Origin of the sequence: Acinetobacter sp. ANC 5378, assembly GCF_013004315.1 — a bacterium.
Classification (GTDB): domain Bacteria; phylum Pseudomonadota; class Gammaproteobacteria; order Pseudomonadales; family Moraxellaceae; genus Acinetobacter.
Genome location: NZ_JABERK010000050.1, coordinates 1 through 57,241 on the forward strand (window position 1 = coordinate 1; position 57,241 = coordinate 57,241).

The 57,241-nt window shown below is 40.1% G+C and carries 62 protein-coding genes (1 of these 62 cut by a window edge); 27 read left to right on the top strand and 35 right to left on the bottom strand.

Translation table 11 applies throughout. The features are described 5' to 3' along the window. Positions 1-441 precede the first annotated feature (441 nt). From HLH16_RS10845 to ftsY, 4 genes are all read right to left on the bottom strand, one after another. Entirely contained in the window at positions 442-1,092 is a 651-nt protein-coding gene (locus HLH16_RS10845; protein ID WP_171529342.1) for a DUF2057 family protein, read from the bottom strand. Positions 1,093-1,303: 211 nt separating this feature from the next. After that, a complete protein-coding gene (locus tag HLH16_RS10850) occupies positions 1,304-1,897 on the bottom strand; it encodes a nitroreductase family protein (protein ID WP_171529343.1) in 594 nt (197 codons plus the stop codon). Between the two features lie 195 nt (positions 1,898-2,092). Next, the gene (locus tag HLH16_RS10855) at positions 2,093-2,779 is read right to left on the bottom strand and encodes a nitroreductase family protein (RefSeq protein ID WP_171529344.1); all 687 of its coding nucleotides are present in this window, start codon (positions 2,777-2,779) and stop codon (positions 2,093-2,095) included. A 175-nt stretch (positions 2,780-2,954) separates the two neighbouring features. Beyond that, the gene (gene ftsY / locus HLH16_RS10860; RefSeq protein ID WP_171529345.1) at positions 2,955-4,058 is read right to left on the bottom strand and encodes a signal recognition particle-docking protein FtsY; all 1,104 of its coding nucleotides are present in this window, start codon (positions 4,056-4,058) and stop codon (positions 2,955-2,957) included. Between the two features lie 232 nt (positions 4,059-4,290). On the opposite strand from ftsY, the gene HLH16_RS10865 reads away from it, so the two are divergent. Next, positions 4,291-5,622 carry a M16 family metallopeptidase gene (locus HLH16_RS10865; RefSeq protein WP_250850271.1) on the top strand — a complete coding sequence of 444 codons (1,332 nt, stop codon included), beginning with the start codon at positions 4,291-4,293 and terminating at the stop codon, positions 5,620-5,622. A gap of 11 nt (positions 5,623-5,633) precedes the next feature. Further along, positions 5,634-7,217, top strand: a complete 1,584-nt coding sequence (locus tag HLH16_RS10870; protein WP_171529347.1) for an insulinase family protein — start codon at positions 5,634-5,636, stop codon at positions 7,215-7,217. Here HLH16_RS10870 and HLH16_RS10875 read toward each other — a convergent pair. Together HLH16_RS10875 and HLH16_RS10880 are read right to left on the bottom strand one after the other, a co-directional pair. Next, positions 7,144-7,464 carry a hypothetical protein gene (locus HLH16_RS10875; protein WP_131290987.1) on the bottom strand — a complete coding sequence of 107 codons (321 nt, stop codon included), beginning with the start codon at positions 7,462-7,464 and terminating at the stop codon, positions 7,144-7,146. The two genes, HLH16_RS10870 and HLH16_RS10875, sit on opposite strands and share 74 nt — an antisense overlap. Positions 7,465-7,570: 106 nt before the next feature. Beyond that, positions 7,571-7,930 carry a hypothetical protein gene (locus HLH16_RS10880; RefSeq protein WP_131290989.1) on the bottom strand — a complete coding sequence of 120 codons (360 nt, stop codon included), beginning with the start codon at positions 7,928-7,930 and terminating at the stop codon, positions 7,571-7,573. Between the two features lie 224 nt (positions 7,931-8,154). On the opposite strand from HLH16_RS10880, the gene HLH16_RS10885 reads away from it, so the two are divergent. From HLH16_RS10885 to HLH16_RS10895, 3 genes are all read left to right on the top strand, one after another. Further along, positions 8,155-8,388 (top strand): SEL1-like repeat protein, encoded by a 234-nt coding sequence (locus tag HLH16_RS10885; RefSeq protein WP_067724773.1) that lies wholly within the window; start codon positions 8,155-8,157, stop codon positions 8,386-8,388. 138 nt (positions 8,389-8,526) lie between these two features. After that, positions 8,527-8,901, top strand: coding sequence for a DUF2750 domain-containing protein (locus tag HLH16_RS10890; protein WP_131290991.1), 375 nt, complete (start codon positions 8,527-8,529; stop codon positions 8,899-8,901). Positions 8,902-9,033: 132 nt separating this feature from the next. Next, complete coding sequence (locus HLH16_RS10895; RefSeq protein ID WP_171529348.1) at positions 9,034-9,465, top strand: CBS domain-containing protein; 432 nt, start codon at positions 9,034-9,036, stop codon at positions 9,463-9,465. Between the two features lie 94 nt (positions 9,466-9,559). On the opposite strand, the gene trpB is transcribed toward HLH16_RS10895, so the two are convergent. The 9 genes from trpB to HLH16_RS10940 form a co-directional block, all read right to left on the bottom strand. Further along, on the bottom strand, positions 9,560-10,768 hold the full coding sequence (gene trpB, locus HLH16_RS10900; protein WP_171529349.1) for a tryptophan synthase subunit beta: 1,209 nt from the start codon (positions 10,766-10,768) through the stop codon (positions 9,560-9,562). A 46-nt stretch (positions 10,769-10,814) separates the two neighbouring features. Continuing rightward, complete coding sequence (locus tag HLH16_RS10905; RefSeq protein ID WP_171529350.1) at positions 10,815-12,002, bottom strand: vWA domain-containing protein; 1,188 nt, start codon at positions 12,000-12,002, stop codon at positions 10,815-10,817. Positions 12,003-12,014: 12 nt separating this feature from the next. Next, positions 12,015-12,866, bottom strand: coding sequence for an AAA family ATPase (locus tag HLH16_RS10910; protein WP_086193380.1), 852 nt, complete (start codon positions 12,864-12,866; stop codon positions 12,015-12,017). 21 nt (positions 12,867-12,887) lie between these two features. Then, positions 12,888-13,271, bottom strand: a complete 384-nt coding sequence (locus HLH16_RS10915) for a hypothetical protein (protein WP_171529351.1) — start codon at positions 13,269-13,271, stop codon at positions 12,888-12,890. Between the two features lie 21 nt (positions 13,272-13,292). Continuing rightward, on the bottom strand, positions 13,293-13,601 hold the full coding sequence (locus HLH16_RS10920; protein ID WP_171529388.1) for a YcgL domain-containing protein: 309 nt from the start codon (positions 13,599-13,601) through the stop codon (positions 13,293-13,295). A 128-nt stretch (positions 13,602-13,729) separates the two neighbouring features. After that, positions 13,730-14,872: a ribonuclease D gene (locus HLH16_RS10925; RefSeq protein ID WP_171529352.1), complete on the bottom strand. Its 1,143-nt coding sequence runs from the start codon at positions 14,870-14,872 to the stop codon at positions 13,730-13,732. A gap of 232 nt (positions 14,873-15,104) precedes the next feature. Next, complete coding sequence (gene recR / locus HLH16_RS10930; RefSeq protein WP_131291003.1) at positions 15,105-15,701, bottom strand: recombination mediator RecR; 597 nt, start codon at positions 15,699-15,701, stop codon at positions 15,105-15,107. Positions 15,702-15,713: 12 nt separating this feature from the next. Beyond that, positions 15,714-16,043, bottom strand: a complete 330-nt coding sequence (locus tag HLH16_RS10935; protein ID WP_131291005.1) for a YbaB/EbfC family nucleoid-associated protein — start codon at positions 16,041-16,043, stop codon at positions 15,714-15,716. A gap of 43 nt (positions 16,044-16,086) precedes the next feature. Further along, a complete protein-coding gene (locus HLH16_RS10940) occupies positions 16,087-17,274 on the bottom strand; it encodes an O-succinylhomoserine sulfhydrylase (RefSeq protein ID WP_171529353.1) in 1,188 nt (395 codons plus the stop codon). Positions 17,275-17,412: 138 nt separating this feature from the next. Between HLH16_RS10940 and HLH16_RS10945 the strand changes: the two genes are divergently transcribed. The 10 genes from HLH16_RS10945 (at position 17,413) to HLH16_RS10990 (ending at position 25,403) form a co-directional block, all read left to right on the top strand. After that, positions 17,413-18,504: an alpha/beta fold hydrolase gene (locus HLH16_RS10945; RefSeq protein WP_171529389.1), complete on the top strand. Its 1,092-nt coding sequence runs from the start codon at positions 17,413-17,415 to the stop codon at positions 18,502-18,504. Between the two features lie 10 nt (positions 18,505-18,514). Then, on the top strand, positions 18,515-19,387 hold the full coding sequence (locus HLH16_RS10950) for an NAD(P)-dependent oxidoreductase (protein WP_171529354.1): 873 nt from the start codon (positions 18,515-18,517) through the stop codon (positions 19,385-19,387). Positions 19,388-19,468: 81 nt separating this feature from the next. Then, a complete protein-coding gene (locus HLH16_RS10955; RefSeq protein WP_067724748.1) occupies positions 19,469-19,738 on the top strand; it encodes a YARHG domain-containing protein in 270 nt (89 codons plus the stop codon). A gap of 32 nt (positions 19,739-19,770) precedes the next feature. Next, entirely contained in the window at positions 19,771-20,184 is a 414-nt protein-coding gene (locus tag HLH16_RS10960; protein WP_171529355.1) for an HIT family protein, read from the top strand. Between the two features lie 254 nt (positions 20,185-20,438). Then, the gene (locus HLH16_RS10965) at positions 20,439-21,548 is read left to right on the top strand and encodes a porin (RefSeq protein ID WP_171529356.1); all 1,110 of its coding nucleotides are present in this window, start codon (positions 20,439-20,441) and stop codon (positions 21,546-21,548) included. Between the two features lie 510 nt (positions 21,549-22,058). Further along, positions 22,059-22,250: a cytochrome oxidase putative small subunit CydP gene (gene cydP, locus HLH16_RS10970; protein ID WP_171529357.1), complete on the top strand. Its 192-nt coding sequence runs from the start codon at positions 22,059-22,061 to the stop codon at positions 22,248-22,250. Then, complete coding sequence (locus tag HLH16_RS10975) at positions 22,250-23,836, top strand: cytochrome ubiquinol oxidase subunit I (protein WP_171529358.1); 1,587 nt, start codon at positions 22,250-22,252, stop codon at positions 23,834-23,836. The genes cydP and HLH16_RS10975 overlap by 1 nt, the downstream gene beginning before the upstream one ends. Then, positions 23,833-24,978, top strand: coding sequence for a cytochrome d ubiquinol oxidase subunit II (gene cydB / locus HLH16_RS10980; RefSeq protein ID WP_171529359.1), 1,146 nt, complete (start codon positions 23,833-23,835; stop codon positions 24,976-24,978). The genes HLH16_RS10975 and cydB overlap by 4 nt, the downstream gene beginning before the upstream one ends. A gap of 23 nt (positions 24,979-25,001) precedes the next feature. Next, the gene (gene cydX / locus HLH16_RS10985; protein ID WP_002120988.1) at positions 25,002-25,103 is read left to right on the top strand and encodes a cytochrome bd-I oxidase subunit CydX; all 102 of its coding nucleotides are present in this window, start codon (positions 25,002-25,004) and stop codon (positions 25,101-25,103) included. Between the two features lie 3 nt (positions 25,104-25,106). Beyond that, complete coding sequence (locus tag HLH16_RS10990) at positions 25,107-25,403, top strand: cyd operon YbgE family protein (RefSeq protein ID WP_131291022.1); 297 nt, start codon at positions 25,107-25,109, stop codon at positions 25,401-25,403. Between the two features lie 95 nt (positions 25,404-25,498). On the opposite strand, the gene rodA is transcribed toward HLH16_RS10990, so the two are convergent. The 6 genes from rodA to pyrG all read right to left on the bottom strand — a co-directional run bounded on the left by rodA (position 25,499) and on the right by pyrG (position 31,681). Further along, the gene (rodA, locus tag HLH16_RS10995) at positions 25,499-26,635 is read right to left on the bottom strand and encodes a rod shape-determining protein RodA (RefSeq protein WP_171529360.1); all 1,137 of its coding nucleotides are present in this window, start codon (positions 26,633-26,635) and stop codon (positions 25,499-25,501) included. 83 nt (positions 26,636-26,718) lie between these two features. Beyond that, entirely contained in the window at positions 26,719-27,411 is a 693-nt protein-coding gene (gene ispD, locus HLH16_RS11000; RefSeq protein ID WP_250850272.1) for a 2-C-methyl-D-erythritol 4-phosphate cytidylyltransferase, read from the bottom strand. Beyond that, positions 27,401-27,796: a septum formation initiator family protein gene (locus HLH16_RS11005; RefSeq protein WP_214646690.1), complete on the bottom strand. Its 396-nt coding sequence runs from the start codon at positions 27,794-27,796 to the stop codon at positions 27,401-27,403. Before HLH16_RS11005 ends, ispD begins: the two co-directional genes overlap by 11 nt. 16 nt (positions 27,797-27,812) lie before the next feature. After that, positions 27,813-29,102 (bottom strand): phosphopyruvate hydratase, encoded by a 1,290-nt coding sequence (gene eno / locus HLH16_RS11010; RefSeq protein WP_131291030.1) that lies wholly within the window; start codon positions 29,100-29,102, stop codon positions 27,813-27,815. Between the two features lie 45 nt (positions 29,103-29,147). Next, positions 29,148-30,005 (bottom strand): 3-deoxy-8-phosphooctulonate synthase, encoded by an 858-nt coding sequence (gene kdsA, locus HLH16_RS11015; protein ID WP_171529362.1) that lies wholly within the window; start codon positions 30,003-30,005, stop codon positions 29,148-29,150. A gap of 35 nt (positions 30,006-30,040) precedes the next feature. Next, positions 30,041-31,681, bottom strand: a complete 1,641-nt coding sequence (gene pyrG, locus HLH16_RS11020; protein ID WP_131291034.1) for a CTP synthase — start codon at positions 31,679-31,681, stop codon at positions 30,041-30,043. A gap of 226 nt (positions 31,682-31,907) precedes the next feature. Between pyrG and HLH16_RS11025 the strand changes: the two genes are divergently transcribed. The 3 genes from HLH16_RS11025 (at position 31,908) to HLH16_RS11035 (ending at position 33,732) form a co-directional block, all read left to right on the top strand. Next, positions 31,908-32,333: an internalin gene (locus HLH16_RS11025; RefSeq protein ID WP_171529363.1), complete on the top strand. Its 426-nt coding sequence runs from the start codon at positions 31,908-31,910 to the stop codon at positions 32,331-32,333. Positions 32,334-32,593: 260 nt separating this feature from the next. Beyond that, positions 32,594-33,070, top strand: coding sequence for a CinA family protein (locus HLH16_RS11030; protein WP_171529364.1), 477 nt, complete (start codon positions 32,594-32,596; stop codon positions 33,068-33,070). A 2-nt stretch (positions 33,071-33,072) separates the two neighbouring features. After that, positions 33,073-33,732, top strand: coding sequence for an aminotransferase (locus tag HLH16_RS11035; protein ID WP_171529365.1), 660 nt, complete (start codon positions 33,073-33,075; stop codon positions 33,730-33,732). Positions 33,733-33,745: 13 nt separating this feature from the next. Here HLH16_RS11035 and prpC read toward each other — a convergent pair whose 3' ends face one another. Beyond that, positions 33,746-34,882, bottom strand: coding sequence for a bifunctional 2-methylcitrate synthase/citrate synthase (prpC, locus tag HLH16_RS11040; RefSeq protein WP_171529366.1), 1,137 nt, complete (start codon positions 34,880-34,882; stop codon positions 33,746-33,748). 24 nt (positions 34,883-34,906) lie between these two features. Then, positions 34,907-35,782 carry a methylisocitrate lyase gene (gene prpB, locus HLH16_RS11045; RefSeq protein ID WP_067724715.1) on the bottom strand — a complete coding sequence of 292 codons (876 nt, stop codon included), beginning with the start codon at positions 35,780-35,782 and terminating at the stop codon, positions 34,907-34,909. Positions 35,783-36,030: 248 nt separating this feature from the next. On the opposite strand from prpB, the gene HLH16_RS11050 reads away from it, so the two are divergent. The 3 genes from HLH16_RS11050 to HLH16_RS11060 all read left to right on the top strand — a co-directional run bounded on the left by HLH16_RS11050 (position 36,031) and on the right by HLH16_RS11060 (position 38,282). Then, positions 36,031-36,681, top strand: coding sequence for a TetR/AcrR family transcriptional regulator (locus HLH16_RS11050; protein ID WP_171529367.1), 651 nt, complete (start codon positions 36,031-36,033; stop codon positions 36,679-36,681). A 110-nt stretch (positions 36,682-36,791) separates the two neighbouring features. Next, the gene (gene argF, locus HLH16_RS11055; protein WP_086193398.1) at positions 36,792-37,712 is read left to right on the top strand and encodes an ornithine carbamoyltransferase; all 921 of its coding nucleotides are present in this window, start codon (positions 36,792-36,794) and stop codon (positions 37,710-37,712) included. Between the two features lie 99 nt (positions 37,713-37,811). Then, a complete protein-coding gene (locus HLH16_RS11060; RefSeq protein WP_171529368.1) occupies positions 37,812-38,282 on the top strand; it encodes a hypothetical protein in 471 nt (156 codons plus the stop codon). A 25-nt stretch (positions 38,283-38,307) separates the two neighbouring features. Here the strand turns inward: HLH16_RS11060 and HLH16_RS11065 are convergent, their stop codons facing one another. The 8 genes from HLH16_RS11065 to rpiA all read right to left on the bottom strand — a co-directional run bounded on the left by HLH16_RS11065 (position 38,308) and on the right by rpiA (position 45,778). Beyond that, on the bottom strand, positions 38,308-38,661 hold the full coding sequence (locus tag HLH16_RS11065) for a YnfA family protein (protein WP_171529369.1): 354 nt from the start codon (positions 38,659-38,661) through the stop codon (positions 38,308-38,310). A 114-nt stretch (positions 38,662-38,775) separates the two neighbouring features. Next, positions 38,776-41,052: an ATP-dependent Clp protease ATP-binding subunit ClpA gene (clpA, locus tag HLH16_RS11070; protein WP_171529370.1), complete on the bottom strand. Its 2,277-nt coding sequence runs from the start codon at positions 41,050-41,052 to the stop codon at positions 38,776-38,778. Between the two features lie 9 nt (positions 41,053-41,061). Then, the gene (clpS, locus tag HLH16_RS11075; protein WP_171529371.1) at positions 41,062-41,475 is read right to left on the bottom strand and encodes an ATP-dependent Clp protease adapter ClpS; all 414 of its coding nucleotides are present in this window, start codon (positions 41,473-41,475) and stop codon (positions 41,062-41,064) included. A gap of 18 nt (positions 41,476-41,493) precedes the next feature. After that, positions 41,494-42,249 carry a DUF6776 family protein gene (locus tag HLH16_RS11080; RefSeq protein ID WP_171529372.1) on the bottom strand — a complete coding sequence of 252 codons (756 nt, stop codon included), beginning with the start codon at positions 42,247-42,249 and terminating at the stop codon, positions 41,494-41,496. Positions 42,250-42,327: 78 nt separating this feature from the next. Next, complete coding sequence (argC, locus tag HLH16_RS11085; RefSeq protein WP_171529373.1) at positions 42,328-43,383, bottom strand: N-acetyl-gamma-glutamyl-phosphate reductase; 1,056 nt, start codon at positions 43,381-43,383, stop codon at positions 42,328-42,330. A gap of 170 nt (positions 43,384-43,553) precedes the next feature. After that, positions 43,554-44,222, bottom strand: coding sequence for a hypothetical protein (locus tag HLH16_RS11090; protein ID WP_171529374.1), 669 nt, complete (start codon positions 44,220-44,222; stop codon positions 43,554-43,556). 53 nt (positions 44,223-44,275) lie between these two features. Further along, complete coding sequence (locus HLH16_RS11095; protein ID WP_171529375.1) at positions 44,276-44,950, bottom strand: M48 family metallopeptidase; 675 nt, start codon at positions 44,948-44,950, stop codon at positions 44,276-44,278. Between the two features lie 156 nt (positions 44,951-45,106). Beyond that, positions 45,107-45,778 (bottom strand): ribose-5-phosphate isomerase RpiA, encoded by a 672-nt coding sequence (rpiA, locus tag HLH16_RS11100; RefSeq protein ID WP_131290967.1) that lies wholly within the window; start codon positions 45,776-45,778, stop codon positions 45,107-45,109. 108 nt (positions 45,779-45,886) lie between these two features. On the opposite strand from rpiA, the gene ilvA reads away from it, so the two are divergent. After that, the gene (gene ilvA, locus HLH16_RS11105; RefSeq protein WP_171529376.1) at positions 45,887-47,425 is read left to right on the top strand and encodes a threonine ammonia-lyase, biosynthetic; all 1,539 of its coding nucleotides are present in this window, start codon (positions 45,887-45,889) and stop codon (positions 47,423-47,425) included. A gap of 44 nt (positions 47,426-47,469) precedes the next feature. Here ilvA and HLH16_RS11110 read toward each other — a convergent pair whose 3' ends face one another. Further along, the gene (locus HLH16_RS11110; RefSeq protein ID WP_171529377.1) at positions 47,470-48,015 is read right to left on the bottom strand and encodes a hypothetical protein; all 546 of its coding nucleotides are present in this window, start codon (positions 48,013-48,015) and stop codon (positions 47,470-47,472) included. A gap of 325 nt (positions 48,016-48,340) precedes the next feature. On the opposite strand from HLH16_RS11110, the gene HLH16_RS11115 reads away from it, so the two are divergent. Further along, positions 48,341-48,991, top strand: coding sequence for a potassium channel family protein (locus HLH16_RS11115; protein ID WP_171529378.1), 651 nt, complete (start codon positions 48,341-48,343; stop codon positions 48,989-48,991). Positions 48,992-48,994: 3 nt separating this feature from the next. After that, positions 48,995-50,335 (top strand): TrkH family potassium uptake protein, encoded by a 1,341-nt coding sequence (locus tag HLH16_RS11120; RefSeq protein ID WP_171529379.1) that lies wholly within the window; start codon positions 48,995-48,997, stop codon positions 50,333-50,335. A gap of 68 nt (positions 50,336-50,403) precedes the next feature. Here HLH16_RS11120 and HLH16_RS11125 read toward each other — a convergent pair whose 3' ends face one another. The 3 genes from HLH16_RS11125 to HLH16_RS11135 all read right to left on the bottom strand — a co-directional run bounded on the left by HLH16_RS11125 (position 50,404) and on the right by HLH16_RS11135 (position 55,448). Continuing rightward, positions 50,404-51,558, bottom strand: coding sequence for a phospholipase A (locus tag HLH16_RS11125; protein ID WP_171529380.1), 1,155 nt, complete (start codon positions 51,556-51,558; stop codon positions 50,404-50,406). A gap of 24 nt (positions 51,559-51,582) precedes the next feature. After that, positions 51,583-54,522, bottom strand: a complete 2,940-nt coding sequence (locus HLH16_RS11130; RefSeq protein WP_214646691.1) for an insulinase family protein — start codon at positions 54,520-54,522, stop codon at positions 51,583-51,585. A gap of 476 nt (positions 54,523-54,998) precedes the next feature. After that, positions 54,999-55,448, bottom strand: coding sequence for a GNAT family N-acetyltransferase (locus tag HLH16_RS11135; protein ID WP_171529382.1), 450 nt, complete (start codon positions 55,446-55,448; stop codon positions 54,999-55,001). A 137-nt stretch (positions 55,449-55,585) separates the two neighbouring features. Here HLH16_RS11135 and HLH16_RS11140 point away from each other — a divergent pair, with 137 nt between their 5' ends. The 3 genes in view from HLH16_RS11140 to HLH16_RS11150 are tightly spaced (at most 28 nt apart) and all read left to right on the top strand, a layout consistent with a single transcriptional unit that may run on beyond the window. Further along, entirely contained in the window at positions 55,586-56,590 is a 1,005-nt protein-coding gene (locus HLH16_RS11140; RefSeq protein WP_171529383.1) for an adenosine kinase, read from the top strand. A 14-nt stretch (positions 56,591-56,604) separates the two neighbouring features. Next, entirely contained in the window at positions 56,605-56,916 is a 312-nt protein-coding gene (locus HLH16_RS11145) for a Rieske (2Fe-2S) protein (protein ID WP_171458811.1), read from the top strand. Positions 56,917-56,944: 28 nt separating this feature from the next. Continuing rightward, positions 56,945-57,241: the 5' portion of an OB-fold-containig protein gene (locus HLH16_RS11150; RefSeq protein ID WP_171529384.1), read on the top strand. It continues 321 nt past the right edge of the window; 297 of the gene's 618 nt are visible here — the first part of the coding sequence; it begins with the start codon at positions 56,945-56,947; its stop codon lies off the right edge, out of view.

The window sequence follows — 57,241 nt, forward strand, 5'->3', positions numbered from 1 at the left end:
ACAAATATTTCTCAAATAAACTTCGAGTAATTTTTACCATCAATCAATGAAAATAATTTCGATCGATCAACCAGTAAAAATCCACACAAGTTGTTCTTCATAATCTCTTAATGATCTTCTTGCTCTTCGTCAGAGACAAGTCACTCAACGCTATAAACTTAACAACTCAGCGCTTCGCGCTTCGTTCGTTTCCGTCTATCTCGTCGGGATGCAGCGTATTCTATACAGTTTCTAAATGCGCGCAACCCCTATTTATCAAAATAACCTTAAAATAGAACTGACTGTTTATTTTTTAATCCAAAATGCTGTTTTTCTCACTTTTTAAGTCTGTTTCTACTATTTCTTATCTATAAAAAACCAATTTCCATGTCACAACTACACATACAATAAAAAGAAAACCCCGCCTAAGCGGGTTTTTCTTTAAATGAGTTACTTTATGAATTAGTTCGCTTGTTCAGCCAACCAGCTCATAAATTTTTGACGTTCTGCTTTATTCGACTTTTGCCAAAGCTGAATCAGTTGCTGATCTGCGGAATGAATAGAATTAACAGTTGCGCCAGAATTTAAGCTGGTTGTCTGTGCATAAATAGCAGCAGGTTGATTAACAGGTGCCGATTTTTTTTGGGTTAAGTCTGTGGCTTTTGCAAAGATACCTTGCCCTAACCAAGGTTTTTGTTCTGTGTTTGCACCGGTTTGTTGAACCAGTAGTTGTTTATTTTTATCAACCAAAGCAACGATAGGTTGTTCAGCATATTTTTTTGCAGCCTCAAAACTTGCTGGTGCATTTACTAAATCTAATCGGTAATTTTCACCATCTTTTAGAAATGGCGTTTTTAAGGTCACCACACCAGACTTCACAATGTCGTGTTCACCATTCAGGTGTTCAAAATATTGGGTGTAACGCACACTAATACTACTTTCACCTGCATCGACTTTATATTGATTATTCGCTGAGCGGAATAATCCTGTATTAACTTCCTGATCATTTACCGCAACAATTTTGATTTCTTCAGGTGCTGTAATCGTGACCGCCGAAAATGCCGCACCACTGATCATTAATGCAGCTGCTGCAAAAGTTAATCTTAAAGCCATTCTGCTTTCTCTTCTTTCATTGTTAAAATTCAGTTGCACTATGCAATGTATAAATGACGATTTTATGACAAAGCCATTTTCAATACACCAGCATCTTCAAGACTTTGTTGAGATAAGCTTTTCAACTTCATAGATATAAACTTTTAAGATTTTTTGAGCTATAAAAAAGAGCGTTCAATAACGCTCTTTTTGCCTTTAAGTAAAGAAATGCTTAGTTAAATGTCTTAAAACGTAGTTTATCATCCATAAAGGTTTTTTCTCCGGCAGGTGCTTCAATTGCACCGAACACCAACTGAGCACGTAATTTCCAGTTTTTAGGAATGTCAAAAGTTTTGGTAACTTCCTCATCAATTACAGGATGATAGTGCTGCAATGAAGCCCCTATATGGTGTTCCGCCAATGCTGTCCATACGGCAAACTGTGCAATACCACTTGAATGCTCTGACCATGCCGGGAAATGATCTGCATATAATGAAAACTGCTCTTGCAACGATTTGACCACATCTTGATCTTCAAAAAATAAAATGGTGCCATAACCTGCTGCAAAACTGTTAATTTTTGCATCGGTCTTTTCAAAGGCATCTTGTGGCACCATTTTACGTAGTGTTTCACGTACGATATTCCAGAATTTGGTATGTGATTCACCATATAGAGTAACAATACGTGAGGTTTGTGAATTAAAAGCAGATGGGCTGTTACGAACCGCTTCTTTGATGATTTCTTCGATTTTTTCTTGTGCCAGTGGAACATTTTTACTAATTGAGTAAATGGTACGGCGTTGTTTCATTTGATCTAGAAATGACATGGGATAACCCCTTTTTTTGTTAAACATTATTAGAATGAACTTATCTTATGTTAATTCCATGATGAGTACATGACTAAAAAAGTGACATTGTGTTTTATTTATAAAACAATTTGATGAAGTACTTTTTTGAGTTTTATGCCTATTTAAAACAGAAAAAGCACCTACGACAGGTGCTTTATTTGTTCATAGCATCGATTAGACCAATATTCTAAATCGATCGCCATCTTGTGGATCATGTTTAAGCTCAGCATCTTGTTCAATTGAACCAAAAACCAGCTGCGCTCGAAGCAACCACGATGCGTCTATATTAAAATAGTCAGCAACTACTGCATCTATACTCGGGTTATAGTGTTGCAGGCAAGCGCCGATCCCCGAATCAGCTAAAGCCGTCCATACTGCATATTGTGCCATGCCTGAAGTCTGTTCTGACCAAACCGGAAAATCCCCCGCATTGAAAGGGATTTTCTTTTGTAATCGCTGAATGGTTTGCTGATCCTCATAAAAAAGAACCGTACCAAAACCTGCGGCACATTGGTCTATCTTCATCTCTGTGCCTGCAAAAACATGCACCGCAACCAATTTTCGTTGTACTTCTTTGACAATGTCCCAAAATTTTTCATGAGACTCACCAAATAGCACCACAATTCGTGAACTTTGAGAATTTAAGGCCGATGGACAACTTCGTACAGCTTCCTGAATCAATTCTGCCAAATAGGCTTGACTATAATGAACCTTCTTCCCAAGCACATAGATGCTGCGACGTTTTTTCAAATGATCAACAAAAGTTAATTCGTGTATTTCTTCTGCAGCTCTTTTTTTAAGCTTAAAATCTTTAGTAATATCTGACTTCAGGACATGACCAATTTTTTCTAACAATGCCACAGCAGTACTCCCCCAATAATACGAATGCCCAAGCTTTTAATGTCTGTTGATTCTAGTCGTTTCCAGAGGACTTCTTTGAATAAGTTATTTTTAGATGTTGTTTTTTAAATCAAACAATTAGCTTAAAAACAACAAACTCCGCACTTGGCGGAGTTTGTGTGAAACATCAGGCATTTTACTTTTCTGTTTCAAATAATGCTGCAACAAACGATTTTGCCGAAAACGGACGTAAATCGTCGATTTTTTCACCCACACCAATAAAACGAATCGGTACATGGGTACGACTGGCAATGTTAAACAGCACACCACCCTTTGCCGTACCATCAAGCTTGGTAATGGTAAGTCCGGTTAGGCCAACCGCCTCATCAAACATTTCGACTTGATTAATCGCATTTTGACCTGTACCGGCATCCACCACCAACATGATTTCATGCGGTGCAGTTGCGTCAATTTTTTGCATCACGCGTTTAACTTTGGTGAGCTCTTGCATCAAGTGACTTTTATTATGTAAACGTCCCGCAGTATCGGCAATAAGAACATCAACACCTTTGGCACGCGCACTTTCAAAGGCATCAAAAATCACCGAGGCAGAATCTGCACCATGACCTTGTGCAACCACTGCAATATTATTACGTTCACCCCAAATTTGAAGCTGTTCTGTTGCTGCAGCACGGAAGGTATCGCCTGCTGCCAGCATCACTTTCTTGCCTTCACCTTGTAAGCGTTTTGCCAGTTTGCCAATGGTTGTGGTTTTGCCCACACCATTGACACCCACCACCAAAATAACAAATGGCGCTTTATTTGGGTCAATATGCAAAGGCTTGACACGTGGAGCCAAAATCGCCACCAGCTCTTCCTGCAAAGCTTTATACAATGAATGTGAATAGATCAAATCGCCACGTGTGGTACGTTCAGTTAAATTGGCAATAATGGTTTTAGTCGCATCTACACCGATATCTGCAACCAGTAATTGCTCTTCAACTTCCTCCAATAATTCATCATCGATTTCTTTACCACCGATCAGAATATTCACCATGCCATCAGCAAGGTTTTTACGGGTTTTGGTTAAGCCCACTTTCATGCGGCTAAAAAAGCCACCTTTAGATGCATCATCTTGCTCAGTTTCTGTGGCTACAGGCGCAGAAACACTTGCTTGTTCTTGTTTTGGAGCTTCAACAATAGGTACATTTACCGCAGGTAAATTCGGTAAAGTGACATCGTCATCCCCGATATCAGCATCAATCAAAAATTTATTTTGCCCATTAGATTGCTGTTGCATGCCGAATCCTTGAAAAGCATTGCGTTGAAAAACAAGGATTCTAGCATAGATTTCCGTTGCAATCCCCAGTAGACGTACAACACACCAAAAACGAACAACTCCACCTTGCTTTCAAACAGGAATTTCTTAAAAATAATCATAAATACAATTAATCACTTTGGTAAATATTGTGCTCAAAATTTACGTCTCACTTTTTCCAAAGCGGTCTTTTTTTAAGAAACACATTTTACTCATGGGCTTTGCCTTACTCTCAATGCAAAGCGGATGGGTTTATGCCGAGACACGGAGTGAGTTAGCACGCAGCACCTTTGAAACTACGCTTAAAAATGGCTTAAAAGTGATTATTCGCGAAGACCATCGCTCCCCCATGGTCATGACGCAAATCTGGTATGGCGTGGGAAGTAGTGATGAATCTGGAAATTTGCTGGGCATTTCCCATGTACTTGAACATATGATGTTTAAAGGCACAAATAAAGTTCCCAATGATGAATTTACCCGTTTAAGTCGTATTTATGGGGGGAGTATCAATGCTTCAACCTTTACCAATTACACCAATTATTACCAGCTCTATCCTAAAACTTATTTCCCCATGGCTTTAGAGCTTGAATCGGATCGCATGAGTAATTTACTGTTGCGGCAGCAAGATTTCGATCCAGAAATTAAAGTGGTGATGGAAGAACGGCGCTTGCGCACTGATGACAATCCGAGATCGCTTGCATTTGAACGATTTAAATGGATTGCTTATCCCACCAGTCACTATCGACAACCCGTCATTGGGCACATGAAAAATCTTCAAAACATTCAGCTTGAAGATGTAAAAAAATGGTATCGCGACTGGTATACCCCGAATAATGCCATATTGATTATTGTCGGCGATGTTGATTCTGAAAATGCCTTGCTGCAAGTACAAAAATATTTTGGTGACATTCCCGCCAGAAAAACACCGCCCAGAAATGACGTATTGGAGTTTGACCGCATTGGTTACCGTCACATGGAACTCAACCTGCCTGTGCAAGTACCCAATTTATATATGGCATGGAATGTACCTTCACTGGTCACGGCTAAAAACCCCAAAGATGCTTATGCACTGACGATTATTAAAAGTTTGTTGGATAGTGGTATTTCTTCACGACTGCAAGACCGACTCGTCCGTGACCAGAAAATTTTGACTGCAATCAGTGTTTCTTATGATCCCTATAGTCGTGGAGACAGCTTATTGAGCATTTCCACATTACCTACGGATGGCGTGAGTTTACTAGATGCTGAAAAAGCCATTCAAAGTGAAATTGATTTATTAAAAACCGAACTGATTAAACCCGAAGAGGTTGAACGCGTGACGGCTAAATTCGTTTCCAATTTAGTCTATAGCCAAGATGATGTTGCCGGACAAGCCAAAATGATCGGCAACTTAGAAATCAACGGCTTAAGTTTTCGCTTGATGGATGAACTGCCAAAGCATTTTGAAACGGTCACTCCCCAAGATATTCAACGCGTGGCAAATATTTATTTTAGCCGTGACAATCTCAGCACTTTATATCTTTCTCCCGAAAATAAAGCACAATAACGGAATTTTACATGTTGAAGCTACGCCCTATTATTTTACTCAGTTCTATTGTTGCGGCTCAATCTACAATTGCGGATGTGGACTTAAATAGTATTAGCGATGACAATCCGACCCATTTAATCTCGATTCCCCTTTTACAAAGTTTAAAAATCAATAATAAACAATTTCAATTGCGCACCCCTTATGTTCATGAGCTGAAAAACCGCTATAAAGTCCGCACCCTGTTTGTAGAATCACCAGATCTTCCCATGATCGATATTCAACTGACCTTTAATGCAGGTGCAGCACGGGATGAAGAGATCGCTCCAGGTTTGTATGGTATTGCCAATATGGCGGCAAAGCTGATTGATGAAGGCACAGAAAAATATACCGCAAACGAAATTGCCAGTGCTTTTGAACGCGTGGGTGCCAAATTTAATGCGCAAGCTTATCGGGACATGTTCGTTGTAAAATTAAGGGTGCTATCTGACCCTAAAAAACTTGAACCAGCTTTAGGCATGATGATGGAAGTTTTAAATCATTCGACGTTTAAAAAATCGAGTATTGATTTGGTCTTAAGCAATACTCAGGTGGGTCAGAAGCAAATCCAGGAAAGCCCAAGCCGGATGATGAATGTTCAGTTTTATCGTGTTTTGTATGGAAAGCACCCCTATGCAGAACCGATTACCGGAACACAACGCAGCATTAGTAAAATAACCCCAGTACAGCTGAAACAATTTAGTGATCAATTTCTGGTGGCACAAAATCTGAATATCGCCATTACTGGTCAACTTAATGCAAAACAAGCACTACAACTTTCTGAACGCATTGCTGGCAATTTAAAACAGGGTGAAAAAGCCAAACCACTGGCGCAACCACTCGACAAATCGGCTTTTGATATTCTCCACCTGACCTTTAATTCTAGCCAAGCGCATGTGATAATGGGACATTTAGGCACTACGCGATTTGATCCAGATCGTTTAGCTTTAGAAGTTGCCAACCAAATGTTTGGTGGTAGTGGCTTTAACTCTGTCTTGATGAAAGAGCTGCGGGTGAAACGAGGTTATACCTATGGGGCTTATAGTTCTTTTTCATTTAGCCAAGTTCCCGGCACTTTTAGTTTTAGTTACTCAACCCGACAAGACCAGCTACTCGACAGTATTCAAGTTGCTCATCAGGCTCTAGTCAATTTTGTACAGCAACCGATTGATCAAAAACAGCTGGAAGAAACCAAAGTCGGTATGTTACGGGCTTTTCCAAATAATTATAGTAGCAATGCCAATATTAATGCACAGTTAGGTTCAATGGGATTTTACAACCAAGCGGCTGATTATTTGAATCAATACCCACAATTATTAGAGAAAATGACTGCGCAAGATGTACAAAATGCAATCCGGAAACATCTGCATCCTGAACGCTTAACCCTGATTGTGGTCAATGACAAATTAGATAAACAGGCTTTGCAAGCAACCCTCAAGCAAAATCTGCTTCCACATGAACCTACGCTTCCTTCGCCTTCAATAGAACAAATGCCTAAAACGATTATTGCTCCGCCTGCAAAGGAGGTAATTGATGTGCCCGGGTCATTTCCAACTGATGCGCCTGCATCAATTTAAAGTATTGACCGTAAGGAACCTGATGCTGCTGCATCAGGTGCAAGGCCATTTCTTGAGTATCCGGATAATTGGCTTGGGATGAAAGTTTCACAATATTTTCAAATTGTGTAACTGAAATTGGTCGATGCAGGGCAATAAAAGCAAGGATTAATATAATGGCGATAATCGTAACAATGAGCACGTTATAAACATTTTCAAGTTTTATTTCAGATTTTAATTGAACAATTTTTTCTATAGCAATATGCATAACCTACCTCGAACTCAAGGTAGTGTATGGCGCGGTAAAAATAAGTACAAGCAGATTTGCTCAATTTCAAAGCACTTGTGGCAGAAATTGAGCAATCATCAATTGCTTATCCTATGACGTTTCTGATCACTGCAAAGTAAAGTACCAACGCAATAATCCCTAAAACCAGCGCAATGGCAAAAACCCCGACCCCTCTTTCCGAATCAACTGGATGTAGTTCATCATCATCCGCGACACGCTTTAACTCGCCATTATAAACATCATAAAACTCTTCACGTTGTTGTGGATCCAGCTGACGGGTAAAATCATAAACTCTTTTGCGCTGAGCCAGACAAAAATTACCCAGATGAATTTCCTGATGAAAAATTGCTTCGTCTAAATTTTTGCGATGTTGATGAGCAAGCTCAATAATTTGAGCTTCTGTTGGAGGCAAATCAAAATTCAAACCATCTAATGTTTTTGTCATGTTATTCTCCTTATACTTAACAGTTTCCGTACATCCATATTAATAAAAAATCATTTTGTGCATTGTTTAATCATGTAAACTTGAATTAACAAGAATTACCCACATATATTGTTTGACAATTTAGGTTTAATGTAATATTAATTTAATAATACCAAGTTAAATTAGTATCAAGACGAGCTTAAAAGTCTTACACTAGCAATCATAATTACAATAAGGAGTTTAATATGATTCAACAACTCTCTCATCAAGACTTAGAACATGCATATGCAGATGCAGTAAACACCATTCAATCTCAAATGAATTTTGCAGATGCGGTTCAAAAATTGGAAGAAGTCGCTCGTGCTGGGCATGGTAAAGCAGCATTATTTTTAGCAGAACTTTATTATCAAGGTTTTCGTGTAGAACGAGACTCGCTAAAAGCACAATACTGGCAGAATTTAGCCACAATGCAAGCTTAACAAAACGTCACTAAGGTGGCGTTTTTTAATGCCTATTGTTTTTAAATACATATTTTCTTACATTGTTTCTCAAAGCTTACACTGAACTTTCATCTGAATTTCCTACAATAGCTCCCGAAGTCACTAGATGCTTTTGGTATGAATCAAATTAAATCTTTACACCTTATTCCTAAAGACTTGTTCTTTAAAATCACCCTTTTAAAGTCAATGATGTACTGCGGTGTACTCTGGGGTTTATATCATCAACAAGGCTGGGCAATGATGTCGGACCAGGAGGACTTCATTTTTCCCTTTTGGCTCAACAGTATTCAAGCACACAACTATGCCAAGCTACATTGGCCAGATTATACTCCCCGTAAAATTACCCCTAAGGATTTTCAAGAATCCTTACTGCCGACATTAACGCGTTTAAAAGTTACGCCTGCTTTATGTAATTCTTCAAGTCGAAAATTTAAATTGACCACTCAACAAATGCGTCACTTCTTTTTCTCTGAATCTTTGCAACCTGCTTAGGCAGTTATGCAAACGGTTCAAGCGAAATACAGAGAAATGTAAAATTAAGTTTCTGAATTGAAAAGTGTTTGCATTTTTCTGATTTCGCGCTAAGTTTAATATCAAAGAATAAACACCAAAGGACGATAATAAATGACCAATGTAGCACAAGTTATTCAGGACAAAATTGAACAAACTATTTTTACCATTAGTCCAGAAGCAACTGTACTTGAAGCAATTTCACTTATGGCAGATAAAGGCATTGGCGCACTGGTAGTGACTGAGCAAGAGAAAGTAGTCGGTATTCTGTCTGAACGTGATTACATGCGTAAAGTCACGCTGATGGAACGTAGGTCTGAAGAAACTACGGTCAGTGAAATTATGACTGCAAAAGTATTAACAGTTACCAAATCAACCAGTGTTGAAGATTGCTTAGGTCTCATGACAGATCGCCATTTACGTCATCTTCCTGTGGTTGAAAATGATAAACTTATTGGCTTGATTTCAATTGGTGACTTGGTCAAAGCCGTCATGGAAGATCAGCGCAAATTGATTGATCAACTCCAACAATATATTGCCAGTTAACCTTTTAAACCCAATAAAAAAACCTCTCGTTTCGAGAGGTTTTTTTATGTTCCGGCTAGAACTTAACAGTTAGCTTTAAAAATGGACGTATTTTCTAGTTCAAACCCAATTTTTCCGCAACATAATCAGAATCTTTATCACCACGACCGGATAAGTTCACCACAATTTTCACATCTTTGGCCATTTTTGGTGCTTCACGTATCGCCCATGCTACGGCATGTGAGCTTTCTAGTGCAGGAACAATACCTTCTACACGCGACAATGTCATAAAGGCATCTAGGCATTCCTGATCGGTCGCGGTTGAGTATTCCACACGCCCCAAATCTTTCAAGAAACTGTGCTGTGGACCTACACCCGGATAATCCAGACCAGAAGCAATTGAATGGACCGGCAATGGTTCGCCTTGTTCATCTTCAAGCACGTAACACGCCATACCATGCAATTGACTTGGTTTACCCAAGGTCAAGGTTGCGGAGTGCATAGTGGTATCCAGACCATGTCCTGCAGGCTCAACCCCAACAAGCTTTACATCTGGTTCATTTAAAAATGCGGTGAAAGCCCCCATCGCATTTGAACCACCGCCCACACAAGCCACAATATAATCTGGATTCGAACCGAAACAATCATGGGTTTGAACTTTAATTTCATCACCAATAATAGCCTGAAAATCACGCACCATTTTCGGGAATGGATGTGGACCGACCACCGAACCAATCGCATAAATAAAATTTTTCGGATCTTTGAGATATTCTTCAAACGCACTGTCTACCGCATCTTTTAAGGTTGCAGTGCCACGCGTGACAGAAATAAGGGTGGCGCCCAAAATTTTCATTTTCACGACATTCGGATGTTCTTTTTCAATATCCACTTGTCCCATGTGAATTTCACATGGAATACCGACCAAAGCACATGCTGTAGCCAAAGCCACCCCATGCTGTCCTGCACCCGTTTCTGCAATGACTTTCTTCTTACCCATATATTTGGCAAGCAAAGCTTCGCCTAAACAGTGGTTAATTTTATGTGCACCGGTGTGGTTTAAATCTTCACGTTTCAGGTAGATTTGCGCTCCACCCAATTGATCAGACAAACGTTTGGCATGAAACAGTGGGCTTGGACGACCGACATAATTGGCAAACAAATCTGCCAATTCATTTTGAAATTCTGCAGTATGACGAATTTTCTCATACGCCACATTGATCTCATCCATCGCTTCTTTTAAATGAGGTGGGATAAATTGACCGCCGTATTGTCCAAAGAAACCTTCTTCATTGGGTAATGGGATACCATTAATTTGATGAGTCATTTTACTATTCCTTCATTTAAAACGAACGCGTTGAGTTTTATTATGCCTAGCGAGCTAAATATTTTGTCATATCTTCCACACCTTTCAAGGTCATTGGATACATATGATCTTCAAAAATCTGCTTAATTTGACCAATGGTATGCGTGTAATGCCAATAACGGTCTTCTTCAGGATTCAGCCATGCGGTTTTTTCAAAATGCTGACGTAAACGCTGCAACCAGACATTGCCCGCTTCATCATTCATATATTCCACCGAACCGCCTACAGAACTCAGCTCATAAGGTGCCATACTGGCATCCCCAACGACAATTACACGATAGTCGCGCCCATAGGTATTGAATAAATCCCAGGTGTTCATACGCGTGTTAGAACGACGAATATTGTCCTTCCATACATAATCGTACAGACAATTATGGAAATAAAAATACTCTAAAGTCTTAAATTCTGTTTTGGCAGCACTGAATAGTTTTTCACATTGGGCAATGTGTGAATCCATTGACCCACCGACATCAAATAACATCAGCACTTTAATACGGTTACGTCGTTCTGGCACCAGTTGTACATCTAGAATGCCCTGCTTTGCCGTTTCACGAATCGTACCATTAATGTCCAGTTCTTCAGCAGCACCTTGACGGGCAAATTTACGCAAACGGCGTAATGCCATTTGCATTTGGCGTGTTCCTAAAATCTGTTCGTCATCGAGGTTTTGATATTTACGCTGTTCCCAGACTTTGACGGCAGAACGTTTACGTCCCGGCCCGCCAATGCGCACACCTTCAGGATGATCACCATAAGCACCGAATGGCGAGGTGCCACCGGTACCGATCATCTTGTTACCGCCCTGATGCTTCTTGTGCTGTTCACGCAGACGCTCTTCCAGCATCTTCATCAGTTCTTCAAGTGAACCGGCTTTTTTGAGTTCTTCGCGCTGCTCTGGTGTGAGATGCTTTTCGATCAGCTCAAGATCAAACCAGTCTTTCGGCAATTTATGCACTTGATTGAGCAAATCATCCAGATCAAAAGTTGAGATGCCATCAAAGTAATCTTTCATGGCACGGTCAAACTTATCAAAGAAACGCTCATCTTTGACCATGACGGTTTTTGCAAGTTGGTAGAACTCATCCTGATCGGCAAAAACCAGACCTGAAGCAACTGCTTCATTCAGGTCAATCAGTTCACGTGTTGAAACCGGTACGCCGTATTTTCTTAAGGTATAAAACAATCGCACAAACATGGCGATGTCTCCTTAACGACGCGACATAAAGGCTAAACGTTCAAGCAACTGCACATCTTGCTCGTTTTTAATCAGCGCACCATACAGTGGTGGAATGGCTTTCGATTTGTCATGGTTACGCAAGATATCTTCAGGCATATCATCTGCCATCAATAAGCTTAACCAGTCAATCAATTCAGAGGTTGATGGTGGTTTCTTTAAACCTGGGATCTGGCGAAGCTTGAAGAAAACCTGCAAGGCTTCATTCACCAAAGCTGATGAAACCTGCGGAAAATGCACATCGATAATCTCGCGCATGGTCGCTTCATCAGGGAATTCAATATAATGGAAGAAACAACGGCGCAAGAATGCATCCGGTAATTCTTTTTCATTGTTTGAAGTGATAATCACGATCGGACGATGCGTCGCAGTGATGGTTTCCCCGGTTTCATAAACAAAGAACGACATTTTATCCAGTTCATGCAATAAGTCGTTTGGAAACTCAATGTCTGCCTTGTCAATTTCATCAATCAACAATACACAGCGTTGTTCACGGGTGAATGCTTCCCACAATTTCCCAGGTTTAATGTAGTTCTTAATGTCATAAACACGATCATCGCCCAATTGGCTATCACGCAACCGTGATACGGCATCGTATTCATATAAACCTTGCTGTGCTTTAGTGGTTGACTTGATATGCCAGGTAATCAGTTCAAGCCCCAAACTTTCAGCGACTTGTTCTGCAAGTAAAGTTTTACCTGTACCCGGCTCACCTTTAACCAAAAGTGGTTTTTGCAATGCACGTGCAGCTTTAACAGCAAGTTTTAAACTATCAGTCGCAATGTACTGATCTGTACCAGAAAATTGTTGAGTATCCACAGACATGATTTAACCTTATTGTTTTACTTAAAGCGGTGAACTATTTTTGTTGACTACAAATTTTGCTTTGTTGGCTGTGTATCTTGTCCATAAATAGCCAACCACTAAACCCAGCCCGATCACAAATAAAATGAGAGAGGCATTTGACCAGACCAAAGCAGTTTCTTTGGTTAAAATGCCAAATAACAAGCCAAAAATTGCTGGGGCGATGGACGCATTATTTCCTTCAGACACCGTAGGCGTCAGTAAAATCGCAAATCCAATGATCCACGTGATTCCGCCCAAAGGTTTAGGCAAGCGTTTTGCAATCGCATACCATGCCCAAAGAATAATAATGCTGCCTAATATATAAACCGTGACAGCGATGCTGTCTTCAGGAATTGAATCTAGTAGTGAAAGAAAACTATTCATCGTGCAACTCCTGAATCGACTTTAGGCACCGCGCAACCCTTCTGGGGCAGCTTGATTAGGATTGATTAAACCTTCTGGTGGCACTTGAATAAAGAAGCCTTTAGTCTGAATGGAGTCAATCACATGCAACACATTTACCCGTGCCAATTTACGGCTTTCAGATAGCTCTAAATCCATGACAAAAGTCGCACGACCAAATGCAACACGCATCGGTTCTGGCAAAATTTCAAGTGGACTCGCTGCTTCAGCTTCGTTTTCAGTTGGCTCAGGACGGGCAATGTAAAGATACATTTCATCTTTTTTGCTGGATTTGAAAATTGAACAATGCATAGTTGAAACAGTACTCATAAAACTTAGCTCAAGCATACAGCAAAAAAAAGACGGATACATTAGTGATTATTAACGCATCAGTCTTGATTTTGTATAAACGATAATTCTTTAATCAATCTGTTTAAAAATTATTCCATCACCTTCATTTGGGTGGACAGATATTGTTCGTCAGCATGCAAAACATCAATCAGCGGCTTGGTTAACAGCTCATAGCGCCAACCTAAAAGATAAGCCGGTAAATCCTGTTCGTCATTATGAAATACCACATGCTGATACAGTGCATTCAGCCATTTTTTACGCATCAGCACTTCTTTCGGCACTGTAGTTTCTTCTACTACAGCCTGAATGACTTTATCGACTTTTTCACCAATATCTTTAGATGAATGACGAATTGGACGTGCCATACGCAATGGCCATTCCGCCTGCTCAGGCAAGAATTTCAACAAATCTAAAATAGTCTTCCCATGATCGCGCACGATATTTTGACGAATATCTTTAATGCTGGATAACTGGAAAGGATTACGGGGATTTTTTTCAACCAAATCAATCATGGTTGAACTTTTCAGAATAAAGCTGCGTGGATAATTCAGCGCTTTAACCATCTGTTCACGCCACACAGCCAGTTGTTGTAACTGCATCAGTTGACGGCGTGAATGACGATAATTACCAATATCATGGTAGAGCAAATCTAATGGAGTTTCTTGACCAATTTCATGGGTCAAATGACGACAATCTTCGAGTGCAAAATCGAGCAAATATTTTTCAGTTAATTCATGCTGAATTTTATTGGATAAATTCATCAAATAAAGCACATCATTCGCAGCATAACTTAGCTGTTCGGGGCTAAGCGGACGTGCCAACCAGTCAGATCGCGTTTGACCTTTATCAATATCGACATCCAGCATGTGCTTTAATGCATTTTGATAGCTCATCTGTAGCCCATGGCCTAAAAAGGACATGCCAACCTGAGTATCAAAAACGTTGCTTAGGCTTTTTTGCTGTGCATAGTGATAGATTAAATCGATATCTTCACTACAGGCATGAAAGACATTCTGATGTGCTTGAAATAATTTTTGCCAAAATGCAGACAAATCCAAACTTGTCCCATCGAGCAAAAAGACTTGACCTGCGACATTGATCTGAAATACACCCAATTTAGGCCACAGGGTATCCACTTTGATGAATTCTGTGTCTAATCCATAAATGGATGTCTGACCCATCAAATGCAAAATATTATCTAAGTCTTTTTGTTGCTGAATGAACTGAAACATATTACCGAGTCTAAAATCAGATTCTCTTGAAAAGCATATTAACCGATATATAACATTTAGATATAACAAATTTTACATCTAGTACGCATATTCACTCTATTTTTAGTAGTTAAATCAAAAAATAGTGAGTTTTTATATATTTTTTGTATAAGTTTAAACTTAATTTAGACAGATAAAATTCAAATTTAAACTCATCAAATCATCAAAAGTGATGAAATAAGTACCCTGGCACTTATTTCATACGCATGCGGTTATGAACTGCCTGACTTAAAGTATGACTATCCACATATTCAAGCTCTCCCCCTTGAGGAACACCTTGAGCAATACGGGTCATTTTCAAAGGTAAATGCTTGGTGGCTTCTACCAGATAATGTGCAGTTGCCTGACCTTCCACAGTGGCATTGGTTGCCAGTATCACTTCAGAAACGCCACCTTGGCTTAAGCGCTGAATCAAATATGGAATACCGATTTCTTCAGGACCAATCCCATCCAGTGGGGATAAATGCCCACCCAGTACATGGTATTTGCCACGAAAACTGCCACTTTGTTCAATCGCCATCACATCTGCAGGTGATTCCACCACACAGAGCAGCTGATCATCGCGTTCATGGGACAGGCAAATATCACACACTTCATTTTCAGTCAGTGAATGACAAACGCTACATTCATGAATATAAGTGGTTGCTTCATTTAAGGCATGCGCCAAACCGACTGCACCTTCCCTATTTTTCATGATCAGGTGTAATGCCATGCGCTGAGCCGATTTCGGCCCAACACTTGGCAAAATACGTAAAGCTTGTACCAGTTGATCAAATCGATCACTAAACACTCAACGTATTCCTTAGAATAAACCAGCAAGGCCTGGTGGCAAGCCCATACCAGAGTTAGCCGCTTTCATTCGTTCTTCAGAAACCGCTTCAGCCTGACGCGCAGCATCGTTCATGGCAGCAGCGATCAAGTCTTCAATCATATCGGCATCTTCTTGAAGAAGTTCAGGATTGATTTCGATACGTTTTACCACGTTACGGCAAGTCATGGTCACTTTTACCAGACCACCGCCAGCTTCAGCATGAACTTCAGTTTGCGCCAGTTCTTCTTTGGCTTTTTTCATGTTGTTTTCAACATCTTTCTGCATGCGCTGGGCTTGCTGCATCAACATATTAATGTTCATAAAATTCTCCGAACAACCAATTTCTAAATCAATATCTATAAAATTAGATTAAATCTAAACCACGACTAATGTCGCGAATAATATCATCAATATCTTCTAAACCAACAGAAACGCGAATTAAACCTTCACGAATACCGGCAGCTTCTTTCGCTTCCGCTGAGAGTTTACCGTGAGTTGTGGTGGCTGGGTGAGTAATTGTCGATTTCGCATCACCTAAATTACCAGTGATAGAAATAAATTGGGTATTGTCGATGACTTTCCAAGCCCCTTCACGACCACCTTTCACTTCAAACGAAACAATACCGCCAAAACCGGTTTGTTGTTTCGCTGCAAGCTCATGACCGACATGTGAAGGCAAACCAGCGTAATAGACTTTTTCAACTTTTGGATGAGTATTCAGGAATTCAGCCAGTTTCTGTGCACTTGCTGAATGTTCACGCATACGTAAACGCAAAGTTTCCAGACCTTTCAAGAATACCCAGGCATTAAATGGGCTCATTGATGGTCCGGTGGTACGTACATAACCAAACACTTCTTCAAGCAGTTTGTGATTACCCACCACAGCACCACCAAGTGCACGACCTTGACCATCTAAGTATTTAGTCGCGGAATAAACCACCAAGTCTGCGCCAAATTTAATCGGTTGTTGCAATACCGGGGTACAGAAGCTGTTATCAATCGCAAGTAATGCACCATGGGCATGTGCAAGATCAGCCAAAGCTTGAACATCAGCAACTTCAGCAAGCGGATTGGATGGAGATTCTACAAACAAGAGTTTGGTTTCAGGCTTGATAGCATTTTTCCATGCTTGCAAATCTGTCAAATCGACAAAATCAACAGTTACGCCAAATTTAGCCACGTATTTTTCAAACAAAGATACAGTCGAACCAAACACAGCGCGTGAACAGATGACATGATCGCCCATTTTCAAATAGGACATTGCAACAGCCATAATTGCTGCCATACCAGAACTGGTCGCCACAGCACGTTCAGCACCTTCCAGAGCAGCTAAACGCTTTTCGAACATCGCTACAGTCGGATTGGTGAAACGTGAATAAATATTTCCCGGTTCTTGCCCCGAAAATTTAGCGGCTGCTTCTGCTGCATTTTCATAAACAAATGAAGATGTCAGGAAAATTGGCTCGCCATGCTCACCTTCAAAACTACGTGTATGACCTGTACGAATGGCTAAAGTATCTAATTGGTATTCAATGTCGTCTTGTTGGCTCATCTTTCCTACCCAGTCCTTGGACTGCCGTTGCTAATAATTGCCAACATTTTGAGCGCCTATGGCATTTAAGGTCAAGGTATAATGCACAAATATCGCCTACACTTCGATCAATCCACCCATATGTTAGTACCCGCAGCAATGATTCAAGTTAAAAATAAAATTGCCAAGCACAAAAACAAACTTAAAAACCTGTCGACCAGTTTGTTTAATTCAAAATCGCTGGTTTTATCGCAAACTACGCCCTATGAAATCATTGCAGAGTACAAACAAACCTGTGTGCGTTATTACGCCTCACCAGATAAACAATATAAAGAACCTCTCGTATTCGTTGCTCCTCTAGCCATCAACATGGCCATTTATGACTTGTACCCTTACCGTTCGTTGGTGAAGCATTTTCAGAATAGTGGTTTTGATGTCTATTTAGTCGAATGGGGGCAATACAACTATAAAGATCGCTTCCTTAATTTCATGTCATTCATTGATGATGCCATTCCCCATTGCATTGCCCAAATTCGTCAACATTCAAACAGCGATGAAATTTCACTGCATGGCTGGAGTATGGCCGGTGTATTTGTCATGCTGTATTGCGCACTGCATAAACCGAACCACGTTAAGAATTTAATTGTATTGGGCAGTCCGGTAGACAGCCATGCCTCAGGTCGTACCGGTAAACTTTTTCAAAAAGTCAATCAACTGATTGCCAAAAATAAAGCTCTGCAAAACAAAATTTATTCTGAAACTTTACCAAAATCCCTGATCCATACTCCGGGAGTATTAAATTCATTCGGGTTTAAAATTATAGACCCTATAGGATGGATTCAAAGTCAGAAACAGCTCCTACTTAATCTGGATAACACGCAAGCCTTATACGAACATGCCACAATGGGACACTTCCTCAACCGTATGATTGATTATCCTGGCGGTATCAATCAGGACATGATTTTTAATGTCTGGCTACAAAATCCGCTCAAAAATGGCGTTATCCAATTACAAGATAAGAATATCGAATTAAAAAATATTGAGTGCTCTGTATTGGTGGGTGCGGGCCGTAGCGATCAGATCGTATCTGTAGAAGCAGTTAAGCCTTTAATTGAATTGACAAATAGTCAAGATGTCACGTTTACTCTCATCCCGGGTGGTCATTTAGGGCTGATGTCGAGCCAATCCAGTGCCAATGAGTTCTGGCCATTTATGACCACCTGGTTAAAACACAGATCAAGCAAAATATAAAGGAAACATCATGATTCAGTCAGTTGCATTCATCGGCTTAGGGGCTATGGGTTACCGCATGGCAGCCCATTTGCCTCAACATTTCGACACGGTCTATGTCTGGAACCGCAATTTCGAAAAAGCCAAACAGCATGCAACTGAATTTGGCACGCAAGCAGTCGAACTTGAACAGGCGGTTCAAGCAGACATCATTTTTTCTTGCTTACCAACCAGTAAAGAAGTCGAAGACCTCATTACCAGTGTCAAAATTAAATCTGGTGCGGTATGGGTCGATTGCACCAGTGGTGTTCCTGAATCGGCAAAAAATCTGGCAACGCAACTCAAATCACAAAATGTAGATTTCCTTGATGCTCCTGTCAGTGGGCAAACCATTGGCGCTGAAAATGCCACCTTGACGGTAATGATTGGCGGAGAAGCTACAGCTTTTGAACAGGCCCTGCCCGCAATTCAAGCCTTCGGCAAACTGATCAAACATGTCGGTGGCCCGGGTTCAGGATTTGCAGTGAAAGCAGTAAACAATATGTTGTTGGCTGTAAATCTGTGTTCAGTGGCAGAAGGTTTTACTGCACTTAAAGCACATGGCGTAAACTTAAATGAAGCATTAGATTGTATTAATGCCTCCAGTGGCAAAAGCGGTGTAACGGAAACGGTTTTACCGCAGCGCATTTTAAATCGTAGTTTTCCACTGACCTTTGCCCTCCCATTATTAGCCAAAGATACCGGGATTGCTTTAGACTTGGTTCGTGAAGCTAAACTTTCTGCGCCAGTCATTGCCCTTACTCAAAGTTTAATTCAGGCTTCCAGTGATTTAGCAGAAAAAGACAGTGACTTTTCTAGCGCTGTAAAAATGTACGAATCATGGAGTAAAATTACACTTGAGTAATAACTCGCCATTGAATAATGATAACGAAACCTAATATTGTGATTATGTGTTATACACAATGTTCTTACAGAGGAAACTCTCATGACTAAGTTAAGTGTTGCAATTTTTGCTAGTGTTGCAACTTTTATTGGGGCAAGTGCTTTTGCAGCAACGCCAGAGCAAGAATGTCAAAAATTGAAAAATGACCATGATGTCATTTACGCATCTAAAGGTTTTTGCTTTAAAGATCCTGATGCTAAGGCGAAGTTTGGCAATGATAATTGCTATACAACTAAACCAAAATTTTCAGAAAAAGAGCAACAACGACTTGACGCCATCAAAGATCGTCAGAAAGAATTGAACTGTAAATAATTACAGTACACAATCACTTTCAAGGATTAGCCATGCTTTACGATGATCAAAATATTTTTGCACGAATTATCCGCAACGAAATTCCTGCAATTAAAGTGTATGAAGACGATCAAGTTCTCGCTTTTATGGACATCATGCCGCAAGCTGAAGGTCACACGCTGGTCATCCCTAAAACACCGGCTATAACATTGCTTGATCTACCTCCTGATGCTGCTGCTTATACCATTCAAATTGTGCAAAAAATTGCCCAAGCGATGGAAATAGCACTTGAAGTAAAAGGCATTGTACTGATGCAACTTTCAGGTGCATCCGCAGGTCAAACTGTGCCGCATGTACATTTTCACCTCATTCCAAGTTCGGTTCATGAATTAGGCAAACATGCTTTACACATGGGTGATCAAGAAAAAATTCAAATGTTGGCGGAAAGAATTAAAGCCGCACTTTAATTTAAAATGAATTCAAAAAATGGAGCTTCGGCTCCATTTTTTTATAAATACAGAATAAGAAAAGAAAGAATTAGCCTTCATATTTAATCCATACACGTCACAAAACTGTCATTTATTGTTCACTTCGTTGTCACAAACATTACAGATACTGCATAGCAAGTTGGTTAGCTTTTGTAACTTTTTGTACCTAAGCAAACTAAAAAAGTGTCAAGCAAGGCTAACGCCATTTAGAACAATGTTTTGGAGAAATCTCAATGAAAAAATTGCTTCTCGCTGCTGCAATTACAACTTTAAGCTTAAGCGCAGCACAAGCAGCGCCAACTTTGTACGGCAAATTAAATGTTACTTTAGATCAAATCGATAACAATGGTTTTAAAGACGAAAGCGTATCAAAAGTAAACTCAAATGCTTCTCGTATTGGTGTAAAAGGTGAAGAAAAACTAACTGACAAATTATCAGCAGTTTATTTAGCTGAATGGGCAATCTCTACTGATGGTTCTGGCTCTGACACTGATTTAAGTGCCCGTAACCGTTTTATTGGTATTAAATCTGATGGAATTGCGACATTAAAATTCGGTAAATACGATTCTTATTTCAAAACAGCTGCAGGTAATAACCAAGATATCTTCAACGATCACACTGAACTAGACATGACTTCTATTTTAGCAGGTGAAGATCGTTTAAATAACGTGATTGGTTTTGAAACTGATAAAAAATTATTAGGTGGTTTAGCATTCAACATCATGTTCCAACAAGGTGAAGAATCCTCTACTACTAACAATGCAACAAATGGTCTAGAAGACAGCCGTGATAGTTTTGGTGATGGAATTTCAACGTCGCTTACCTATGACAATAAAGATCTTGGTTTGGCGGCTGCAGTTGCCGGTAACTTCGGTGTTGCATCTAAATACAGTGCTTACAGCTTAAAAGATATTTATACTGATGCTATTCGTGTAACAGGTTCTGTAGATTTAACTAAAATGGGAGTTAATGGCTTAGTGTTTGGCGCATTATGGCAAACAGCTCAACCTACAGATGATACAGTATCAACATCAGCTGCAAGTGGCACTCCTCCTGTTACTACAATCACCTCTTATAAAGGTTTACAAGAAGATGCTTATGGTGTAACCGCTGCTTATACCATCCCATCTACGCCAGTGAAATTAAAAGCAGAATATATTTCTACAAACACTGAATCTGATGGTCGTGCAGATCGTAAGCAAGATCTTTATGGTATAGGTGCAGACTATCAAATCAACAAACAAGCACGTTTCTATGGCGTAGTTGGTCAACAGAAACGTGACTGGTTGGTTAAAGATGATAAAAAAACTGTGATCGGTCTAGGTATGGAATATAACTTCTAAGCCAAAAGCCATAGCACACTAAAGAATATTTCATTTAAATGTACTGATTTTTTAACCGCATGCTTAACTCAAAAAAGACTACCTACGGGCGGTCTTTTTTATTTCTCAAAAATAAAGTATTTAAAACGATATCTGCATTATTTTCTTTTTTAAATTATTAAACCCTAATTAAAAAACAGATTAATCTTACTTAATAAATATTATTTCAAATACCAATTTTCAATAATATGCAACAATTTTGGTCGGATTTTACATAATACATAACTGTTTTAGTCAACTTTAAAAATAATACATGATCATTTTAGTTGGGATTTAAAAAATCTTAATACAGAGTATTTAACTCAACTTTAAACCCATAAAAATTAGTTTATTTTTTAACACCACCCAACAATAAGCTATTGTTTTTATTAATTTAAATAATATATTTTCACTTTAACTGTTTAATCTATTTATTTTTAGTTACTTTTTGTTTAATAATATCCATTATGTTTTAAAAATAGGCTTATTTGCATGAGCTTAATACCAAAAGATTTTAACCAACGATTAGTTCGCGAGATAACAATCATATTAATAATTAAGATTGTTCTCTTGTTGACGATTAAACATATCTGGTTTGACACCCCTACTATTCCCAAAAATTTTGACAATCAAGTTGCCGAGCACATTGCCGGCAGTCCTTCCCCAATCAAGGAGACACGTTGATGATTTCTGAAAGCGTGGTCGATCTTTCGCGGTTCCAATTTGCAATGACCGCGATGTATCACTTTATTTTTGTACCTCTTACTCTTGGTCTCGCTTTTATTCTTGCCATTATGGAAACCACCTATGTGATTTCCGGTAAAGAAATTTACAAGGACATGACCAAATTCTGGGGAAAACTCTTCGGTATTAACTTCGCTTTAGGGGTGACCACTGGTTTAACCATGGAATTCCAGTTTGGTACAAACTGGGCATATTATTCGCACTATGTGGGCGACATTTTTGGCGCTCCACTGGCGATTGAAGGCCTAATGGCATTCTTCCTGGAATCGACTTTTATTGGTCTATTTTTCTTCGGGTGGGATCGACTTTCTAAAGTTCAGCATTTAGGCGTAACCTGGCTGGTTGCTCTCGGTTCCAATATGTCAGCACTCTGGATTCTGGTTGCCAATGGCTGGATGCAAAACCCGGTCGGTTCAGCATTCAACTATGAAACCATGCGTATGGAACTGGTCGACTTCGGTGCGTTAATTTTCAACCCTGTAGCTCAGGTGAAATTTGTCCATACAGTTTCTGCGGGTTATGTGACTGGTGCAATCTTTGTATTGGCGATTTCAAGTTTCTACTTATTGAAAAAACGCGATGTTCCTTTTGCACGTCGTTCTTTCGCCATCGCTGCCATTTTCGGTTTAGCCTCTACACTTTCCGTGATCCTGTTAGGTGACGAATCGGGTTATGAGTTAGGTGATGTTCAAAAAACCAAACTTGCTGCGATTGAAGCGGAATGGGAGACTCACCCTGCTCCTGCGCCATTCACATTGTTTGGTATTCCTAATCAACAAGAACAACGCACTGACTACGCCATCAAGATTCCATATGTAATGGGTATTATTGCGACACGTTCTTTAGATAAAGAAGTAACAGGTCTTAAAGACCTCATGGTTCAACATGAAGTCCGTATCCGTAACGGTATGCTTGCTTATGATCAATTGGAAAAACTCCGCGCAGGTGATAAATCTCCTGAACTGAAAGCGGCATTTGAACAAAATCAAAAAGACTTAGGCTATGGCTTGCTTCTGAAAAAGTATTCTCCAAATGTCGTGGATGCATCTGAAGAACATATTAAATCTGCAGTGAAAGATACCATTCCAAACGTAACAGCACTGTTCTTCTCGTTCCGTGCCATGGTTGCTTCAGGGTTCCTGATGTTACTTCTGTTCATCATTGCGACTTATGCCGTGGCAAAACGCAATGCAGAAAACAAACCTTGGTTACTTAAATTTGCCTTATTTTCTCTACCACTACCATGGATTGCAGCACAAACCGGTTGGTACGTAGCAGAAGGTGGCCGTCAGCCGTGGACGATTGGTGAAGTACTTCCTACACACTTGTCTACCTCTACATTAAGTACTGGCGACATCTGGGGGTCAATCATTGCACTGGCTGCATTCTATACCGTGCTGCTTATTATCGAGATGTACCTGATGATCAAGTTCACTCGCCTAGGGCCAAGTTCTTTACATACTGGTAAATACCATTTTGAAAAACTTGAAGCACAAAACAAAGTTCATGGGGAGGCTCAATCATGATCGAATATGAACTTCTCAAAATTATCTGGTGGGTATTGGTTGGCATATTGCTGATTGGTTTCGCCCTGACCGATGGTTTCGATATGGGCTCGATGGCTATTATGCCATTCGTAGGTAAAAATGATGACGAACGTCGTGCGGCAATCAATACGATTGCCCCACACTGGGACGGTAACCAAGTCTGGTTTATCACTGCCGGTGGTGCACTGTTTGCTGCCTGGCCAATGGTTTATGCAACCGCCTTCTCAGGCATGTACTGGGCCCTACTTCTGGTCTTGTTCGCCTTGTTCTTGCGACCTGTCGGTTTCGATTACCGCTCCAAGTTAGAAAACACCAAATGGCGTAATTCTTGGGACTGGGGTTTATCAATTGGTGGTGCAGTTCCTGCACTGGTCTTTGGTGTCGCATTCGGCAACATGTTCCTGGGTGTACCTTTCACTTTAGATGAAACTGTACGTTCAACCTATACAGGTAGCTTCTTTGCCCTACTTAACCCATTTGCGATCGTCTGCGGTCTGGTTAGCCTATCAATGCTATGTGCACATGGTGGTGCATGGCTGATGCTTCGTACTGATGGTGATTTACGTGCACGTTCTGCCAAAGCAACTCAAATCATGGGCATGCTGTTCTTAGTCTGCTTCTTGGGTGCAGGTGCATGGTTATACTTCGGTGGTATTGAAGGTTATACCTTGGTACAACCATTTGATACCAATGCGGCCGCCAACCCATTAGCCAAAGAAGTGCTTACCAATGGCAACCACGGCTGGATGAACAACTACACTACCTATCCAATTACAATGATTGCGCCTATCATGGGTATTCTTGGTGGCATCATCGTGGTACTTGCGGCAGGTAAAAACAAAGCAGGTTTCAGCTTCCTCGGTTCAAGTCTTGCTGTCATCGGTTCAATCTTGACTGCTGGTTTTGCATTGTTCCCATTCTTAATGCCATCAAGTCTTAATCCAGCGATTAGCTTAACGATGTGGGATGCGGTTTCGAGTAAAACCACCCTCACTGTCATGACTGTAGCTGCTTGTATTTTTGTACCACTAATCTTGTGCTACACCACTTGGTGTTACTACAAAATGTGGGGTGTGATCACCAATAAACACGTTCAGGATAATTCACACAGCCTTTACTAGGCTTGTGTGCAAGGAGAATAGATATGTGGTATTTCGCTTGGATTCTTGGAATTTTAATGGCGTGTTTTGCAGGGGTACTCAGCGCCCTTTACATCGAACATCATCAAGATCTGGATGAGGAATAAAAAATGACTGAAGCTGCAATAACAACAGAGACCAAGAAGCCGAACAAGTTTGCAATGGCCATTTCATTTTTGTTGGCATTGCCGCTTGCAGCCGTTTTATTGATTCATCCAGCGATGATGCTAGATGCAAATGGTGAATATAGTCACCGTACCATGATGTATATCATGATCGGTATTTCAGGTGGCTTTATTCACGGTGTAGGTTTTATTCCAAAGTTTTGGTTATGGAAATGGTTATTCAGTCCATTTCTGGCATGGCCACTGATGCTTTGGGGTTACTACACCTGGCTCTTCACCTAAACAAAAAAGCCCTCGATTGAGGGCTTTTTTGACACTGTCATTTATTAAAAAATAACGATCAAGACTGTAGGTAGATTTATAATATTTTCAACTCATCAACGATGAGTATGAATTGACATCACAATACCCATACTTGCCAGTAATGAAATAACCGCTGAACCACCATAACTCATCAACGGCAATGGATCTCCAGTGACGGGTAAAATACCGCTGGCCATGCCCGAGTTTAAAAATACAAAGAAGAAGAACGTCAATCCAATGGTGCCGGCAAATAAACGACCAAAATTGTGGAAGCTATTCAACCCAATCATTAAGCAACGAATAATAATGGCCGCAAAAAGACTGAATAATAAAAATACCCCAATAAAACCATATTCTTCAGCATAGGCCGACATAATAAAGTCAGTATGATGTTCAGGTAAGTAACCCAAATGCGACTGCGTCCCGGTCAAATACCCTTTACCGGTTAAGCCGCCAGAACCAATGGCAATTTTGGACTGGATAATATTCCAGCCTGCACCCAATGCATCCGACTCTGGATCAAACAAAGTTAAAACCCGTTTCTTTTGGTAAGTTTGTAACAAGAACATCCAAATAAGCGGTGCTGCCACTGCCAGTGCCGTCAATGCACCCAAAATTAGGCGCCATGACATCCCACAAAGAAATAAAGCAAAAATACCGGGAATAATGAGTCCAATATTCAGGTCAGGTTGCAAAGCCACCAACACAAAAGGAAACATCATTAACATGAGTCCAATGGCAATCTGCATAAATGTGGGTGGAAAAGCACGACGGGAAAAAAACCAGGCCATCATTAACGGCATGGCAAATTTCATAATCTCACTGGGCTGCATACTTCCGATGCCCGGAATAGTCAGCCAACGCTTGGCACCCAAACGGGTATCACCAATGAGCAGCACCAATACCAACAGCACAATGCCCAGTATATAAAAATAAGGGCTCGCTGCCTGATAGACTTTTGGCGGAATCTGAGCACATAAAAACATGATTATAAAGCCCACGCCAAAACTTGTGGCTTGGCGGATGACCATGCTGCTATCTTGCATGGTTGCACTATAGACCACCATCAATCCCAGCACTGAATTCAATAAAAGAAAACAAAGTAACCATGGATCTAAATGTAATCTAGTCCATCTTGATGAATCATGTTTAATGCTTCTACCATCACGTAAAGAGTGACGTAAAAAACGATACTGAGGTGATGGTATCATTTGAAATATTTGAGTGTTTAAATGCGATGCCAAAGTATAAATTTAAAGCTCTAGAGATAATACATCTGAAGCCATTTTTTATTTTATTTTTGTACTGTTAAAATCAATTTTGCAAGTTCCAGATCATCAGAATAAGTGATTTTGATATTGTCTGAACGACCCTGCACCACTTTCACGATTTCCCCCACATACTCCAAAGCACTGGCTTCATCAGTAATCGTGATGCCATCCTGCAACGCTTTTTCAATAGCATGCTTCAATATGCCTAACTTTGAAATTTGCGGGGTCTGTGCTTGCCATAAATAATCACGGCTCACGGTTTTATTAATAGTATTGGCTTGTTCAACCCGTTTTAAAGTATCACGTACCGGAATTGCCAAAATCGCACTACAGTTTTCTTGTATTGCAGTATTCACTAAACGATTCAAACAATCTTGGGTGACACAAGGACGTGCAGCATCATGCACAAAAACCAAATCATCAGGTGAAGCAATTTGACTTAAATAAGTCAGAGCATTCAGAACAGAATTCACCCGTTCTGCCCCACCGACACAAAAATAAGCTTTATCGGGCTGAGCAAAATTCAATGTTTTTGCAACCGAATCATCTTCACTGATCGCCAATACATAACCTGAAAGTGGCAAATCATTCAAACGACTGATCGTATGTTCTAATACCGTTTGACCTTGAATCATCTGATACTGTTTAAGTTCAGTTTTAGAAAAACGACTCCCAGAACCTGCAGCAGGAATAACCGCCCAAATTTTATGGCGCATTTGCGGGTGGTGCTCCCGTACCGTCTTCATTTGTTCTTAAATCAACTTTGGCATTGGGGTCGATATAAATGGGTTTATAGTTTGTACCAATCATGCTCATTTGCACAAAAGTTTCATGCGGCTTGACCAAACCGAGATCTAAACGTGCATGTTCTTCAATGGCTTCAATACCATTTTTCAAGTCATAGACTTCAGCAGCTAAAACACGGTTACGTTCTTTTAATTCCGCATTTATTTCTGTTTGTTGTTGAATTTTTTCGGCTAATTTTTGATGGTCATGATAACCACCTTCGCCAAACCAGAATAAATACTGAAACCCTGCGATCAAAATGATCGCAAGGCCCAATAATACTTTACTCGCAGTGGAGTTAAATATACTTAACATAAATCGCATTAGTCGCTTAGTTCAAACCTTTGAATTCAGCTTTACCGCGATATGCAGCATGAGTCAATTCTTCAATACGAAGCAATTGGTTATATTTAGCAACACGGTCAGAACGACACAATGAACCTGTCTTGATTTGACCCGCTGCTGTACCGACTGCAAGATCCGCGATTGTAGAATCTTCAGTTTCACCTGAACGGTGTGAAATCACAGTAGAGTAACCATTTGCTTTAGCAAGATAGATTGCATCTAAAGTTTCAGTCAAGGTACCGATTTGGTTATATTTGATTAAGATCGAGTTACCGACTTTCTCATTAATACCACGTTGTAAAATCTTAGGATTCGTTACGAATAAATCATCACCAACCAACTGGATTTTGTCGCCCAGGATTGAAGTCAGGTAAGACCAACCTTCCCAGTCAGACTCGTCCAAACCATCTTCAATCGAGATAATTGGGTATTGTTTTACCAAACCAGCTAAATAGTCAGAGAATTCGTTGCTTGTGAATGCCTTGTTGCCTTCGCCCGCAAGAATGTATTGACCATTTTTGTAGAATTCTGAAGATGCACAGTCAAGCGCAAGCATGATGTCAGAACCTGCTTTGTAACCCGTTTGACCAATTGCTTCAAGAATAACCGTAATTGCTTCTTCGTTCGAACGTAAGTTCGGTGCGAAACCACCTTCATCACCAACTGCAGTGTTTAAACCTTTTTTGTTTAATACTGATTTAAGTGAATGGAAGATTTCAGCACCCGCACGTAGCGCTTCAGAGAATGAAGTGAAGCCTACTGGCTCAATCATAAATTCTTGAATATCAACGTTGTTGTCTGCATGTGAACCACCATTGATGATGTTCATCATTGGTACAGGCATAGTCAAAATCGTTTGACCACGAAGATCTGCGATGTATTGGAAAAGAGGAATTTTCTTTTCTTCAGCAGCAGCACGCGCAGCAGCCAAAGACACCGCCAATGTTGCGTTTGCACCTAATTTTTCTTTGTTTTCAGTACCGTCTAAAGCGATCATCGTGTTATCGATGTCTTTTTGTTCGAATACTGATTTACCAACTAGAGCATCACGAATTAACGTATTTACGTTATTAACAGCAGTGCGAACACCTTTACCTAAGTAACGTGATTTATCACCGTCACGAAGTTCTAAAGCTTCACGAGAACCAGTTGAAGCACCAGATGGTGCACATGCACGGCCAACTACGCCAGATTCTAAGATTACGTCTGCTTCGATGGTTGGGTTACCACGAGAGTCCAAAATTTCACGTGCACGGATGTCAACGATTTGACTCATGAACAATTCCTCAGTTGATTGAATAACTAGATGCTATTAAAAGCATCAATGAGTATCTAACTTTTTGAATCCTTTAACCAAAGTATCCAATTCTTTTAATTGCGCCAAGAACGGCTCAAGCTGTGACATACGCAGTGCGCATGGACCATCACACTTGGCTTTTTCTGGATCAGGATGTGCTTCCAGGAATAAACCAGCCAAACCAGTTGCCATACCTGCGCGCGCAAGCGTGGTGATTTGCGCACGGCGTCCACCTGCTGAATCCGCACGACCACCTGGGGTTTGAAGCGCATGCGTGACATCAAAAAACACAGGAACATCCATTTCTTTCATGATGTCGAAGCCCAACATGTCTACAACCAGATTGTTGTAACCAAATGCCGAACCACGCTCACAAATAATCAGTTTGTCATTTCCCGCTTCCAGACATTTATGCAAAATATGGCGCATTTCATGTGGAGCAAGGAATTGTGCTTTTTTGATGTTGATGATGGCATCAGTTTTTGCCATGGCTTCAACAAGGTCAGTCTGGCGGCTCAGGAAAGCTGGAAGTTGGATAATGTCCACAACTTCAGCAACAGGAGCAGCTTGGTAAGGTTCATGTACGTCAGTAATGATCGGTACATTGAAATGTTTTTTAATGTCCGCTAACCACTCAAGACCTTTTTCCAGACCTGGGCCACGGAAAGAGTGCAAACTAGAGCGATTAGCTTTATCAAAACTTGCCTTAAATACATAGGGGATATCCAAACGTGTGCAGATATCAACATAAGTTTCAGCAATTTCAAAAGCTAAGTCTTTAGATTCAAGTACATTCATTCCGCCGAATAATACAAATGGCAAGTGGTTTGCCATTTGTATATCGCCTAAACGTACAATTTCTTGTGGTTTTAATTGCGACATTATTTAAACTTTCCTAGTTTATTCCTAGAGCAACATTATTTAGTTTTTTGATACTGTTTTTTAGCAGCGTCAATAAAGCTAGCAAATAATGGATGTCCATCACGTGGAGAACTTGTAAATTCCGGGTGGAATTGTACAGCAATAAACCAAGGATGTTGAGGAATTTCAACAGTTTCTACTAAATGTTGGACTGGTGAATAACCTGAAATTTTCATGCCCTTTTCTTCAAGCACAGGAATATAACGGTTGTTCATCTCGTAACGGTGACGATGACGCTCGATGATTTCTTCAGAACCATAAACTTCTGCAGTTTTAGTTCCTGCAACCAGTTCAGATTTTTGCGCACCTAAACGCATAGTGCCACCCAGATCAGAATCAGCAGAACGTTGCTGAACTTCACCGCGCTCATCTAACCATTCAGTAATTAAACCAATCAATGGAGATTTGGTTGAACGGTTAAATTCAGTCGAGGTCGCATCTGCAATACCGGCAACATTACGTGCGTATTCAATCACAGCCAACTGCATACCCAAGCAAATACCGAGGAACGGCACACCATTTTCACGTGCGAATTTAATCGCCTGCATTTTGCCTTCAGTACCGCGCTCACCGAAACCGCCTGGTACAAGAATCGCATCAGCATCTTGTAATACAGTTGCAATATCCTGGCTTTCAAGTTCTTCAGCATTTACGTAGTCGATTTGAACTTTAACGCGGTTTTTAATACCGGCATGTAAAAGTGCTTCGTTCACAGATTTGTAAGCATCTGGAAGTTCAACGTATTTACCAACCATCGCTACACGTACCGTGTATTCAGGATTCAGTAATGCTTCTACAACATTATCCCAATCTGTTAAATCAGCTTCAGGAAGATCATTATAACCAAAACGTTCACAGATTAAATCATCAACATTTTGTTCGTAGAATGTACGTGGAATCTGGTAGATCGAACGTGCATCTTTACATACCACAACGGCACGTGCTTCAACGTTGGTAAATAATGCAATCTTACGCGTAGTATCGGCATCTACATCGTACTCTGTACGGCAGATCAAAATGTCTGGCTGAATACCAATCGACAAAAGCTCTTTTACAGAGTGTTGTGTTGGCTTGGTTTTAAGTTCAGCTGCAGATTTGATATATGGCAATAATGTTAAATGCATCAGCATGGTACGTTTATGACCAAGCTCAACCATTAACTGACGAACAGACTCCATGAATGGGAGAGATTCAATGTCACCTACTGTGCCGCCAATTTCAACAATCGCAACGTCATAGCCTTCACCTGCGCGAAGAACACGTTCTTTAATATTATCCGTAATGTGTGGAATAACCTGAACAGTACCACCGAGGTAATCACCACGACGTTCTTTATTAAGTACGTCTTGATAAACACGACCTGAAGTAAAGTTATTCAGTTTGGTCATTTTCGCACGACGCAAGAAACGTTCGTAATAACCCAAATCTAGGTCAGTTTCAGCACCATCCTCTGTGACAAAAACTTCACCATGTTGGAAAGGACTCATTGTCCCTGGATCGACATTAATGTATGGATCCATTTTGACCATGGTTACTTTTAAACCACGGGCTTCTAAAAGTGCAGCAACTGAAGCAGCTGAAATACCTTTACCTAGTGATGAAACTACACCACCAGTCACGAAAATAAAATGGGTCATTGGGTTTCTCGTACAATCGAGCCTAAATCGGCCTGCAATGTTGCGCAATTTTACTTTACTCTGTACCTATAAAGCAAAGTCATTCCGCATCAATTCAAAGAACAATAAACAATTGGTTATTCTATCAGCATTTCCGATAAAAAATTAGAGGGACTTTATAGGATTTTCATCTTGGTATTTGCTGTTATAATACTTGCATCCTATTAATGCTTTGTTTTGTGCAATTATGAATAAAAAATTTTTGATTTGTGGCGCTATTGCAGCAGGTTTATTATTAACAGCGTGTGTAAAAAAGGAAGCACCGAAGGAAGATGAACAAGAAAAAGTTGAGACCACTCAACAAATTGAACAAGTCAATGAACCTGTTCAGTTACAACCATTAGATTCAGCTGAAAACACACAAACTGAAATTCCTGCACAGGTTGAAGTAGAACGTCAGGAAACTGCGAATACAACCACAGTCATTCGTCGTGAAGTAATTCAACCAGCGACCACTGAAGCGCCTAAAGCAGTGGCAGCAAAGGCTGAAGCGCCAAAAGCCGAAGAAAAACCGACTCAAGCAACGCCATCAAAATCAAATTCTGCAACTCAGTCTGAAGATGATGCTGTTGCTGCTGCAATTGCTGCGGCAACGCCTGCGCTTGAAAACTAAGTTGAATTTTAGTTTAAATGCAAAAACCCAGTGATTTTACTGGGTTTTTTATTGAATAATTCATTCATATTTGATCACTATGGTTGACAATTTAATTTTAATCCAAAAAAAATAATACTGCTAAAAATAGAAACCACGCTATTCTTTCAAATGAAAAAATGAATTAAAAAATTTAAAATTTAATACCTCCTACTCTACTGCAACACAAGAGCCGAGTGAGATTTGAGTTAAAATACAGATAATTTTTAGGATTTTTAATAATGTTAAAAAAATGTTGTGACCTCCTTGAACAACATCAATTAAAGATTGCTTTTATTGAAAGCGCCAGCTCTGGTTACCTTTCCAGTCAATTTTCTATTTGCAAGAACAGTGGTGCAGAAATTTTGCTGGGTGGACTGGTCAGTTATGATCCTTCCATCAAGATTGATATCCTGAATATTGATGCCGAGCTTATAGAAAAATACACGGCCGAATCTGCCGAAGTCACAGAAACCATGGCGATCCATGGGAAAAAACTATTTACTCACGCAGATATTGTTGTGGCTTGTACCGGCTTACTCAAACCTGGTGGTAGTGCAACAAAAACAAAACCCGAAGGCACTTTTTTTACCTCAATTTTATATTTAAATAAAACGCACAACTTTCATTATTTTATTGATGGAACGCCTTTACAGAGGCTTTCTGTCTTAACCCAGCATATTGCAGCAGAAATCATCAAACTCATTGATGGAGTTTAGTTATGTTAATATTCAAAACTTTTATATTCGGTTTAATCCTGCTCCCCTGCACCAGTTTTGCAACTGTGGGAGGACCTCACAATGTAGAATTCCTGGGTTATGATGCCAAAGACCAAAAAGTCTATCTACTCAAACACTATGAAGATGGTCGTGGTCGTCTGCCACAACTCTACTATTATCAATTTAAAAACAACAAACAGCCTGAAAAACTCATCCAGGTTAATTCGCTTTATATCAATCCAAAAACCAAGAAGATTGATTATGATCAAGACAGCACACAATTTAATAAAGACATTTTAAAAATTAAAAAAAGATTAACCGCTTTAATTGCTGTAAATAAAGCAACTGCCAAAGTCCAAATCGTGAAAAAAACGCGTGTACAAAAATCTGCAAGCTCCGGATTTGATGGTTTAATCACGGAATATCAGTATCGTTATAAAGTGGTTACACCGCAATTAAGTAGTCTGCAACATACAGCTAAAGCCTATAAACCCCACTTAAATATTTCACAAGCCTTCAAAATTCCGCAACACAACAAAATGGTTGTAGCGGTTAAATACTTAGGTATTCCTTTTGAAACAGGCTATAGCATTGAAGATCCTGTTTTACTCACACAAAAAAATAAAAAGCTAAAAAATAAAGCCTCCGAAGAGGCTTTATGACAATTTGAGAAATTTATGCTGCAGTACGCTCTGCAATCGGCACCACTTTACGTAATTCTGGACCGGTATAATCCGCACTTGGGCGAATAATACGATTGTCCGCACGCTGTTCCATCACATGCGCTGCCCAACCGGTTACACGGCTCATCACAAAAATTGGTGTGAACAATTTGGTTGGAATGCCCATAAAGTGGTACGCAGATGCATGGAAGAAGTCAGCATTACAGAATAATTTCTTCTCACGCCACATCACTTCTTCACAGCGTACAGATACAGGATAGAGTACTGTATCACCGACGTCTTTCGCTAAACGCTCAGACCAGATTTTAATGATGCCATTACGCGGGTCATTGTCTTTGTAGATTGCATGACCAAAACCCATGATCTTTTCTTTACGCTCAAGCTTGCCCAGCATTTCACGCTCAGCTTCTTCTGGAGACGTCCAGTTTTCAACCATTTCCATCGCTGCTTCATTGGCACCACCGTGTAATGGACCACGAAGTGAACCAATTGCACCGGTGATACACGAATGCATATCAGACAAGGTTGAAGCGCATACACGCGCAGTGAATGTAGATGCGTTAAATTCATGCTCTGCGTAAAGAATCAACGATACATTCATCACCTGTTCATGCAATTCATTTGGTTTTTCACCATGAAGTAAATGTAGGAATTGTGCACCAATAGAATTATCATCGGTATTTTCTTCAATACGTACGCCATCGTGGCTAAAACGATACCAGTAGCAGATGATTGCAGGTAAAGTCGCCAAAATGCGATCTGCAACATCTTGCTGTATATCGAAAGATTGTTCTGTTTCCAGATTACCGAGCATGGAAACACCAGTACGCATCACATCCATTGGATGCGAATCCGCAGGAATACGTTCCAGAACTTCTTTCAATGCCTGCGGCAAATGGCGAAGTGATTTCAATTTGGCTTTATAAGCAGCAAGCTGTTCTTTGGTTGGCAATTCACCAAAGAAAATCAGGTAAGCCACTTCTTCAAACTGACAGTTTTCAGCAAGATCTTGCACATCATAACCACGATAGGTTAAGCCTGCACCACTCTTACCTACTGTTGATAACGCTGTTTTACCTGCCACCTGTCCGCGCAATCCCGCGCCGGTGAGTACTTTTCCTTCAGCCATTTTTAATTCTCCATTTTGAATTATTTATTTAAACAATTTATCTAAGGTGTTTTCGAACGTATGATAATCAAGGAATTCGTAAAGTTCCTTACGTTGCTGCATCTTGTCCAATACATTAACTTGCGTACCATTTTCACGAATTGAGCGCATCACTTCCAATGCCGCTTTTTGCATTGCACGCGTTGCTGACAGTGGATAAAGTACCATACTGATCCCTTGTTCACCCAATTCATCTACCGTGTAATAAGGCGTATCACCAAATTCGGTAATGTTTGCCAGTACCGGCACACCTACCGCATCACACACCGTACGATACATAGTAATGTCAGTCATTGCTTCAGCAAAAATAGCATCCGCACCCGCTTCTACACAGGCACAGGCACGATCAATGACTGCCTGCAAACCTTCTTTTTGCAAGGCATCAGTACGCGCCATCACCACAAAGTTTGAATCGGTTTTCGCATCGACAGCAGCCTTAATACGATCAACCATTTCCTGCTGGGTCACAATTTCCTTGTTCGGACGGTGACCACAACGCTTTTGTGCAACCTGATCTTCAATATGAACAGCTGCAGCGCCTGCCGCAATCATTTGTTTAACCGTACGGGCGATATTAAATGCACCGCCCCAACCTGTATCTATATCCACCAATAAAGGGGTATCTACACGTTCAGTAATACGACGTACATCTTCTAGAACATTATCTAAACTGGTCATACCCAAGTCAGGTAAACCGTAAGAATAATTGGCAACTCCTGCACCTGAAACATAAATGGCTTTATAACCCACTTCTTTCGCCATCATGGCTGCGTAGGCATTCACTGTGCCGATAATTTGTAATGGTTTTTCCACTTCCAGTGCTTGTCTAAATCTTAAGCCTGCAGACATTTGTTGTGTCATATTCCTTTCCACAGTTTTCACTTTACTTATCGAATTCCGAGTATATCCATAAACTCCTTCATATCTATGACTATTTAGAATTTATACTCTAAAACTTTAGTCAAATATTCACCAAAACTATAGTGTTATTTCGATGCTTCATAATTGTGAGCAAATAAGACAAAACTGTTATTTTAAGAAAATGTGTACATATTTTTGCTATCATTGCAAATGATTTCATTTCTTTGATTATTGACGTTATAGACCATATGCACGAACTCGCTCAATTAGAACCCCTCGCTCGTGACACTCCACAAACAAAACGTGGTCATGAACGGTGTCTAGCGCTTTTACTCAGCGCAAATGAGCTATTTTTAGAACGTGGTTATGATGCAGTGTCTTTGGATGATATTGTCCAGCATGCTGGGGGTTCCAAAGCCTCCATTTACAAATTTTTTGGCAATAAAGAAGGTTTATTTACTGCCATTTGTGATTATCGTCGTGAGCAATTTTTTAAAGATATCTGCCTGCCGTTTGAACAAGATAAAGATAATTTAAAATCTTACCTGATTAATACCCTGCTTAATTTTCATAGACACCTATTACAACCAGAAAATGCAGCATTTATGCGTCTCATTTTAGAACGCACCCAACACAATTCAGAACTTGCTTTATATATTCACGAACAGGGTCCAAAACATATTCAAAATGCCATTGCTTGTGCTCTAGAAAAGGCGCATAACAATGGTCTATTAAAATGTGAACACCCTATTTATTCTGCCCAATTCTATTTTGGTATTTTACGAAATTTGGAATGGCGCATTTTAATGGGTATTCCAATTCAGGAAAATGATCAGGAAACGATCAAATACATCAACTATTGTGTTGATCGCTTCTTGGAAGGCCATCAAAAAGTCTAGTTTTTTTGCAATTTTGCCTGCTTATAGTATATTAATCGATTCCCTTTTTACTTAACCAACCAACAACTAATTGTTGTTTTTTTCTATTCAGCAATTATTGTGGAGTAACCATGGCTCTACGTCACTTTCTGACCTTACGCGATTTATCGACTTTAGAACTTAACCAAATTCTGCAGCGCGCGATTGAACTTAAACGCAAGCAACATAGCAATGAGGTGTTCCAACCTTTCGTCGGTAAAGTTATGGGCATGATTTTTGAAAAATCGAGTACCCGCACACGTGTTTCGTTCGAAGCAGGTATGAGTCAATTCGGTGGTAGTGCAATTTTCCTGTCTTCTCGCGATACCCAATTGGGTCGCGGCGAGCCGATTGAAGATTCCGCACGTGTGATTTCAAGCATGCTTGATATTATTATGATCCGTACTTTTGGTCATGACATCGTAGAACGCTTTGCTTCTTATTCAAAAGTACCTATCATCAATGCCTTGACTGATGATCATCACCCTTGCCAGTTGCTTGCTGACATGCAAACTTATCTAGAACACCGTGGTTCTATTGAAGGCAAAACAGTCGCATGGATTGGTGACGGCAATAATATGTGTAACTCTTATATTGAAGCAGCACATATGTGGGGCTTTAAATTAAAAGTTGCTGCACCTAAAGGCTATGAACCACAAGAGAGATTCTTGTCTGAATTTGCTCACTGTGTAGAACTTGTTGATTCAGCTGAAGATGCCGCTGTGAATGCTGACTTGATCGTGACTGACGTTTGGGCAAGTATGGGCCAAGAAGAAGAGCAAAAAATTCGTGAAAAAGCATTTGCCGATTTTCAGGTCAATGAAAAACTCATGGATTTGGCTCATCCAGATTGCCTGTTCATGCACTGCCTACCTGCTCACCGTGGTGAAGAAATTTCTGAAAATATGCTGGACCATAAAAATGCTGTGGTTTGGGATGAAGCAGAAAACCGCTTGCACGCTCAAAAAGCTTTGGTTGAATTTTTACTGAATGAAAATTTAAAGAAAGACTAATTGATTAGAAAAATCTTAAAAAGATTAAGCACCTTCGGGTGCTTTTTTTATACTCAAATGACTATAATCAATACATAACTTTTATAAGTGATTATAACCATGTCTTTAAAAATAATCGTTTTATGCCTAAGCAGTTTGCTTTTAGTCAATACCGCACAAGCCAAAGCTACAGAACTCGACCAATATTTGCTTAAAAAGCAAATCCTCGACCAAGCTTATAAAATTAAAGACACCAAAGCATTGAATGAAATTTTAGATGTGATAAGCGACGAAGACTCTCGTACTATGCCATTTCAAGTTGATCAAAACACGGTAATTGAGCAATTGCGTTTATATGCCGATCATATTGATATTCAAGGCATCATTACGACCCCAGACTTCACCCAGTTTGCTGAAGATATTGGTGATAAAGAAGTAAAACTTCTGATTAAACAAAATTTAATTCAAAATTGTCATTTATTTTTTGAGCATGAATTCCAACGTATAAATCCATATCATGTCGCAATCAAGCTAAGCTCAGATAATAAAAATTATCATATGAAAATTAAAAATACTGAATGTCAGTTTTAGCCTGCTCATTTGATACGTTAGTGTTTTAACGTATCAATCCTTGCGGTTGTAAAATAATAATCATCGCACCCAATATCACTACCAAACCACCCAATAGATCCCAGCGCGTCAAGATCACCTGATCGATATAGCGCAGCCACATTAAAGCACTAAAAATATAAATCCCACCATAAGCTGCGTAAATTCGACCGGATGCCGCAGGATGCAATGTCAGTAACCACACAAATAGTGCAAGGCTTAAGGCTGTTGGAAGCCACAACCAATGTGATTTTCCTTGATTTAAAATTAGATAAGGAAAATAACAGCCCAAAATCTCTGCAATTGCTGTGACAAAAAAAAGGCCAACCGTCGTAAGTACCTTGGTAATTTGAATATCCATGAATTCTTATATCGTTTGATTCGCTCCTTCTCTCTTTGAAAAGAAGGTCAGAATAAGGCTGAATAAAAACAAAATAACCCGTGCGAACACGGGTTATTTCAACAATCTAGATGATTATGCAGGTTCAGCAGTTTGATCTTCAAACACTTCGAGTTTCAAGCCCACTGCTTTGCCATTTTCTTTCTTCACAGAAACCGCAACATTACCACCGTGTTCTGCAAGCTCACCAAACAGAATCATCTCAGCAAGCGGTTTCTTCAAATGTTCCTGAATCAAACGTTGCATTGGACGCGCACCCATTAAACGGTCATAGCCATGTTCAGCCATCCATTCACGCGCACTTTGATCCACTTCAAGAATCACTTTCTTATCATCAAGTTGCGCTTGCAATTCAGTCAGGAATTTATCTACTACATTTTCAATCACAGTGGTTGGCAACGCATTGAATTGAATCACGCCATCCAAACGGTTACGGAATTCAGGCGAGAATGCTTTCTTCATTGCATCCTTATTGTCATTACTATTGTCTTGTTCCATAAATCCAATACTCGCGCGAGAAATACTTTCCGCACCAATATTGGTGGTTAAAACAAGAATCACATTACGGAAATCAGATTTGCGACCGTTGTTATCGGTCAATGCGCCATGATCCATAATTTGTAATAACAAATTAAATACATCTGGATGCGCTTTTTCAATTTCATCCAGCAGTAATACGCAATGTGGGTTTTTATGAATCGCATCCGTCAGCAAACCACCTTGGTCAAAACCAACATAACCCGGAGGTGCACCAATTAAACGTGAAACCGCATGACGTTCCATATATTCAGACATATCAAAACGAACCAGTTCCACACCTAACAGTTTAGCCAACTGTTTGGTGACTTCGGTTTTACCCACACCAGTTGGACCTGCAAATACAAAGCTACCCACTGGCTTATCGGGTGATTTCAAGCCTGCACGCGACAATTTGATGGCAGAAGCGAGTGCTTCAATTGCATCATCCTGACCGAATACCACGCGTTTAAGATCACGTTCAAGATTACTTAATACTGTTTTGTCATCTTTCGAGACGGTTTTCGGTGGAATGCGCGCAATTTTAGAGATGATATCTTCGATATTTTCAACCGTGATTACAGTATCATCTTCCTCTGCTTTCAAACGGCGCTGTGCACCCGCTTCATCAATTACATCAATGGCTTTATCCGGCAAGAAGCGATCATTAATAAATTTCGATGACAGCTCCACTGCTGCGACCAAGGATTTATCGTCATATTGAACGTGATGAAAATCTTCAAATTTAGATTTTAAACCACGTAAAATATCAATCGTTTCAGAAATAGAGGGCTCATTGACATCAATTTTCTGGAAACGACGTGACAAAGCATGATCTTTTTCAAACACTTGACGATATTCCTGAAAAGTGGTTGAACCGATGCAACGCAATGAACCATTCGACAAGGCAGGTTTAATTAAGTTTGATGCATCCATGGTGCTGCCCATACTTGAGCCGGCACCAATAATCATGTGAATTTCATCAATAAACAGAATCGCTTCTGGTTTCTTTTTTAACGCATTCAGCAATTGTTTCAAGCGTTTTTCAAAGTCACCACGGTATTTTGTACCTGCAACCAACGCACCAATATCCAGGCTATACACTTCTGCATGAGCCAATGGTTTAGGCGCTTTACCATTCACAATCAGCCAAGCTAAACCTTCAGCAATCGAGGTTTTACCCACCCCTGGATCACCGACGAGTAAAGGGTTATTTTTACGGCGGCGGCAAAGTATTTGCGCAGCACGTTCAATTTCTTTTTCACGCCCAATTAAAGGATCTGTTTTTCCTTTTTGAGCTTCAGCATTCAAATTGGTGGTATATAAATCGAGTGGTCCAGCATTTGAAGAACTCGAGGTTTCACCATCTAAGTCTTCAACTTCTTCTTCGGCTTGCACTTCTTCTTTGCGCGTACCGTGAGATAAATATTGAGTTAAAGTTAAACGGTTAATTTGATGACGTTTAAGCAAATAAACTGCAAAGGAATCACGTTCAGAGTACATCGCAACAAGAATGTCCGCACCTTCTACAGTTCGATCACCACCGCTGGATTGCACATGGAAAATCGCACGTTGCAGAATACGATCAAAACTTTCAGTCGGATGTGGCGCCTGATCGCTATGTTCGCCTAATTTAGGGGTGTGTTGTTCAACGTATTCTTCTAGTTCTTTACGCAGAACGATAATGTCCGCACCACACGCTTTAAGCGCATTTACAGCAGAGTCATTATCAAGTAAAGCCAACAATAAATGTTCAACCGTGAGAAACTCATGTCTCTTTTGACGAGCCATGCTTACAGCCAAACGTAAAGATACTTCTAATTGACGACTGAGCATGTAATCCCCTTAATCTTTTGGCTCAATCTGACAAAGTAATGGATGACCTTGTGACCGAGCGTAATTATTGACTTGGTTCGCTTTCGTTTCCGCAATGTCTCGTGGATAAACGCCTGCAACACCTTTCCCTTCATAATGTACAGTTAGCATTACTTGGGTCGCTTGGTCAAGATTCAAAGCAAAGTATTGTTGTAAAATTTCAATTACAAAGTCCATTGGGGTGTAATCATCGTTCATCAAAACAACCGCATACATGGGTGGACGTTTTAATACGGGTGGCGCAGTCTGTACCGCGATCTCACCCTCAGATTCATCTTGCGAGTCATTGCTTAAGCGTGGACTAATATGCCAGTCGACATATCCTGATTGATGAAAAGAACTTTTGATGGCATTTAAACAATTTTGACGCTTATTCATTCGCATAGGATTTAAAATTCACATTTATTGTGCATTTGCTTCTGCTTGAGGAATTTCAGAAATAAATGCAGATTGACTCTCAATCGGTTTACCACGGCCCCAACTAAAACGTTTAATAACCGGAGTACTTGTTCCACCCGTTAAACGGACTTCAATGAATTGTGGCGTAAAGCCTTTAGGCATGGTCCAGCGGCCAGTTAAACGCTCGTAATCTTGAAAATTAAAGTTCTTGTCTTCCATTGGAACAACCAGAACTTCTGTACCCTGAATTAAGCGCAATTCCACCGTTCCAGAGATACTACGTTTATTCGGGCTGACTTGCACCAAATCTAGCTCGTATTCATAAGCATTGTCAGGTAAAGGTTTAATCCCGATATTTTGAACCGTCAAGCTTAGACCGCCACGTTGGCGTAATACTTCACGGTAAATCGCACCCAAACCTTCAGCCTGGGCTTTATCTTCACGGGCTTGATTTAGAGCAGCAAACAAATCATTTGAATTACTCACGGCAACATCACGTTCTTGCACAGCCAGATTCAAATTTTTATTCAGTGTTTCCAGGCTGCTCTTTTGCTTTTGTACAACTTCAACCAGTTGTTCAGCATCCGCTTCATAGCCTACAACAGTCAAACCTTGCCGATGCCCAACTGAATAGCCCAACAAGCCACTCCCCACAATCAGAATTGCAGCACCAATAGCCAAAGGTAAATTTCCCTTAACAAAAGGCTTTTTACTTAATGGTGTCTGTTGTGACGCAGTATTTGATTCAGTGTTCGGCATCGTCATCTCTTATTTTGATTCATTCAAAACACACATTTAAATCCAAATCCAAATGTGTGTGAAGTTGAAAAACGTTTTTTATGGTAATAAACCAATCCCTGCCAGACCTGCATTTTCAGCAAAACCGAACATCAGGTTCATATTTTGCACAGCCTGACCGGCAGCACCTTTCACTAAATTGTCTTGTACAGATAAAACAACCAGCTTTTTCGGTTGCGGCTTATACAAAGCAATACGAAGCTGGTTTGCGCCACGCACAGAACGTGTTTCAGGTGAACTGTTTGCTGGCATCACATCAACGAATTGTTCATTGGCATAGAATTGTTCATACAAGCTTTGCAAGTCTGCTGCATCACCTGCATCTGTTAAATCGATATAGATCGTACTGAGCATGCCACGAATCATGGGAACCAAATGCGGTACAAATAAAATGTGATTAAACACATCTTTAAGACCTGAGATATTTTCCAATGCTTCCACAATTTCAGGATGGTGACGGTGACCCGCAACACCATAGGCCTTAAAGTTGTCAGCATTTTCAGAATAAATCATGCCGAGGCTTGCTTTACGACCTGCACCAGAAACACCTGATTTTGCATCAATAATAATGCTTTCAGGTTTTACCAAAGCTTCAGCTTGTTTGAATAATGGCGCAAGACCCAGTTGTACCGTGGTTGGATAGCAACCCGGGTTACCAATCACGTCGGCTTGTTTGATTTTGTCACGATTCAGTTCTGACAAACCGTAAACTGAATCTTTTAAAATATCTGGGCAGGCATGTTCAAGACCATACCACTTTTCGAATTGTTCCAAGTCTTGCAAACGGAAATCTGCTGCTAAATCGATGACTTTAGTATTCGCTGCAATAAGTTCTGCTGCATGTTTCATTGCCACACCATGAGGGGTTGCAAAGAAAACCACATCGCATTTTTTCAGTTCATCAATGTTTAAATCTGAATATTCAAGATCGGTATGACCACGTAGGCTTGGGAACATGTCATCTACACGGCGACCTTTTTCGGTACGTGATGTCAGTACATTGACTTGCACATTTGGGTGTCGTAGTAAAAGACGCAACAATTCAACGCCTGTATAACCTGTACCACCGACAATACCAACAGTAATCACGATCACTACCTCAAATCTAAAGTGTCCATTTCGTAACTGCGTAGTATGACAGGAAGTTTAGATTTTCTGAACTGTTTTACTTATGCCTGATTAAAATTTTAACCAACTTATTATCGTATTATTTTTATATAAGAAATATTTATCTCTACAAGTGTCTCTACGAGAGTTTAATTGAACTAATATTCAAATATAGGCAATTCATTTCGAAAATCAGGAAACTCGCGACTACACATATATTTTATATTCCTTGCCAACATCTCCTGATTTGAATCATGTTCACCGATAGCTAAATAATATTTTTCACCTTTATGTATATGATAAATAATCCATTCGCCTGTAACCTTTTTATTTTCTAAAAGTTTTGAATAATAATTATTAAAAACTCGCTTAGTTACTTCATTAGCTATAGTTAAATTATCAGAATTTAACATTCTTGATTGTCTTAAAACCGCTTTTATCTCATCCTTTGCTCTATTGTGGCCTGCTCTCGTATTCAATGGCTTAATAAGATTGAAATAGAAGCTATTGATATCAGAAATATTATAATGCTTATGCCATAAACCTTTTAGTGGCTCAAATTCAAAAGATGTTGCTGGCTTGGTAATTGTATGTACTACTTCTTTACCTTCAAGATATTGTATTTCTTCTATTATTCTACCTATATTCTTCTTATGCAAAGCCCGATCAATCAGACCAACAATCAAATTAAAGCTAAAGCGCCCATTAACAAGATTATTCCATTCATATTTATCTAATAATTTACATACATCTTCATAAGTATGCAAAAACTCACTATCACTTGATGCATTGAGCATATAATCTTTAAGCAGTTTAGATTTTCTCATTATTTAATTAACACCCCCTAACTTAAAAACTTTACGCGCTAAATCATTAAAAACTACCACCAATACGGCATTGGCGTACTTTTTAATAATTTCCGATGCTTTTGAAAATTGACATCATGCTTGTGTACTTCAGCCCAAAAATGCGAACTATGATCAAAGTGTTTGGTATGTGCCAACTCATGCACACAGACATACCGGGTAACATGTTCAGGAAATAGCACCAAACCGCTATTCAACATAATGTCATGCTTCGATGTACAACTCCCCCAACGCGTTTTGGGTTGACGAGTCGCACATTTGCCAAAACTTAAATTACTTTCTTGGCTCACATCCTCCAAATAAAGCGGAAGATGCTGCTTTGCATAGGCGATTACAAACGCTTTTAAATATTGTTCAGGCTGACGATCACTGATCAAAAGTTTTAAATTTTCATCATCAAAAATAAAACAATGCTTTTGGCTTTGATAAATGATCTCTAAAGGTTGATCTAAATTAAACAGCTGTAATTCATTCGGTAAAGTTTTGTCTATTTGAACAATTTTTTCTTGCTGTTTCTGCCAAGTTTGAATGAGCCATTGCTCAGACTGATCTATAAAATTTTGAATTTGTCGTTTGCTGCAAAGTACCGGCGCAGTTAAACGGATCTGAGTCGGGTCAACACGTAAGCGTAAATTCTTCGCTCGCGCATGACGGACAATTTTGATTTCGGGTAATTCTTTTAGAGTCATTTTTCTTTTATGTAGAGTTGTTTAAATCTCCCCCAATCCCTGAGCCATATATGGCGCAAGGAAAGAGGGGCTTTTCCAATTCCCCTTTATTGCATGTGTTTTAAAAGCAGTGCTTTAAAATTAGCTCAGGGGGATTATATTTATTGAAACATTCGGTTAAACCGCAGTACGCTCTTCAATACCATTATCCGTTGCAACAATTGCGATATCCGCTTTGTTCAATGCAAAAATACCGTTGCACACCACGCCCGGAATGTTATTCAGGGTTTTTTCAAGTTCAAGCGCATTCAAGATATTAAAGTTATGCACATCTAAAATCACGTTACCGTTATCCGTAACCACGCCTTCACGGTAAACTGGATCACCACCAAGTGAAACAATTTTACGTGCGACAGCAGAACGCGCCATTGGAATGACTTCTACAGGTAATGGAAAATCATGACCCAATTGTTCAACCCATTTAGAGTCATCGACGATACACACGAATTTTTTCGCAATTGAAGCGACAATTTTTTCACGAGTCAGTGCCGCACCGCCACCTTTAATCATATGCATATGACGGTCAATTTCATCTGCACCATCTACATAAGCATCCAAGCCGCCTACAGAGTTCATGTCGACCACTTCAATGCCTAATTTTTTAAGGCGCTGTGCTGTTGCTTCAGAACTTGCAACCGCAGCTTCCAATTGCAATTCTGGCAATAATTCAATGAGGAAGTTCACAGTACTTCCTGTACCTACACCCAAAATCCCGCCTTTAGGCAAGTGCTTTAAAGCAGCTTTCGCAGCAGCTTGTTTCTTTTCATCTTGGGTCGCATACAGACTCATAACTTGGCTCAACTATTTTTTGACATTTGTTGCTGAATTATTCAGCCCAAATGTACAGGGGTTTGTTACAATAAAGGTCTATTTTAAACTGTTAGATGGAAAATTAACATGCTGTCTCGTTTGGTTCGACAAATATTACAAGCAACGGTGTATGACGTTGCAATCGAAACTCCACTCGAAGCAGCGCCACGAATTAGTGAAAAGCTAAACAATAACATTCGCTTTAAACGCGAAGATTTACAACCTGTCTTTTCCTTTAAACTACGCGGTGCTTATAACCGTATTAGTCAATTACCGAAATCTCAGTTGGAACGTGGCGTTATTACGGCTTCAGCAGGTAACCATGCGCAAGGTGTGGCTCTATCTGGTCAAAAACTGGGAATTCGCGCGATTATTGTGATGCCGAAGACCACCCCTGACATTAAAGTCCAGGCGGTAAAACGTTTGGGTGGTGAAGTGGTATTACATGGCGATTCTTTTGACGTTGCCAATAAATATGCTATTCAACGTGCAACCGAAGAAGGCATGACCTTTATCCCACCTTATGACGATGAACTGGTGATGGCGGGTCAAGGTACCATTGCCAATGAAATTTTGCGTCAATGGCGTGATGTGGAATACGTATTTGTCGCAGTAGGCGGTGGCGGTTTAATCGCTGGTGTTGCTGCTTACTTGGGTGATGTCGCTCCACATGTAAAAGTCATTCCTGTGGAATATGATGAATCAGCTTGCCTAAAAGCTGCCTTTGAAGCCAATGAACGCGTGATTCTGCCATCTGTTGGACTATTTGCAGATGGTACTGCTGTTGCACAAATTGGTGCAAAACCGTTTGATGTAATTCGCCTGCAAAAATCAGACAACTCAGGTCCAATTGTTGAGCGTGACGTCGTCTTGGTGAACACCGATGAAATCTGTGCAGCCATTAAAGATACCTATGATGAATGCCGCAGTATTGTTGAACCTTCTGGTGCAATGGCACTTGCCGGAATCAAGAAATATGTCGCTGAACATGGCATAGAAGGCAAAAACATGGTGTCGATTGTTTGCGGCGCCAACATGAATTTCGACCGTCTACGTTATATTGCTGAACGTACCGAACTCGGTGAACGTAAAGAAGCCATTTTTGCAGTGACCATTCCAGAAGAAAAAGGTTCATTCCTGAACTTCTGCCGCGCCTTGCAAGGTCGTAACATCACTGAATTCAACTACCGTGCCAGCTCTTCTAGTGCTGCTCAAGTCTTTGTCGGCATTAGCTTGAAAGGTGGCGAAAAAGAACGTCACGACATTTATGACACCTTGGCAACGCAATATGATGTTGATGATTTGTCTGATGATGAAGTAGCAAAACTACATATCCGTTATCTGGTTGGTGGTCATGCAGATATTGAAAATGAACGTCTATTTCGTGTCGAATTCCCGGAACGTCCAGGTGCATTACTGACTTTCTTGGAACGCCTTGGTCCAACGCATAACATTACCCTATTCCACTACCGCAACCACGGCGCAGCGGAAGGTCGTGTACTGGTTGGCTTAGAAGCAAGCGACGCGAAACAGAATCCAGATGGTTTAATCGAAACATTGGAAAATATTACTTATCCATATGCTGAAATTACCAATAACCTAGGTTATCAACGTTTCCTAAAATAACACTCAGACATCAAAAAAGAGCCTAAAAATGGCTCTTTTTTGTTTTAGGTTGATCTTAAACAGTCCAGTTTTATATAGTGTTCTATACAGATCGCTTCATCCTTAAATTGCTTCGAGAAAGACTTACAGAATTTATGGATTTCAACATCTTCATTAGGAACTGCCATCCAATAAGCTGCCTCTGCATAAATGATTAATAATTCTAGATTTTGCGACTTTAGCAGAGCATAAATTTCTTCAAAAACAATATCAAAAGCTTGCGCATTCACATTGTAGTATTTCCCAATGGTCTCTTTATGCTTCTTATAATGCTCATATAAAGGCATGGTTCTTTTACGAATTTGCTGCTGGGTTAAACCCATATCAATATTCATGTGCTGCAAAATAGCACATCGCTCCAGCCCATTTTCATGAGGGTTTTCAGAATCAACAGACATTAAATAAGCCTGGAAATGGTTAGCTACTTTTTCAGCTGCCATCCACTCTAGAAATTGCTGAAAGAAGTGCCTGTGTTTCTTCTTTGGGATTTCCCGTTGTTCCAGCAGCGGAAACCATCCCTGCAATATCTTAAAGATCTTTTTATCATCCATTTTAATTCACTATATAAATAGAAAATTATATGAGGAATGATATACAGTTTTTTTGAAGGTTTTGTGACGTTATGCAATGTGCACAATCATTCTTTTATAGCCTCAAAATCTCCTCAAATGATTAAACAGTAAAAATTCAATCATTTATAAAATTCTGCATATTCATGTTGTCTGCATCTCATTATCTCATCTTAGAAATAAGCCTTTGTTATATATAATTTTGTAAGCCTGATAGCCGAATGAATAATAAAATTATAAAATGAGTTTATATTTGCATACACTTCATGAATCAAAACCACATAAAAATGGATAAGGAATACACTGGATGGCACTATTTACAGTCATTGGTTTAGGTAGTTTCGGTGCCACCGTTGCCACCCAACTGGTGAACTTAAATCACGATGTGATTGGGATCGACAACAACAAAAGAAATGTTGAAAGCATTTCAGATCAAATCACCCATGCCGTGATTGCAGATGCCACCGATGAACATGTACTCAAAGAACTCAATATTCAAAACTGTGAAGCCGTTGTGGTTGCAATTGGTGAGGACATTGAATCCAGTATTTTATGTGTTCTGCATCTAAAAAATATGGGGATAAATAAGATTTGGGCCAAGGCTAAATCCCAAGCCCATCACATGATTTTGACCCATCTTGGCGTGAATAAAATCATTCATCCAGAAGAAGATATGGGTACCCGCGTGGCCCAGTCTTTAAGCTACCCGATGGTTAGTCGTTATATGGGTATAGAAGACAATCATTTCATCGTTAAAATTGAAATCAAGGCAAATCAAAAGGGTGAGCGCTTCAATCACCTTATGGACCATGGCTCAGGAATTAAAACGATTCTGCATAAACGCGGCAAGGACATTTTATATAGCATTGATCCCAATTTAATCCTGCAAGAAGGTGATATCTTAGTGGTTGAAGGTGAACTTGAACCCTTACGAAAACTGTCTGCCCGGTTTAAATAAAATATGAATCAAGCGCAAAATAAAAAGCATCATACCGTCAATCTGAGCCCTCCCAGCTTACTTGCCTTAGGGTTCTTAAGTTTTATTTTTGCAGGCACCTTATTACTTAAACTTCCTATTTCACATCATGGAGAATTAAGCTGGCTCAATGCCCTGTTTACCTCCACCTCTGCCGTGACCATTACCGGTCTTTCCGTGGTCAATGTCGGGGAAGCCTATACCACTTTTGGTCAAATCGTGATTATGCTTTTGCTGCAGGTTGGTGGCTTGGGTTTTATGACTTTTGCCATCCTTGCTGCATTAAGCCTGTCTTCCAACCTCAAATTAAAACAACAGGTCATGGCGCAGGAAACCATTGGTCAAACTAGTCTGGCCCGAGTGTCTTTCACCATTAAAGGCGTGCTTTTATATTCCTTATTTTTTGAAGCAGTCGGTACAGTTATTCTCACCATTGCCTGGATGCAGGAATATGATTTTACCCGCGCATTTTTCTATGCCGCTTTTTACAGTATTTCTGCTTTTAATAACGGTGGCTTTTCACTTTTTCCCAATAGTCTGATGAGTTTTGCAGACCATTACCTGATTACCTTTACCATTAGCATGCTTTACATTATTGGTGGAATAGGCTTTGTGGTGCTCATGGATATTAAACGTGCCCGTCGCTGGAAAAAATTAAGTACCAATAGCAAATTAATACTCTCCACCATTGCAGGGTTAAACCTGGTTGCCTTTATCGTCATTTGGGTACTAGAAGCAAACAATCCGCTAACACTTTCCAGCATGAGTCTGGGTGATCAAGCTCTAAATTCCTGGTTCCATGCCACCGTTCCACGTTCATCAGGTTTTAACAGCTTGGATATGTCCAACATGACCGATGCTTCAACCCTCATCACCATGATCCTGATGTTTATTGGCGGTGGTTCATTAAGTACTGCGGGTGGTATTAAAGTCGGTACCTTTATTATTGTGGTTTTAAGTGTCATCACTTTTTTACGCCGTTCTGAAGAATTGCGGGTATTTAATCATTCCGTTTCCAAGGCCACCTCATTTAAAGCTTTAGCCGTTGTTTCAATCACAGCTATATTAATCTTTTTTGGATTTTTTACCCTGCTCATTTTAGAACCAGAAAAAGACTTTCTGGATTTACTTTTTGAAGCGGTTTCAGCCGCCTGTACCGTAGGCTTGTCCCGTGGGGTGACCAGTGAACTGCAACCTGCAAGCTTGATTGCTTTAATCTTACTAATGTTTGCCGGTCGATTAGGACCGCTGACTTTGGCCTACCTGATTGCCACACCTAAAAAGAGTCGCTTAAAACACCCACCAGCAGATATTCAAATTGGTTAGCTGTTATTAATTATTGATGTAAAAAAACCACTCCATGGAGCGGTTTTTTTATGAAGCATTGATAAATTTTAATACCAATTCATCAACGATACACCTAGACCGACATAAGTCGCGCGGTGGTTATAATCAATCAAGCTTTCACCATAACCATCAAATAACTGGAAGTGCCCACGTAATTTCCCACTAATCGGGAATGCCCAATCAAACTGAGCTGCACCATGGGCATCATCACCGCCTTTAAGCGAATGACGCAGCATGAGTGAAAATTCATGATCATTCTTGCGGTAAAATGCGGTTAAATCCCCACGACCAATATAATTTTTAATGTCGGGATTGTTATCGTCTTTGGCAGTTTCTTCAATGCGATACCAAGGTCGCAGCATCAATGCAAAGTTGTCGCGCTCCAAACCGACATTAAAGATAATACGGTTCCAGCTACGCGATAAAGGATCCGCACGACCATTGGACTGATGGTTCAAGGTCAAACCCAGTAAACGTGCGTTTAAACCCAATATTTCATAATTGGTCCGAAAAACCAAACTGGCTTCCGGTTCATAATTGGTTTCACGGAAAGGGCGTGATGCATCTGCGTTATAGACCTGCCAACGTGATGATTGCGTATAACCAAACCAGATATCACCGTTGTCACCAAACAGGTTTTCAACCGCTTTGGTTTTTAATGAGAGCTGGAATTTTGCTTCCATCGATTTCAGATTTTGCTCATCACCCACTTGAACCGTGTTATTTTCATTCGGACTTGAAGGACGTTCATTTTTATCCGAAGTCCAAAATCCTGGCATGAGATAAACGGGCTGATGCGCACGAATATTCCAAGTGCCGAGTTTACTGTCGGCAGACAATTCCCAACGCTTATCCAGCAAAGATCGATTTGGGTCAATTTTCGGACCCTCAACAGCAAACAAATTACTGACCCCCTGACTGATTTTTTCTTTAATCGTTTCAGGTTCAGTCGGTTTAGGCGCAATTTCATTTGCTGCCTGACGTTCAGACAGCAGCGGTGTTTTCTCTGCTTCAGGTACTTTAAACAAAGTATCATAACAAGCCAAACGATCCGCATTTGACTCCAATGCCACACAGGCTTCAGGACTTGCCGGTGTAATTGAAGATCCTGGACTTACTGCATTTACATTCGTCACATACAATGAACTGAGCATCATCATGCTCAGTTGCAAAGTCGTGCGTTCAATTGTTTTGAACGCCATAGGGTCTGACCTCAGTTTATTCTTTTAGTTTACTTGTTTGATATCAAAGCCAAGTTCAACCAAAGTGTCACGTTTCGCAACGGGTGCAACCACAGCTTTCACTGGTTTTTGCTGAACTAGATATTGTTCTGCAACGCGTTTTAAATCATCCAGAGTGACTGCAAGTAAACGCGCACGCAATTGTTTTCGAACTGCCGGCGTACGAGCATGTAATAAAGCATAGCAAGCACTAATGGCTTCACCCGCAGGAGAACCCGGTTTATCCATGCTCGCAACCAAGCCTAAAATTGCTTCTTCAAGTTGATGCTCGAGATGCTCGGTATTCAACAACCAGTCAATACTTGCGTCAAAGTCTTTAAATGTTTCTGCCAAGCGCGGATCACGGTAGCTATAAAAACGGAATGAACAGGCATTGCCGTCATAACTCGCGCCACCACCGTAAGCCCCACCTTTTTCACGAATCGCACTATGCAAGAAGCCATTACGTAAATATGCAGCCAACACCATTAACGGTGCTGCATCAGGATGAGAGACTTCAACTGCAGGATAAGCGGAGGCACAGAATTGAACATTGGCTTGAATTAACCAGGCTTCGTCTTTATTGCTGTTTTCTGTGACAATTGTCGTTAATTCTACCGGTGTTTTATCAATGGCCAACTTGTCCCAAACATCTTGAATTTCTTCAATCAAACGATCAGATTGATGTTCTTCACAGACCAGCAAGAACTGTTTTGGAGCTTGTAAAAGTAAACGATGAATGGCTTTTAATTCAACAATTAAAGCATCATATGCAGCTTCGTCATTTTCAATTTTAGCAACCAGCTCAGTTAACCAGTTCAGCGCACCCAGGCCGGTATTTTGGTAATCGCGTTGTGCCAAAGCACTGCAATTACGCGATGCAATTTGCATGGCATAACTGTGACCAGAACCTGAGATACGTGATTGCCAACGTGTTTTACGTTGTTGCAACAATTCAATAATACGGTCTTTTTCATCAAAACGTAGTTGTTCAAATGCCAACTTCAATATACGAATGGCTTCAAAATTATTCACCAACGATTTGGTGGTCAAAGTGAGCCAAGCGCTGATTTTGTTTTTATCATCCACTTTTGAACGTAAAGATGCGCCCATCCCAACACCACCGCTGACTGCGGTTTGCAGTTGCTGAAGCTCAAGGTAATCGTACTCGCCAGCGCCGACTTCACCCAACAATACAGACAGCAAGGTGAAATATGGCGATTGCACCACTTCATCTGGAATTTTAACCGTCACTTGTTGATAATAAAGACCATTGGTACCCGCATGGTACAAATTCAAAGGCATATCGTAATTATTACTGATAATTTCGCGCAATTGACCCTGCACAATATGCAGATCCGCAGGCACATCTTCCAGCCCTACTTTTGGCAACAAGTTCATATCATCTGGCGTATCTTGACGAACTTTTAAGGCTTCAGTTTGCTTGATGATTTCAGCTTTTTGCTCATCAGTCAGTTTGGCACCAATTTCAGCCAAACGTGCTTTTTCAGCTTCAGCTTCCTTTGCAGATTTAGTTGCATCGGGTACTAAAGTCATTTGTACACGATGGGTATTATCCAGCAAATGTTCTTTAATCAGATTCGACAACCACATTGGGTCTTTGAGCTCTTCTTTGACTTGCTCAATCGCAGTATCCACATCCCAAACATGAATTGGATCACTGTGATGAATCACACTGCCCAAACCGTTTAAAATCAGGCTTAAACCATATGGCATACCATCGCCATTGATTTCACGTTGATGTAATTCAATCTGATGCAAAATGGCATCGACCATTGCAGAGTCAACCGGTTTAGAGGCAACCTCTTGCAGAATTTTAAATACGCCATCTTTAAATTCTTGTGCATGTTCAGGATTTGAACCTTGCACGCCACAGAAGAAGGTCATTTCAAAGTTGGAATCATCTACGCCCATAATTGGGCCGGTAGATTGTGCATAATCACAGGTTTCCAAGTAATGACGTAATGGCGAAGCAGAATCTTCCAGCAAAATCCCTTCAACCAGACGCATGCCCAAGCGCAATTTAATATCGCTCGCTTCAGGCAATAACCATGAAATAATGTGATAGGTTTTATCTTTTAAATCTTCTGCATCTACAGCATAGGTTTCTGTGACTTCAATCGGTGCAGTTAAACGTGTTTCAGGCGTTGAATGCAGCGTTTGACCTTTCTCGAATTTAGATAAGGCCAAAGTTTCAAATTGTTCTTGCAAGTGATAGGCAGATTCATTGCCAAAAGTCATAAACACCGCATTACTTGGATGATAATGTGACTTATAGAAATTGACTAACTCTGGGTAAGTTAGATCAGGAATATCTTTAGGATCACCACCTGAATTGTAATGATAGGTGGTTTTCGGGAATAAATGATGCGCCAGTTGATGATACAACTGATCTGAAGGAGAACTCATCGCTCCTTTCATTTCATTAAACACCACGCCTTTATACACGGGTTGACCATCTTCCAGCTCAATACGAATACCTTCTTGAGCAAAATCAAGTTCGTTTAAATTCGCAGCAAAAGCGGCGTCTAAATACACTTCCAGCAAGTTTTGAAAGTCTTTTTTGTTTTGCGTTGCAAAAGGATAAGCTGTCCAATCGGCTGAGGTAAACGCATTCATAAAGGTATTCAGTGAACGACGAATCATCAGGAAGAATGGGTCACGAACAGGGAATTTTTCAGAACCACATAATGCGGTATGTTCTAAAATGTGCGCTTCACCCTTTGAATCCATCGGTTGAGTACGGAACGCCACCAGAAAAACATTTTCATCCAGATCACTGGCAAGGTGATAATGCGTTGCACCGGTCACTTTATGTTTATATTCAGACACAAAAACGTCTAAGGCCTCAACATGGTGTTGACGTATCAACTGAAACGCGGGATGAACAGTTTGAGTAATGGTTTCAGTGACATCTACAGTCATGTGATCTCCTAATGTATACATATTTATAAGATGTTGTGATTATACCTGAATCTTGAACTATATGGATTCGTACAGTTACGAATTTCCTAGTATTTCAGTCTAGTTTCAGCGTTCTTCTTTTTAATCAAAATCAGCACTATTTTCAATGCAGAAAAAATCGCAACCGATTGCTATTTTTTTAAATCAGATCTAAAAACATTTTATGTCTTTAACACAGGTTTTGAAGTGACGGTATTGCTCAAATAAACAGTGATTTGCAATATCTTGTTGTTGATTCATCAAACGGACTCATTAAAAGTCTTTGCTGATATTTTCAAGCCTATCATTTAATTCAAGATTAGAAGTTAAAGCTGTTTTTATTTTATAGAATCTACTTGGGCCATTAAAAATTCATCCGTGGAATTTAAAAGTAAGCGTCATCATGATGCCGATGAACCCTCTCAAGCTCTACAGCATCATGACTAGCGGTGATTAAACTAGAGCAGATATTTGAAATAGCTATAATTCGGATGATTTTCAACAAAAACATAATTTTGTTTCTGATAGAAATTTGCTGCAGACTTGGTATCCGTATTCAGACAAAGTGCGGAAAAATTTGCTCGGGCATTTTTTTCCAGATGTTGTAAAAGCTGTTTGCCTACCCCATGCTTACGATATTTCGGTAAAACATAAAAACGACGCACCCGACCAATACGGGTATCTATTTCGTTATCATTCCACTGCTGATTTAAGCCACCACAGGCGATCAGTTTCTCATCATCATAAACAAAAAGCAGCAATTCCCCCGGCTGATCAAACCTGTTTTTGCCACTTTCATATTCTTCAATCAATTGGTCAACCAAGTGAAATCCTTCTTTCTGAGCGTGCTTGGCTAATTCTGTGATTTGTGCAGGTAATTGTTCAGCTTTAGCAATCGTGATATTCATCTAACCTTCCTAATCGTTTCCTATCGTGCATTTTGTACGAATAAATCAGCCATATATTGAATTTTATTCATCAATCTACAGCAATCATGAGCATTGGTGTAAACTTAGCGTTTTATTTTGAAATGTGAACGAAAGACATGGCAACTGTTGATCTTTTTGCAATTGGTAATGCATTAATCGACCAAGAATTTAAAGTCTCTGACGATTTCCTTATTCAGCAAAATTTGCAAAAAGGCACTATGCAGTTGACTGATGGTGAAACACAAGCAAATTTATATAATAATTTAAAAGAAACGCAAGTATACAAAGGTCAAGCATCAGGTGGATCTGCTGCAAATACCACCGTTGCCTTTAGTGCCTTAGGCAGTAAAGCATTTTACGGATGCCGTGTCGGTAATGATGAACTCGGTCGTATTTACCTAAAAGGCTTAAATGAAGCTGGCATTCAAACTACTGAAAAATCAGTCAGTGAAGGTGTGACTGGTACCTGTATGGTTCTTGTCAGCCCTGACTCTGAACGTACCATGCAAACTTTTCTGGGCATTACGGCTGAACTGAGTGAAGCACAAATCAATTTTGAACCCTTAAAAACAGCAAAATGGCTGTATATTGAAGGTTATTTATCGACCAGCGATACGGCACGCAAAGCGGTTAAACACGCACGTGAAATTGCCAAAGCTAATGGTGTAAAAATTGCATTAACTTTATCTGATCCGGCAATGGTGCAATATGCCCGTCAAGGTTTGGATGAATTGCTTGATGATGGCGTAGATTTATTGCTTTGTAATTATCATGAAGCGTTAATGTATACAGAAACTGATTCAATCGAAGCTGCATTGGTTAAATTGCAATTAAAAAGCAAATACACTGTCATTACATTATCTGCAGAAGGCGCTTTAATCTCCGATTCCGAGCAAACCCTTAAAGTTCCAGGTCGCAAGGTAACAGCGGTAGATGCCAATGGTGCCGGAGATGCCTTTGCAGGTGCTTTCCTTTATGCATTAAATGCAGGTTTAGACTTAAAAGCTGCTGCTGAATTGGCGATTTTGATTTCAAGTGAAGTGGTTTCACAATTCGGTCCACGCCTGAGTGTAGAAAATTACGCGGAATTATTAAACAACTTCCAAAAGGAATGTGCATAATGATTAAAATTGCGATGACGGAAGAAATTCCTGAACGTGAAGCGCGTTCATACGAAACGCCAGATGGTGATACCATTTTTATTACCCAGCGTGACGGTGCATTTTATGCCTATCAGAATCTCTGCCCGCACTTGCAGGTGGAACTGGAATTTTTAGAAAACCAGTTCCTAGATCGCGATCAAGAATACATCGAATGCTCTACCCATGGAGCATTGTTTTTGGTTGAAACAGGTGAATGTATTTCTGGTCCTTGCCAGGGGCAATCACTTGAAAAAGTAGCGATCAACGTGCATTCTGATGGTGGAATTTACCTCAACGAAGAATAAATAGAACATAATTTAATGGAATCTTGCCATGCTTGAGTTTTTACATAACTATGACTTAATCCCGTTTCATTTAAGTTTACTGGCTTTAGTTTTACTCAGCATGGCAGAAACCCTTGGCTATTACTTCAATATTCGCCCGACGCAATATCTAAAGAAACTCTCTCCAAAGAAACTTTCTGAATCCCCTTTGCTGAATGTTAAATTTTCCAAGACACTGATTGTGGTGTTTTTACTGATGAACTTCAGTTTTGCAGGCTATTTTCTTCAACTGTGTGTTTATACCCAGCAACAGCAATTTCTACCTGCTTTTTACTTAGTGATCCCT

Excerpts from the sequence above, each read along its gene's own strand:
- HLH16_RS10845 (WP_171529342.1), bottom strand. The coding sequence starts at position 1,092 with ATGGCTTTAAGATTAACTTTTGCAGCAGCTGCATTAATGATCAGTGGT.
- HLH16_RS10850 (WP_171529343.1), bottom strand. The coding sequence starts at position 1,897 with ATGTCATTTCTAGATCAAATGAAACAACGCCGTACCATTTACTCAATT.
- ftsY (WP_171529345.1), bottom strand. The coding sequence starts at position 4,058 with ATGCAACAGCAATCTAATGGGCAAAATAAATTTTTGATTGATGCTGAT.
- HLH16_RS10865 (WP_250850271.1), top strand. The coding sequence starts at position 4,291 with ATGGGCTTTGCCTTACTCTCAATGCAAAGCGGATGGGTTTATGCCGAG.
- HLH16_RS10870 (WP_171529347.1), top strand. The coding sequence starts at position 5,634 with ATGTTGAAGCTACGCCCTATTATTTTACTCAGTTCTATTGTTGCGGCT.
- HLH16_RS10875 (WP_131290987.1), bottom strand. The coding sequence starts at position 7,464 with ATGCATATTGCTATAGAAAAAATTGTTCAATTAAAATCTGAAATAAAA.
- HLH16_RS10880 (WP_131290989.1), bottom strand. The coding sequence starts at position 7,930 with ATGACAAAAACATTAGATGGTTTGAATTTTGATTTGCCTCCAACAGAA.
- HLH16_RS10885 (WP_067724773.1), top strand. The coding sequence starts at position 8,155 with ATGATTCAACAACTCTCTCATCAAGACTTAGAACATGCATATGCAGAT.
- HLH16_RS10890 (WP_131290991.1), top strand. The coding sequence starts at position 8,527 with ATGAATCAAATTAAATCTTTACACCTTATTCCTAAAGACTTGTTCTTT.
- HLH16_RS10895 (WP_171529348.1), top strand. The coding sequence starts at position 9,034 with ATGACCAATGTAGCACAAGTTATTCAGGACAAAATTGAACAAACTATT.
- trpB (WP_171529349.1), bottom strand. The coding sequence starts at position 10,768 with ATGACTCATCAAATTAATGGTATCCCATTACCCAATGAAGAAGGTTTC.
- HLH16_RS10905 (WP_171529350.1), bottom strand. The coding sequence starts at position 12,002 with ATGTTTGTGCGATTGTTTTATACCTTAAGAAAATACGGCGTACCGGTT.
- HLH16_RS10910 (WP_086193380.1), bottom strand. The coding sequence starts at position 12,866 with ATGTCTGTGGATACTCAACAATTTTCTGGTACAGATCAGTACATTGCG.
- HLH16_RS10915 (WP_171529351.1), bottom strand. The coding sequence starts at position 13,271 with ATGAATAGTTTTCTTTCACTACTAGATTCAATTCCTGAAGACAGCATC.
- HLH16_RS10920 (WP_171529388.1), bottom strand. The coding sequence starts at position 13,601 with ATGCATTGTTCAATTTTCAAATCCAGCAAAAAAGATGAAATGTATCTT.
- HLH16_RS10925 (WP_171529352.1), bottom strand. The coding sequence starts at position 14,872 with ATGTTTCAGTTCATTCAGCAACAAAAAGACTTAGATAATATTTTGCAT.
- HLH16_RS10935 (WP_131291005.1), bottom strand. The coding sequence starts at position 16,043 with ATGAACATTAATATGTTGATGCAGCAAGCCCAGCGCATGCAGAAAGAT.
- HLH16_RS10940 (WP_171529353.1), bottom strand. The coding sequence starts at position 17,274 with ATGAGCCAACAAGACGACATTGAATACCAATTAGATACTTTAGCCATT.
- HLH16_RS10945 (WP_171529389.1), top strand. The coding sequence starts at position 17,413 with ATGATTCAAGTTAAAAATAAAATTGCCAAGCACAAAAACAAACTTAAA.
- HLH16_RS10950 (WP_171529354.1), top strand. The coding sequence starts at position 18,515 with ATGATTCAGTCAGTTGCATTCATCGGCTTAGGGGCTATGGGTTACCGC.
- HLH16_RS10955 (WP_067724748.1), top strand. The coding sequence starts at position 19,469 with ATGACTAAGTTAAGTGTTGCAATTTTTGCTAGTGTTGCAACTTTTATT.
- HLH16_RS10960 (WP_171529355.1), top strand. The coding sequence starts at position 19,771 with ATGCTTTACGATGATCAAAATATTTTTGCACGAATTATCCGCAACGAA.
- HLH16_RS10965 (WP_171529356.1), top strand. The coding sequence starts at position 20,439 with ATGAAAAAATTGCTTCTCGCTGCTGCAATTACAACTTTAAGCTTAAGC.
- cydP (WP_171529357.1), top strand. The coding sequence starts at position 22,059 with ATGAGCTTAATACCAAAAGATTTTAACCAACGATTAGTTCGCGAGATA.
- HLH16_RS10975 (WP_171529358.1), top strand. The coding sequence starts at position 22,250 with ATGATTTCTGAAAGCGTGGTCGATCTTTCGCGGTTCCAATTTGCAATG.
- cydB (WP_171529359.1), top strand. The coding sequence starts at position 23,833 with ATGATCGAATATGAACTTCTCAAAATTATCTGGTGGGTATTGGTTGGC.
- cydX (WP_002120988.1), top strand. The coding sequence starts at position 25,002 with ATGTGGTATTTCGCTTGGATTCTTGGAATTTTAATGGCGTGTTTTGCA.
- HLH16_RS10990 (WP_131291022.1), top strand. The coding sequence starts at position 25,107 with ATGACTGAAGCTGCAATAACAACAGAGACCAAGAAGCCGAACAAGTTT.
- rodA (WP_171529360.1), bottom strand. The coding sequence starts at position 26,635 with ATGATACCATCACCTCAGTATCGTTTTTTACGTCACTCTTTACGTGAT.
- ispD (WP_250850272.1), bottom strand. The coding sequence starts at position 27,411 with ATGCGCCATAAAATTTGGGCGGTTATTCCTGCTGCAGGTTCTGGGAGT.
- HLH16_RS11005 (WP_214646690.1), bottom strand. The coding sequence starts at position 27,796 with ATGTTAAGTATATTTAACTCCACTGCGAGTAAAGTATTATTGGGCCTT.
- eno (WP_131291030.1), bottom strand. The coding sequence starts at position 29,102 with ATGAGTCAAATCGTTGACATCCGTGCACGTGAAATTTTGGACTCTCGT.
- kdsA (WP_171529362.1), bottom strand. The coding sequence starts at position 30,005 with ATGTCGCAATTAAAACCACAAGAAATTGTACGTTTAGGCGATATACAA.
- pyrG (WP_131291034.1), bottom strand. The coding sequence starts at position 31,681 with ATGACCCATTTTATTTTCGTGACTGGTGGTGTAGTTTCATCACTAGGT.
- HLH16_RS11025 (WP_171529363.1), top strand. The coding sequence starts at position 31,908 with ATGAATAAAAAATTTTTGATTTGTGGCGCTATTGCAGCAGGTTTATTA.
- HLH16_RS11030 (WP_171529364.1), top strand. The coding sequence starts at position 32,594 with ATGTTAAAAAAATGTTGTGACCTCCTTGAACAACATCAATTAAAGATT.
- HLH16_RS11035 (WP_171529365.1), top strand. The coding sequence starts at position 33,073 with ATGTTAATATTCAAAACTTTTATATTCGGTTTAATCCTGCTCCCCTGC.
- prpC (WP_171529366.1), bottom strand. The coding sequence starts at position 34,882 with ATGGCTGAAGGAAAAGTACTCACCGGCGCGGGATTGCGCGGACAGGTG.
- prpB (WP_067724715.1), bottom strand. The coding sequence starts at position 35,782 with ATGACACAACAAATGTCTGCAGGCTTAAGATTTAGACAAGCACTGGAA.
- HLH16_RS11050 (WP_171529367.1), top strand. The coding sequence starts at position 36,031 with ATGCACGAACTCGCTCAATTAGAACCCCTCGCTCGTGACACTCCACAA.
- argF (WP_086193398.1), top strand. The coding sequence starts at position 36,792 with ATGGCTCTACGTCACTTTCTGACCTTACGCGATTTATCGACTTTAGAA.
- HLH16_RS11060 (WP_171529368.1), top strand. The coding sequence starts at position 37,812 with ATGTCTTTAAAAATAATCGTTTTATGCCTAAGCAGTTTGCTTTTAGTC.
- HLH16_RS11065 (WP_171529369.1), bottom strand. The coding sequence starts at position 38,661 with ATGGATATTCAAATTACCAAGGTACTTACGACGGTTGGCCTTTTTTTT.
- clpA (WP_171529370.1), bottom strand. The coding sequence starts at position 41,052 with ATGCTCAGTCGTCAATTAGAAGTATCTTTACGTTTGGCTGTAAGCATG.
- clpS (WP_171529371.1), bottom strand. The coding sequence starts at position 41,475 with ATGCGAATGAATAAGCGTCAAAATTGTTTAAATGCCATCAAAAGTTCT.
- HLH16_RS11080 (WP_171529372.1), bottom strand. The coding sequence starts at position 42,249 with ATGCCGAACACTGAATCAAATACTGCGTCACAACAGACACCATTAAGT.
- HLH16_RS11090 (WP_171529374.1), bottom strand. The coding sequence starts at position 44,222 with ATGAGAAAATCTAAACTGCTTAAAGATTATATGCTCAATGCATCAAGT.
- HLH16_RS11095 (WP_171529375.1), bottom strand. The coding sequence starts at position 44,950 with ATGACTCTAAAAGAATTACCCGAAATCAAAATTGTCCGTCATGCGCGA.
- rpiA (WP_131290967.1), bottom strand. The coding sequence starts at position 45,778 with ATGAGTCTGTATGCGACCCAAGATGAAAAGAAACAAGCTGCTGCGAAA.
- ilvA (WP_171529376.1), top strand. The coding sequence starts at position 45,887 with ATGCTGTCTCGTTTGGTTCGACAAATATTACAAGCAACGGTGTATGAC.
- HLH16_RS11110 (WP_171529377.1), bottom strand. The coding sequence starts at position 48,015 with ATGGATGATAAAAAGATCTTTAAGATATTGCAGGGATGGTTTCCGCTG.
- HLH16_RS11115 (WP_171529378.1), top strand. The coding sequence starts at position 48,341 with ATGGCACTATTTACAGTCATTGGTTTAGGTAGTTTCGGTGCCACCGTT.
- HLH16_RS11120 (WP_171529379.1), top strand. The coding sequence starts at position 48,995 with ATGAATCAAGCGCAAAATAAAAAGCATCATACCGTCAATCTGAGCCCT.
- HLH16_RS11125 (WP_171529380.1), bottom strand. The coding sequence starts at position 51,558 with ATGGCGTTCAAAACAATTGAACGCACGACTTTGCAACTGAGCATGATG.
- HLH16_RS11130 (WP_214646691.1), bottom strand. The coding sequence starts at position 54,522 with ATGACTGTAGATGTCACTGAAACCATTACTCAAACTGTTCATCCCGCG.
- HLH16_RS11135 (WP_171529382.1), bottom strand. The coding sequence starts at position 55,448 with ATGAATATCACGATTGCTAAAGCTGAACAATTACCTGCACAAATCACA.
- HLH16_RS11140 (WP_171529383.1), top strand. The coding sequence starts at position 55,586 with ATGGCAACTGTTGATCTTTTTGCAATTGGTAATGCATTAATCGACCAA.
- HLH16_RS11145 (WP_171458811.1), top strand. The coding sequence starts at position 56,605 with ATGACGGAAGAAATTCCTGAACGTGAAGCGCGTTCATACGAAACGCCA.